Consider the following 57671-nt stretch of genomic DNA (forward strand, 5'->3'; position numbering starts at 1 on the left):
TTTATGAATCTCGCCCTAATGTGACCATTGATGCGGCGGTATTGTGTTTGAAATCTGGCAATGCGTGTTTGTTGCGTGGTGGTTCTGAATCGTTTTACAGCAATCAAGCCATTGCGAAGGTGATTTACCAAGCCTTGGCGCAAAGCGGCTTGCCTGAAGCGTGCGTGCGCTTGTTTGAAACCAAAGACCGAGCTGCTGTGGGTGTGATGTTGGGTTTGAGTGATTTGATTGACGTCATCATTCCACGTGGCGGCAAAGGTTTGGTCAAGCGTGTGACCGAAGAGGCGCGCATGCCTGTGATCAAACATTTGGATGGCGTGTGCCATGTGTTCATCAATCACGATGCCGATTTGGACATGGCGCAGTCTATTGCGTTGAATGCCAAAACTTCACGTTACGGCACATGCAACACCATGGAAACCTTATTGGTACATCAAAACATTGCTCAAGATGTGTTGCCACGTTTACAGGACGCTTATCAAGCCAAAGGTGTTCAATTGCGTGGTTGTGAGCGCACACAAAGCGTCCTGAAAGACATTGTTGCTGCCACCGAAGAAGATTGGTTCACCGAATATTTGGCACCAGTTTTGTCGATTCGTGTCGTGGATGATTTGGATGCTGCCATGGCTCACATTAACCATTATGGCAGCCATCATACCGACAGCATTGTCACCAATTCGTATGCTGATATGCAGCGTTTTTTGCGTGAAGTCGATTCTGCTAGCGTGATGGTCAATGCATCGACTCGTTTTGCCGATGGTTTTGAATATGGCTTGGGTGCGGAAATTGGCATTTCAACCGATAAAATTCATGTGCGCGGTCCTGTGGGCTTGCATGGTTTGACCAATCAAAAATGGATTGTTTTGGGCTCAGGTCAGATCCGTATTTGAGGCCTATCAGATAATTGTGACAATTTTATGTAGAATTTTTGCATTAAATCATGGACGCTATATGCGTCCATTTGTATGTAAAATTGATTAAATTTGATACAAAAACACCATTTTGCCTTAATATGGTTTTTTGATTTCAAGCACACTTCTTTGAAGAAAATATAAAAAAAGGGATTATATGAAACGAATATTTTTATTCATCCTAACCAACTTGGCAGTGATGGCGGTCATTACCATCATTGCTTCGATTTTGGGTATCAGTGGCAATCCTAACAATTTGATGGGCTTGCTGGCATTTTCAGCTTTGGTGGGTTTTACAGGTTCCATCATTTCTTTGTTGATGTCTAAATGGGTGGCTAAAAAATCAACTGGCGCACAAGTGATTGAGCAGCCTGCGAATGAAATGGAAGCATGGTTGGTCAATACGGTCGAAAATCAAGCCCGTCAATTGGGTTTGAAAACACCTGAAGTGGCGATTTATGATGCGCCTGAGCCTAATGCATTTGCCACAGGTCCAAGCAAAAACAATTCTTTGGTAGCTGTGAGCACTGGTTTGATGCACAGCATGACGCGTGATGAAGTTGAGGCTGTTTTGGCGCATGAAGTGGCACACGTTGCCAATGGTGACATGGTGACCATGACGTTGATTCAAGGCATTGTGAACACGTTTGTGTATTTCTTGGCGAGCGTGGTGGCGAACATTGTGTCGAGCGCTTTGAGCAGTGATGATGAAGAAGGTCAAGGTTATGGCTCTATGGCTTATTTTATCATTCAAATGGTATTGCAATTGGTGTTTGGTTTCTTGGCAAGTTTCATCGTGATGTGGTTCAGCCGCCAGCGCGAATACCGTGCGGACGAAGGTGCAGCGCAATTGGTGGGTGCGCCTAAAATGATTGCGGCTTTAGAGCGTTTGAAAGGTGGCGGTAGTTCTTTGCCGCCTGAAATGAATGCCATGGGTATTTCTGGTGGCGAAAAAGACTCTTTGTTGAGTACCCATCCAACATTGGATAATCGTATTGCAGCATTGCAAAATCAATAAATAATCATCATGAAACAGCGTCCTGTAAATTTACAGGACGCTTTTTTTGTCGTTTTTGAATATCATTCAATTAAAATATTGGCTTATAACATGTTGTCTTTCAAGATAGATGAACAGAATATGAAAACTGAGTTGAAAAAATGGAATCGCAAAAGAAATTATGCTTTGAAAACGTTAAAGCTCAAACTAAAGTATTTTTTGCCGATATTGGTATTGAATCAAATCAAAGCCAAACAAACCATTCAAGATGTTTCAAATATTAAAAAAATTTTAGTGGTACGCAATGATTTGATTGGCGATATGGTCTTAAGCACGCCTTTATTGCGCAATTTGTTTGAGCATGGTTATGAAGTGTATGTGGTTTCTAAAGCCCAAGCTTTGAGCATGATTGAAAATAAGGATTATGTTGCAGGCAGTTTTGTTTATAACGATGCTTCGTGGAAACACGTCTTTGAATCGATTAAAAATGTCAGACAACACCGATTTGATTTGGTGATTGATATGAAATTGTCTTCTAAAACAGAGCATATTTGGTTTTGTGCTTGGATGAAAACGCCTGTGTTAATGGGTTTTAATAAAAGCAATGTCAAAGCTTATAATATTAGCCATTCATATCGAAATCCAGAAGCGCATATTAGCCGTTCTTTTGAAAGTATTTATACCAAACTGGGTATTCATGCCAAACCACATGCTTATGATGTTTCTGTTCCTGCCGCTGTTCGAAGTCATACTCAGGCATTTTTACAATCCGCATGGCCTCATCAGGTTGATACCAATTCTAAATTGATTGTATTGAACCCGTTTGGGAGTAAGTCCGATCGCTGGTTGTCTGAGGCACAAATTGCGGTGATATTGGCTTTTTTCTCAGCGCATAAAGTGGTTTTAATTGGTGAATATGCCAAAATTTCAGCCATCACCACGCCCAATCATGTCAAAGCGTTTCAATCTAAAGGTGTTTTGGATATCACGGCATTGATTGAAATGGCGGATTGTATGGTGACGGTTGATACGGCGATTGTACATATTGCCAGTGCCTTGCAAAGCAAGATGATTGCTTTTTATAAAGAAACGCCACTCATGCGTCCTGATGCCATTTTAAATGAAGACCAACAGCTCAAACAATCGAAGTATGAGTTTGAGCGTTTGGCACAAGATTATCCTAATATTAGACACAATCATCAGCCCTTAGCCAAACACGTACAATTTAAAATGTATGCACCCAATCATCCACAAGCAGTACAAAAAGTATTCACTTGCCATCGCATTGATGCGGTGTCTTGTGAACATTTGCAACAAGAGTTAGGTGATGCATGGCAGCAATTGATGCAAGAAAATCACGCTGTCTAGCGTGTGAACGCTGGCAAGATTTCATCAGAGCTTATTGGAGCTGCCGGAATATTTGGGAGGCTGTTTATCTTGTGTGATGCTGGTTAGGTTGGTTTTTCAATGGACAATCAAGATGTCATTTAAAATTTGGTTGGTGAAAAACCATCGAGTCTCCTAAACGCCACAGATGAGGCCAATTGGTTGAGTTTGATGTGGCGTAACGCGATACAGAGATGACCGTTGGTGCGGTCATCGGTAATGAGCAAAATGGTGCGTAGGCTTTTGTTGCCATTCACAACCGATTACATATTGCTACATTGTCCCATCTTGCGACCTGTAACTTGATTTTGATTGCCGGTTGGATTTTGTGAGTTGCGTTTGCATTCTAAATCACCGCTGACATGATTGCCTGACAACAACAAGCGTCCTGTATTGCGTTCCAATTCCAAATCGCCACTGATGGTATTGGCATTCAAACGCGAAGTTTGTCCTTTGTCTATTTTCAAATCACCACTGATGCGATTGCGGTCGAATTCGGCTTCACCGCTGGTATATTCTAAATCCACATTACCGTGTACCGTATTTTCCACCAAACGCACCCGAGTGCCTCGTTCCAAATCAACATCGCCATTGATGGTATTTTTAATCATCACCACTTCTTTGAAACGATTGCGCGACTCCACATCACCATCCACAACACTGTTGGTTAAGGTCAAAGTCGCACCGGGTAAAATAATCACATCGCCACGCACATTCACCTCTGACAAACTACAACTGCCTGAGATGCGCACATCGCCTTGAATGGTACGATTTTTGATACTGCTGCTACATGTTTCATTCGCCATGGCAACATTTGCCGCCAATAAAAACACTGTCAATGCAATCAGCTTTTTCATGATTGAGCCTTTCTTATGTTTAGATGTATTGGGACAGTACGATGACCATCATCGGTATTTTGACACAATACTTTTTTTAGTCTTGGCCTGCGTTAGAAAATTCAAATAAATTGTATCAGTGCATGAGTAGCTTATTTTGAAACCAATCTATTTCAAATCTACCCGATTATAAAAAAGCGTCCTGTAAACTTTACAGGACGCTTTTGACAACTCAAATCAACGCTGACAGCTTATGCTAACAAGCGTTCTTCGCCTTTGCCTTCAATGTTGTCAGCACAACGCGCGCACAAACATGGATGCGCAGCAACGCTGCCCACGTCTGGCAAGTAATGCCAGCAACGCTCACATTTTTCGCCTTCGGCTTTTTCAACAGTAATGCTTAAAACTTCGCCTTCGTTAACAGTCACTTTAGACACCATCAACACAAAACGCAACTCCTCGCCCAACGCACGCAAATAGCCGTAAGTTGGTTCAGGCGCAGTCACGCTGACTGCCGCTTGCCAAGAAGAACCCACTACATCAGCAGCACGTTTGGTTTCGATTTCTTTGTTGATGGCTTCGCGTACTGCACGCACTGCTTGCCATTTTTTCACCAACTCTTCTTCTACGTTTTCAGGCATAGACGGGAATTCGTGCAAAGTATGGTACATCACCGAGTCTTCATTGCTGCCAGCCAAAACTTCCCAAGCTTCTTCTGCGGTAAAGCACAAAATCGGGCTGATGGCCAAAATCAAGCTGCGTGTAATGTGGTATAGCGCGGTTTGCGCACTGCGACGAGCACGGCTGTTCGCTTGTGTGGTGTACAAACGGTCTTTCAAAATGTCCAAATAGAACGCGCCCATTTCGTCGGCACAGAAATGTACGATGTCTTGAACCGCATAATGGAAAGCGTAACGTGGGTAATGGTCGCCCACCAAACGCTCTTGCAATTGACGTGCTAACACTACCGCATAACGGTCTAACGACAACATGTCGTTGTAACCGACTGCATTTTCAATTGGGTCAAAGTCTGACAAATTCGCCAATAAGAAACGCATCGTGTTGCGCAAACGGCGGTAGCTGTCGGTGGTGCGTTTTAAGATTTCGTCAGAAATCGCCAATTCGCCTGAGTAATCGGTCGAGGCTACCCACAAACGCAAGATGTCGGCACCCAAAGTATCGTTCACTTTTTGTGGTGCAATCACATTGCCGATGGATTTGGACATTTTTTGACCTTTGCCATCCACCACAAAACCATGCGTCAACAATTGGTTGTAAGGTGCACGATTTTGAGTGGCACAAGCGGTCAACATAGACGATTGGAACCAACCACGATGCTGGTCAGAGCCTTCTAAATACAAGTCCGCAGGCCAAGTCAATTCTGCACGTTGTTTCAAAACTGCATAATGCGTTGAACCTGAATCAAACCAAACGTCCAAAGTGTCTGGCAATTTGTCGTAAACTGCTGCATCTTCTGCGTTCAATAATTCGGTTTTGTCCAATTTGAACCAAGCTTCGATGCCTTCTTTTTCGATGCGCTGTGCAATGATTTCTACAAATTCAGCGCTTTGTGGATGCAATTCACCTGTTTCTTTGTGAGCAAAGAAAGCCATAGGCACACCCCAATTGCGTTGGCGTGATACACACCAATCAGGGCGTCCTGAAATCATTGATTCCAAACGCGCACGACCCCAAGCTGGGAAGAATTCGGTTGAATCCACCGCATTCATTGCCACATCACGCAACACTTTGCCTTCATGGCCTGATTTGTCCATCGCGATGAACCATTGAGCCGTCGCACGGAAAATAATTGGGGTTTTGTGACGCCAGCAATGTGGGTAGCTGTGTTCCATTTTTTTGAATGCGAGCAAGCGGTTGTTTTCTTGCAACCATTCAATCACCACTTCATTGGCTTCCCAAACGGTTTTGCCTGCCACACGCGAGACATCCGAGCGGAAGCGACCGTCATTCATCACAGGACAATCAATCGGCAATTGGTATTTCAAACCCACATTGTAGTCGTCCAAACCATGCGCAGGGGCGGTGTGTACCATGCCTGTACCTGCATCCGCAGTCACGTGGTCACCCACAATAATCGGTACGATGCGCTCTTCTAAGAATGGATGCTGGACTTCCAAGTTTTCCAAATTGATGCCGACGGTTTCACCCAAGATTTCAAAACTCTCGAAACCATAACGAGCAGCAGCGGACTCAACCAAATCTTTGGCCAATACCAACACGCGGCCTGTATTACTGCGCACCAATTGATACGCCAATTCAGGATGCACGCTGATGGCTTGGTTGGCAGGCAAAGTCCAAGGTGTGGTCGTCCAAATGACCGCTTCCACGCTTTCTAATTGCTCACCTGAAAACTCGAACACTTGCGCGACTGCTTCCGCATCCAAAAATTCAAATGCCACATCCAAAGCAGGCGACACTTTGTCTTTGTATTCTACTTCTGCTTCTGCCAAAGCCGAACCGCACTCTAAACAAAAATGAACCGGTTTTTCACCTTTGACCAAATAGCCTGCTTCTTGGATTTTGCCCAAGTTGCGCACGATATTCGCTTCGGTATCGAAATTCATGGTTTTGTAAGGATTGTCCCAATCGCCAATAATGCCTAAGCGAATGAAATCTTTTTTCTGGCGCGCGATTTGTTCTTCTGCGTATTCACGGCACAATTGGCGGAATTTGGCAGCAGGAATCTCTTTGCCATACAGTTTCTCAACCATCAATTCAATGGGCAAACCGTGGCAATCCCAACCGGGAACATAAGGCGCATCAAAGCCCGCCCAAGTTTTTGAGCGCACAATCATGTCTTTTAAAACTTTGTTCACCGCATGACCAATGTGAATATCACCGTTGGCGTAGGGAGGGCCATCGTGCAAAACGAATTTCGGACGGCCAGCTGCCACTTCACGCAATTTCTCGTAACGCTTTTGTTGGCGCCATTGTTCTACCCATGCACCCTCGCGTTTGGCAAGGTTACCGCGCATCGGAAACGGCGTATCCAATAAATTGACGGTGGTTCGATAATCGGTCATAACTTTCTCTATATATTGGTGGTTCTATTTAATATGTCATCTATACAGGCGTCCTGTAAAACTTTTAAGCCTGCGTCCAAGCTTTTGCTTGTGACATGTCCATGTGTATTTTTTGTTGTAATGCTTCCAAACTGTCAAATTTGGCTTCATCTCGCAATTTGTGTAAAAACGCCACGCGCAAACGCTGTCCGTATAAACTTTCATGCCAATCAAACAAATGTACTTCACATTTTTGATTGCGGCTGTCGGTCACGGTCGGATTTAAGCCAAAACTGGCAACGCCTCTGCGCTTGCCAAAATTGCCTGTCACTTCTACCACATATACGCCACTTAATGGAAACGACAGCACAGGCAAATGAATATTGGCAGTCGGACAACCCAATGTGCGACCTAATTTCGCGCCGTGTTTGACTTTGCCTGTCAATTGATAAGGATGTCCTAACAAACGTTCAGCCAAATCCAAACGTCCTTTGAGCAAGGCTTCACGCACCGCGGTACTCGAAGCACGGGTGTTTTCGACCATGACGCTGGATGTGTTTTCAGTCACAAATGCATTTTGTGCTTGGAGCAAATCAAACGTGCCTTGGCGCTTAGCACCAAAGCAGAAATCATCACCGACCAGTAAATATTTCACATTCAATTGGCCAATCAACACGTCATCAATGAAGCGTTGAGCATCGATTGCCGCAAACTCGCTGTTAAAACGGCGCACATTCACGCCTCGCAATCGCGGTTGGTGCTCACGCATCAGGCGCAATTTGTCGCGCATTGGGCTTAAACGTGGTGGCAAAGCCAATTGACGTTGACGAGCGAAATACTCTTTCGGTTGTGGTTCAAATACCATCGCCACTGCCGGTAAGCCGCGCGCATCCGCTTCATTTTGTAAGCGTGACAAGATGTGTTGATGTCCTAAATGAACACCGTCAAAATTGCCTATGGTCAAAGCGCAACCATTTTGAAACAGTTTGGCATCGGTGTGCCCCAACCAAATTCGCATATCGATACGGCATCTTTATGGTGATAAAACGTTTTATTTTAAACGCTATATGCAATTGCAGCTAGTCTTTTGCAGCATGATGCTTGACGCCATGCACAACAATCAATACTTAAAATCGGTAGCATCAGACAACAGATTGCCTTAAACTTCGCATAATATTAACGTTTCATGTGGCTAAATTGACAAAATACACACAGTTGTAGCCGTCGGGACACATCCTTTCAGTTGGAGTGATTTATGGATTTTCGCTTTGATATCATTTACGAATATCGCGAAATGTTTTGGATCGGGGCGAAATATACCTTAGGTCTGACCGCATTTTCTGTGGCCGTGGGCACGGTTTTTGGTTTAATTGGTGCTTTGTGTCGCTTAGCAAACTTTGAAAAAGGCAACATTTTGTTGCGTACATTGGGCTGGTTTTTGCGTACAGTCTCTTTATTGTATGTGACTTTGTTCCGTGGTACGCCATTGTTTGTGCAGATTTTTATTTGGCATTTTATTTGGTCAGTCGCCCTCATCAATCCTGTTGATGGTTGGCTGATCAGTGGTGAATTGGCGCGCGAGTTGCGCAAAGAATACGGTGCATTGATTGCGGGGGTGCTTTGGCTTTGTCGGTCAATGCGGGTGCTTATATCACGGAAATTTTCCGTGCAGGCATTCAGTCTATCGACCGTGGCCAAGTGGAAGCGGCGCGTTCTTTGGGTCTGAATTATGCCCAAACCATGCGTCATGTGATTTTGCCACAAGCGACCCGTCGCATGTTGCCGCCGTTTGGCAATGAGTTCATCACTTTATTGAAAGACAGCTCTTTGGTGTCTGCCATTGGTGTGGCGGAATTGGCATATGTGGCGCGTACGGTTTCAGGCCGCTTCTCGATTTACGAAGAGCCTTATTATGCCATCGCCTTGATTTACTTGGTGATGACCATAGGTTTGGCAGCGTTGTTCTCTTGGTTGGAAAAACGTTATCGCATCGGTCAGCGTTAAGCTTGAACTTATGACTAGCCACAACAAGCCCGACTCGTTCGGGCTTGTTTGTTTTTGTGCCATAATAAGCGCCATTATAAGCGTCCTGAAAAATTGCTCATGAAATATGCTGATTTGCGCGACTTCATCTCGCAGCTAGAACAACAAAACAAACTCAAACGCATTGCCCATCCGGTGTCACCACATTTGGAAATGACCGATATTGCAGACCGTGTCTTGCGTGCCGAAGGTCCAGCCTTGCTGTTTGAAAACCCTACTACCGATGGCAAGCGTTATGATTTTCCTGTGTTGGCCAATTTGTTTGGTACGACCGAACGTGTGGCGATGGGCATGGGGGCGAAAGACTTGTCTGAGTTGCGCCAAATTGGTCAAACTTTGGCATATTTAAAAGAGCCTGAGCCGCCAAAAGGCATTAAGGACGCTTTTTCGAAATTGCCTTTGCTCAAAGACATTTGGTCGATGGCGCCGAATGTGGTTAAAAAAGCACCTGTACACGACATCATTATTGAGGGCGATGATGTGGATTTGTCGGTGTTGCCGATTCAGCATTGTTGGCCGGGCGATGTGGCACCATTGATTACATGGGGCTTGACTGTTACCCGTGGTCCACACAAAAAACGCCAAAACTTGGGTATTTACCGCCAACAAGTCATAGCCAAAAACAAAGTCATCATGCGTTGGCTCGCTCATCGTGGCGGTGCTTTGGACTTTTTGGCACACAACCAAGCCAATCCAGGCCAACCTTATCCTGTGTCTGTGGTTTTAGGTTGTGATCCTGCAACGATTTTGGGTGCGGTGACGCCTGTGCCTGATACTTTGAGTGAATACCAATTTGCGGGGCTGTTGCGGGGCTCACGCACCGAATTGGTCAAATGCATAGGCAACGATTTGCACGTGCCAGCTCGCGCTGAGATCGTCTTGGAAGGCGTGATTCATCCCGATGAAACCGCGTTAGAAGGCCCATATGGCGACCACACGGGTTATTACAATGAGCAAGACCATTTCCCTGTGTTTACCGTTGAGCGCATCACCATGCGTCAAAACGCCATTTACCACAGCACTTACACTGGTAAACCAATCGATGAACCTGCGGTTTTGGGTGTGGCGTTGAACGAGGTATTTGTACCATTGTTGCAAAAACAATTTCCTGAAATTGTTGATTTTTACTTGCCGCCTGAAGGTTGTTCTTACCGCATGGCGGTGGTGAGCATGAAAAAACAATACGCAGGTCACGCCAAGCGTGTGATGATGGGTTGTTGGAGTTTCTTGCGCCAATTTATGTATACCAAATTCATTGTTGTGGTCGATGAAGATGTGAATGTGCGTGATTGGAAAGAAGTGATTTGGGCAATTACAACACGTATGGACCCTGTTCGCGATACGGTTTTGATTGAAAATACGCCGATTGATTATTTGGATTTTGCCAGTCCTGTGTCTGGCTTGGGTGGTAAAATGGGCATGGATGCGACCAATAAATGGCCAGGTGAAACCAACCGCGAGTGGGGCGTTGTGATTGAAAAAGATCAAGAAATCTCACGCCGAGTGGATGCGATGTGGCAAGATTTGGGTTTATAAGAAATTTGAGTTTAAATAACTGACACTTACATTGTGTTTTGCATCTATCAAGCGTCCTGTAACTTACAGGCCGCTTGATTTGTTTTTAAAGCCCATTGATTTACAATTTTTTTGTTGCAAATGAAGCGTATCGCGGTTAAAAATAAACATAGGTTGGGTGGCTTGAATCGACCCTGCTGTTGCCTAATAGTCAATTCTTATTGGTCTTTGCTTGGCAGCATAGAATTTTCCGCTATAATCCGCGCAGGTCATGCCTGAGCTTTGAGGCATGACATTTTTTTAATTCGTCAGGGAAAGATAACCTATATGAAAAAATTGCTCTTTGCTCAAGTTGTAACTTTGGCATTGTTAACTGCATGTGGTGGCGGTAGCCAATCACAAGAACCCGCTCAAGCCGCACCTGCAGCCAGCAATACCGATTCAGCTAGCGCAGCCAGCAATCCAGCCGCCGGCCACGATTATCCACAAACATCTGAATTGAACATCTACAACTGGTCTAACTATGTGGATGAAGCAACGGTTGAAGAATTCCGCAAAGAATTTTCTTTGAAATTGAATTACGATTTGTATGAAAACAACGAAGCCTTAGAAGCCAAAGTGTTGACAGGCAAATCAGGCTACGACTTGGTAGTGCCTGGCATTTCTTTCTTGCCTCGTCAAATCCAAGCCGGTGCTTACCAAAAAATCGACAAAAGCTTGTTGAGTAACTATGGCAATATCGATCCTAAATTATTGACCTTGTTGAACCAAGTGGATCCAGGCAATGAATATGCCGTACCTTATTTCTCAGGCTTGAATACTTTGGCGATTAACAAAGACAAAGTCAAAGCTGCTTTGGGTACAGACCAGTTGCCAGAAAACGAATGGGACTTGGTCTTTAAACCTGAGTACTCTAATAAGTTGAAAGCTTGTGGTATCAGCTTGTGGGACTCTCCAAGCGAAATCTTCCCATTGGTGATTAAATATATTGGCAAAGACCCTGCTAAAGCCAGCAATGAAGATATCAATGCAGCTGCGGCCGTATTGAAAGCCGTTCGTCCTGACATCAAACGCTTCAGCCCATCGTTCATCGATGAATTGGCCCGTGGCGATATTTGTGTGGCAGTGGGCAATGGCGGCGACATGAACATGTCTAAAAAACGTGCTGAAGAAGTGGGCAATGGCGTCAACATCGAAGTATTGACACCTAAAGGCATGGGCTTCTGGGTGGAATCTTGGTTGATTCCAGCTGACGCTAAAAACTATGTCAACGCTCACAAATACATGGACTGGACGTTGAAGCCAGACATCGCAGCTCGCAATGCTGCAGAAGTGACTTTCGCTCCAGCGAGCTTGCCTGCACGCGAGTTGATGGACAAATCTTTGGTTGAAACCCGTTCTATCTTCCCGAATGACGAAGATGCAGCAGCTGGTTTCTTGATGCCTGAATTGAGTCCAGATGCGAAAAAATTGACTGTGCGTTTGTGGCAAGAATTGCGTAGCGGTTCTTAATCGCTTTGAATTGACATAATATCCAACATCATCCCCTAACATCTTCTATGTTAGGGGATTTTTATTGGCATATTGGCTAACAATCTGTTTTAATGAAATTAAATACCAAGCGAATATTTTAATTGTTACAAGAAAGCCAATGGCATTTACAATGTACATCTTTACAAGGGTGAAAACATGACTAATAAAACACTTTTAGCCACAATAGGCCTATTAAGTATTACATCTGCTTTTGCACAACCGCCAGCTTTTGGCAACAATCCCAATATGGTCACCAGACAAACGATACACAGTGATGTCAGTGGCAGTACGACCATCACCACTGTGATTGAGCCAGTTCGCCAAACCCAAGATGCCACCGCCACATTCACGCCCATGGCCATGCCTGTGGTTAATACCAATCCAGAAGCTATTATGCCGAAGACAGAACCTAGTGCTGCGGCATCTTTTTTGGCACCGAGTTCAACACATCAGCCTGCTACTTTAGATCATGAGGTTGTGACCCACTACCATTTAGGTAGCCAAAAAGCAGAAAAATCAATGCCTGCTTATCAAAATCCCGTTAACTCAAACAAACAAGCACCAACGGTACGCTATGAAAATATGCGCGAAGATCCAGAAGATGTGATGATGCGTATTTTGAATCAACGACAATAAACATCTATACACGAGTCATTTTTTACAAATGCCTAAAAAAGCACATTTTTATGTGCTTTTTTAGCATAAATAAGTGTTTATTTTAGGTACAATAGCGCTTTTATCAAACTGACCGAGTGACAGCAAATGAGTCAATACGTTTACTCAATGTTGCGTGTGAGCAAAGTAGTGCCACCGCAAAAACAAATCATCAAAGACATTTCTTTGTCTTTTTTCCCTGGCGCTAAAATTGGCTTGTTAGGTTTGAATGGTTCGGGTAAATCAACCGTCCTGAAAATCATGGCAGGCGTGGACAAAGAGTTCGAAGGCGAAGCGGTGCCAATGAGCGGCATCAAAATTGGTTATTTGCCGCAAGAGCCTGAGTTGGATGCGACCAAAACCGTGCGTGAAGAAGTTGAAAGCGGTTTGGGCGAAGTGGCCGATGCACAAAAACGTTTGGACGAAGTGTACGCAGCTTATGCCGACCCCGATGCAGATTTTGATGCTTTGGCTGAAGAACAAGGCCGTTTGGAAGCGATTTTATCCGCAGGCGCAGGCGACAATTTAGAGCACCAATTGGAAATTGCGGCCGATGCTTTGCGCTTGCCTGAGTGGGACGCCATCATTGGCAATTTGTCAGGTGGTGAAAAACGCCGCGTGGCTTTGTGCAAATTGTTGCTGTCTAAGCCTGACATGTTGTTGCTTGACGAACCGACCAACCATTTGGATGCAGAATCGGTTGAATGGTTGGAGCAATTTTTGGTGCGTTTCCCAGGCACCGTGGTTGCAGTCACGCATGACCGTTACTTCTTAGACAATGCTGCCGAATGGATTTTGGAATTGGACCGCGGCCATGGCATTCCTTGGAAAGGCAACTACTCTTCTTGGTTGGAACAAAAAGAAAACCGTTTGGCCACCGAATCCAAACAAGAAGCGGCGCGCATTAAATCGATGAAGCAAGAATTGGAATGGGTACGCCAAAACGCCAAAGGCCGCCAAGCCAAATCCAAAGCGCGTATTGCCCGTTTTGAAGAAATGTCGAGCTACGAATACCAAAAACGCAACGAAACTCAAGAAATCTTCATTCCAACTGCCGAGCGTTTGGGCAACGAAGTGATTGAGTTTACCAACGTGACCAAATCGTTTGGTGACCGTGTGTTGATTGATGATTTGAGCATGCGCATTCCAGCAGGCGCGATTGTCGGTATTATCGGTCCTAACGGCGCGGGTAAATCGACTTTGTTCAAAATGATTACTGGTCAAGAAACGCCTGATTCTGGTGAAGTGAAAATTGGTCAAACCGTTCAATTGTCTTACGTCGATCAAAGCCGTGGTAATTTGGGCAATACCAAAACCGTGTTTGATGAAATTGCCGAAGGTCGCGACATTTTGCAAGTGGGCAAATTTGAAACGCCTGCACGCGCCTACTTGGGTCGTTTTAACTTCAAAGGCGCAGACCAAAGTAAAATCGTCGGCAATTTGTCAGGCGGTGAACGTGGTCGTTTGCACTTGGCCAAAACCTTGATTTCAGGCGGCAATGTGTTGTTGCTTGACGAACCATCAAACGATTTGGACGTGGAAACTTTGCGCGCGTTGGAAGATGCGTTATTAGAGTTTGCAGGCTCAGTCATGGTGATTTCGCATGATCGTTGGTTCTTAGACCGTATTGCGACCCATATTTTGGCAGCCGAAGGCGATTCAAAATGGGTGTTCTTTGATGGTAACTACCAAGAATACGAAGCGGACAAAAAACGTCGCTTGGGTGAAGAGGGCGCGAAACCAAAACGCATTCGCTACAAACCTGTGAGCCGTTAATTCGTTTGACTTAACAAGCTTTAAAAAAAGCGTCCTGTAAATTACAGGACGCTTTTGTATTCAAATCATTTATTTGGCATTTAACCATTGAATCTTGGCTTCATCCGCGACAGAGCCTAATTTAGCTGTCATGTTGGTATCCACTTTACAAGCTTCAACGACCAAGCCAATGGCCATGTCTTGTGGGTTGCTGCCAACCAAACGGGTCAAACCACGGGCATCGGCAGATTTCACTTGTGCAGGTGCTGCTAGGTTTTGTGTCCACGTAATATGGCGACCACTGCTAGAGAATTCATTGTATTTAGGGTTGTTGGTGCGCAATAACAAAGGTGATTGGGCACCATCATAAACCACTTGTACACCTGCTACTGTGTTGTTTTTGATGCCATATAAGGCCAAAACACGACCACCTTGGCATTGATAAGCCACTTCTTGGTAGCTGTCAAACTGCACATTGGTTTGCACAGGTTTGCTCTTCGCTTGTGTAGATGGATTCGGTGCATCAGTAGAAGCACACGCACTTAAAGCCCAAGCAGACATTGTTGCGATTAACCATTTATTAAATTGCATAAAACCATTCTCACATAAGGTTTAGATAAGTGGTTCAAGATTACCATGCTTGAATATAAGTTCCAAGTTAAGCAAGGCAAAGAATCAAGGCAGACGGCAGAAATGAAAAAAACCAGCTCGAAAGCTGGTTTTTAAAATTGGTACGCCCACGGGGAATCGAACCCCGGTTGCCGCCGTGAAAGGGCAGTGTCCTAACCGCTAGACGATGGGCGCGGCTTTTCAGAATGGTGCACCCGGAGCGATTCGAACGCCCGACCCTTTGGTTCGTAGCCAAATACTCTATCCAACTGAGCTACGGGTGCATCTGAAGAGAAATGCATTATAGGATGGACTTATTTGTACGTCAAGAACTTTTTATAAAAATATGCATAAATTTATTTGGCCAGCTGTTTTAGCGGTAGAATAAGGCGTTTTTTGTTTCCGGCCACTTCTCCATGTTACGTCACGATGACTTACATACCTTGCAGCAACAACTGCAATTTTTAGCAACCCCCATCGTCATCATCGATACCGAAGCCACGGGTGGCAATTTATACCAAGACCGTTTGACCGAAGTGGCATTGATTCGCTTTGACGAACACGGCATACATACTTATGAGCAATTGATTAATCCTCAAATGACCATTAGCCCTTTCATTGAAGAGCTTACAGGCATCAGTAATGATATGGTGGCAGCTGCACCTTTGTTTGAGGATATTGCAGATGAATTGGCACATTTTTTAAAAGATGCTGTTTTGTTCGCTCACAACAGTCGTTTTGATTATCATTTTTTACGGTTGGCATTTAAACGTTGCGGCAAACAATTGAGCATGCCGCAATTGTGCACGGTGAAATTGTCACGCCAATTGTATCCTGAACATTTCAAACACAACTTAGACAGTTTGATTGAACGTTTTCACATTGTTTTACCGCAACGTCACCGCGCGATGGCAGATGTGGCAGCTTTAACGCAATTTTTGGCACAAGCAAGTCAAGAACGTGGCCATTTATGGCAATCTGCTTTGTACAAACACATTACACCAAGCTTGTTGCCTGATTGGTTGCCTGAGCATTTGAAGCAACAATTACAAGCCTTACCAGATGAATATGGCATGGTTTTGATTTGGCACAAAGATGCCAAACAGCCCAAAGTGCGGGTGTGTGAACACATGTATCATGATATGTGTCACAAATTACATGCCAAACAAGCCCAAGATTGGTTTGCCAGTATTGTCAAAATAGAAGGTTTTGCGGCCATTGGACCATTGGATGCTGCAGTGATGTCTAGCCAATATGCCGATCCCAAGCAGCATGCTTTTTATACCATACGTTTAATTAAGAATGACCAACAGCGTTTACAAGCCAAAATCCAACCTTTGGGTACGCAAATCACTCACGAACCTCCTTTTGGCGTCTTTGCTCATCCCAAAGCTGCCAAAAAAGCCATCTTAGAGTGGGCGCGTGAACATGGCTTTTGCCCAAAATATTTGGATATTTTGCCGCAAACGTTGTCTGAACAGACTCCTTGTCCTATACACAGTAGCAAAAAATGTCATGGTTGGTGTCCTCAATTGAATGAACAAGAAGACATTGATGCTGCCTTGCGTCAAGAAATGACCAAGTTGCCTATTGCAGGTTGGCAACAACGTTGGCCACACAATGCCCAAGAGGTGGATTTGGTCACAGGGCAAACCAAGCAATGGCATGTTGCAGGTTCTGCCATTCAAACGGAAGATGGTTTGTGGCTGTGGGATGCGCGGGTTTTTCAAGCTTTAAAAGAACATTTTCGCAAGCCACAAGCTTAAAAGCGTCATCACTTCAATAGACAAGCAGATGGTTTCTGGTGCACCAAAGACATTGCTAAGCGGTCAATAGGCGTGTTTTAAATCAATTGACAAAGCCTATTCAAAATAGACGTTTGCTCATAAATGGGCTGGCGATACATTTCAAGGAGCATGTATACGGTCTTTGTAACGCAGATTATGGGTACAAAATCATTGAAATTTTTGACAATAAGCGTCCTGTAAAACCTTTACAGGACGCTTATTTTTAATGTGATTTATTTGACATCTATTTCAATGCGGCCGCCATTTTGATTGGCATTGTGTAAGTTGATAAATAAGGTAGAGGCACGTTCAACATTTTTGCCTGTTTGGACATTGTAATCGTCTTGGCGTATGGCAATCTTCAAATAACCCACTTTAGCGCTGGGCAGCACTTGATAGCTTTTGACATTGGGTAAATGGTAAACATTCCAACTGAGTTTTTCTTCATTGACCACCGCCAAGCGTAGAAACCATGGATTCATGCTAGGAGCATCAATGGGCATGCTGTGAAACAATTTGACCGTCATGCTTGAGTCTGGCATTGCCGTGACTTTTTCGACATGCGCTGCACCTGTATTGTGGCTGTCGTTTTGTGGTGATAACCATTGTGCTTGAGCTTGTGCACAGAGACTGAATAAGCTGAACATCCAAAACAGTGGTTTCATGCAGACATCCTTTTAAGGTTTTTGTACGATTTCTTCGATTTGTATTGAGCCATGAGCTTGTGCGGCGGCAGTCATGTTCACAAATAAAATCGAAGTTTGGGAGGTAACATGGCTTGTTGAATCGAGGTGTTCAGTACGCAATTGTAATTTCAAATAACCATTTTTTGCGCTGGGTAAAATACGGTAGTCGGCGATATCTTTTAAAAAATACACATTCCATTGTTGGTCTGATTTCACTGCTAAACTTAATAATAAGCCATTTAAAGCTGGGTCGCCTGCGGTAGCAGACAGCAGTTTGGCTTCAATGGTAGGGTCTTGAATGGCTGCAATATGGAATATTTCTTCATCAATTTCAATGCGGTTTTGTGTTTGTGCATGGATGGTTTGTGCTGATAATGGCAAACTGAAAAATAAAAGTGCACAAAATGCCAAGTGTTTGAACATGGGTGCTCCTAATGCTTTGTCATAAAGTTCAATAGTAAGATTAACATAAGTATTTGTAATATGAATATAAAATAAAAGCGTCCTGTAAATTTACAGGACGCTTGTTCATACTAACAATGGTATTTAAATGGGATTACAAAAATGGATTGTCTATTTCAGTATTGTTTTGACCTAAAATCAATTGTTCAGGCAATGCTTCAGTGTTTTGCAGTTGCAATATGGCGCCATCAATGATGGTTTTGATTTCTTTTAAGTATTTCAAACCTTGTTGGTCACGCAAAATTTGAATGTCACCATAAATAGACAAACCGTCACCGTGGTTTTCAAAAGTCAGGTTTTCAATGCTGTATGAATGGTTTTCATCGCTCAATGCAGAAAAAGTCATGTCAAATACCCTTAATCGTTAGGAAAAGCTTTGAGCCAATTTGCTGGCTTCTGTGGTGCTGATTTTATTACTGCATTCGCTGGTTTTGTCAGTTTTCAAAAGTTTGATTTGTCCATTTTTAGACACATCTTTACCTATGGTAGGCAAATCATATACTTTGCGGCGTTCCTCTTTGTTCAAAAGTGGGAAGGCATTGATGCCTGTTTTGGCTTCTAATTCACACAAGCTGATAATCTGCGGCTTGGCTGAAGCGGTATTGGCAATCCAATATGCACCAATCACACCAGTATCGGGTTGGTAAACTGCTTTGTACAAATGGCTAGGCACCAAAACCTTATTTTTACCAATGCTCGGTATTGTCTTGTTTAAAAAGCTGACGCCCGTTACCAAATACACAGGTTGATGACTGCTGCTGACCACATCTCGCACTGCTTCTTCAATGTTACGCCAAGCATTTTGGTTGTTTTTAGGGTTTTGCGGCACCATGTTGGCCAATGAAAAGCTGTCTTGCTGAGCAGATTTGGTGCTCATATTGGCACTTGGCGCCAAATGCCCACGATCGTAGCCACTGCCTTTGTAATCAGACAATTCAGCTCGCATGTTTTTAGGCACTTGGTCTTCAGCATGAAACTCGCCTTGGCGTTTGATTTTGGTATTTACTTTTTTAGGCGTCAAATGTTCCGCTACCCACAAAGGGCCTTTGGTGATGCTCGAATGTAGGGATGCGAATTGCTCAAAGCACAAATTTTGGGTCTGTTTTAACAAGGCGGTTTGATTGATTTGTGGCGGGATGGCATCCAGCAACATGGCACTGGCGCAATGCGAGGCAGTCGTGGTTTGATTTTTTGTTATTTTAGAGTCAATGACAGCTGGCTCGGTTTTGGGTGCTGTTTTATCCAAACAGGCACTTAAACTGAGGCTTAAGCCAAGTATTGCAACTGTATATAGTGGGAATTTAAAGTTCATACGGAGATTTCTTTGGTAAAAAGCCATATTAATGACAATAACGTTTCATTTAAATCTTGATGTTTGAAATGAACACTGCATGAATTCTAATCATTCTTTGCCAATAAGCATATCAATTTTGAATATTGATAGAGTTTATGGTGAATGTTATCTATGTATATAGAGTGTTTGAAGTATGTATCTGAGATAGTAAAGATACAGTTTAAATGAATTATAAGAGTAGCTTTAAATGATTTAAGGTTGGTTAATAGGATGAAAAACAATTTAAAGAAGGAGTTTTTTAATTTATTTGTGAATGAAATATTGAAATTGAACAAGTAGGCTGCTTTTTTAATTTTAAAATAATGATTTTTTTCAATGCTTTAAATTTTAATTTCAATATTTTTAGAAAAAATTCACATTAATGGTTGACGGGTTTTCGGTGTTTCTGTAATATTCGGTTTCTTCGCTGCTGAGACAGAAACGAAACAGACCAAACGGTCAGCTTCACAAGTTTCACAGCACAGCTCTTTAAAAAACAGATTACCGATAAGTGTGAGTGCGAAGAGCCTCACACTGCTAAAGAAGTAAAGACAAGATATGATTTTTAATCATTTCTCGCTCTTTTTCTTTGAGAAGCAGACCAGAAATTAAATAGTAAGCTTAGAGATTAAACATAAGAGTTTGATCCTGGCTCAGATTGAACGCTGGCGGCATGCTTTACACATGCAAGTCGAACGGTAGCAGGAGAAAGCTTGCTTTCTTGCTGACGAGTGGCGAACGGGTGAGTAATGCGTCGGAACGTACCAAGTAATGGGGGATAACTACTCGAAAGAGTGGCTAATACCGCATACGCCCTACGGGGGAAAGCAGGGGATCTTCGGACCTTGCGTTATTTGAGCGGCCGACGTCTGATTAGCTAGTTGGTGGGGTAAAAGCCTACCAAGGCGACGATCAGTAGCGGGTCTGAGAGGATGATCCGCCACACTGGGACTGAGACACGGCCCAGACTCCTACGGGAGGCAGCAGTGGGGAATTTTGGACAATGGGCGCAAGCCTGATCCAGCAATGCCGCGTGTATGAAGAAGGCCTTCGGGTTGTAAAGTACTTTTGTTAGGGAAGAAAAGCTTTTGGCTAATATCCAAGAGTGATGACGGTACCTAAAGAATAAGCACCGGCTAACTACGTGCCAGCAGCCGCGGTAATACGTAGGGTGCAAGCGTTAATCGGAATTACTGGGCGTAAAGCGAGCGCAGGCGGTTATTTAAGTCAGGTGTGAAAGCCCCGAGCTCAACTTGGGACGTGCATTTGAAACTGGATAACTAGAGTGTGTCAGAGGGGGGTAGAATTCCACGTGTAGCAGTGAAATGCGTAGAGATGTGGAGGAATACCGATGGCGAAGGCAGCCCCCTGGGATAACACTGACGCTCATGCTCGAAAGCGTGGGTAGCAAACAGGATTAGATACCCTGGTAGTCCACGCCCTAAACGATGACAATTAGCTGTTGGGAGATTAAAAGCTCTTGGTAGCGTAGCTAACGCGTGAAATTGTCCGCCTGGGGAGTACGGTCGCAAGATTAAAACTCAAAGGAATTGACGGGGACCCGCACAAGCGGTGGATGATGTGGATTAATTCGATGCAACGCGAAGAACCTTACCTGGTCTTGACATGTACGGAATCCTCCAGAGACGGAGGAGTGCCTTCGGGAGCCGTAACACAGGTGCTGCATGGCTGTCGTCAGCTCGTGTCGTGAGATGTTGGGTTAAGTCCCGCAACGAGCGCAACCCTTGTCATTAGTTGCTACCATTCAGTTGAGCACTCTAATGAGACTGCCGGTGACAAACCGGAGGAAGGTGGGGATGACGTCAAGTCCTCATGGCCCTTATGACCAGGGCTTCACACGTCATACAATGGTCGGTACAGAGGGTAGCCAAGCCGCGAGGTGGAGCCAATCTCATAAAGCCGATCGTAGTCCGGATCGCACTCTGCAACTCGAGTGCGTGAAGTCGGAATCGCTAGTAATCGCAGGTCAGCATACTGCGGTGAATACGTTCCCGGGTCTTGTACACACCGCCCGTCACACCATGGGAGTGGGGGATACCAGAAGTAGGTAGGATAACCGTAAGGAGTCCGCTTACCACGGTATGCTTCATGACTGGGGTGAAGTCGTAACAAGGTAGCCGTAGGGGAACCTGCGGCTGGATCACCTCCTTTCTAGAGATAGAAGAGGCTTAACGCATTCACACTTATCGGTAAACTGTAAATAAAGATGCAAGTAGCAACGACCTGGGTTTGTAGCTCAGCTGGTTAGAGCACACGCTTGATAAGCGTGGGGTCGGAGGTTCAAGTCCTCCCAGACCCACCATCAAACTTGGTAACAAGTAAGGTTGTGGAACATTGGGGGCATAGCTCAGTTGGTAGAGCACCTGCTTTGCAAGCAGGGGGTCATCGGTTCGATCCCGTTTGCCTCCACCAATGAACTAAAATACTTTGCAAATCAAAGACGATTGACAGCTGACGCTGTTTTTTATTTCACTCTTAATAAAGAGATGATATACTCTCAGTCTTCTTTGATTTGCGAAGCGTGTTAGCGGACAAGCAGTACAAAGCGAAACACACAAAAGCGACGCATCGATCTTTAAAAAATTAGAAAGCCGAAATCAACAAACAAAAGACAATGTTGTTGTTTAGACAGCCTTTACAGGCCGCTTAAATAACACAGTAAATTTGGGTGATGATTGTATCTGCAATCAACGAATTCAAAAGGCGTTGATTGTAACAACCAAGTAGTAAGCTTTAACATGAAGAGAATCAAGCAGAAGGAAGACACGTCAACTGTCTAATTCTGCAAAGTCAGAGGTTCTTGAAATGATAGAGTCAAGTGAATAAGTGCATCAGGTGGATGCCTTGGCGATGATAGGCGACGAAGGACGTGTAAGCCTGCGAAAAGCGTGGGGGAGCTGGCAATAAAGCTTTGATCCCGCGATGTCCGAATGGGGAAACCCACCTAATTTATTAGGTACCTTTGACTGAATACATAGGTCACTGGAGCAAACCCGGAGAACTGAACCATCTAAGTACCCGGAGGAAAAGAAATCAACCGAGATTCCGCAAGTAGTGGCGAGCGAACGCGGAAAAGCCTGTTAGTGATAGTAGTCGAGATAGAAGAACATTCTGGAAAGTATGACCATAGTGCGTGATAGTCGCGTATTCGAAATCTCAACTGCGGTACTAAGCTAACGACAAGTAGGGCGGGACACGAGAAATCCTGTCTGAATATGGGGGGACCATCCTCCAAGGCTAAATACTCATCATCGACCGATAGTGAACCAGTACCGTGAGGGAAAGGCGAAAAGAACCCCGGAAGGGGAGTGAAATAGAACCTGAAACCTGATGCATACAAACAGTGGGAGCGGACTTGTTCCGTGACTGCGTACCTTTTGTATAATGGGTCAACGACTTACGTTCAGTAGCAAGGTTAACCGAATAGGGGAGCCGTAGAGAAATCGAGTCTTAATAGGGCGATTAGTTGCTGGGCGTAGACCCGAAACCAAGTGATCTATCCATGGCCAGGATGAAGTTGCCGTAACAGGTAATGGAGGTCCGAACCCACTAATGTTGCAAAATTAGGGGATGAGCTGTGGATAGGGGTGAAAGGCTAAACAAACTTGGAGATAGCTGGTTCTCCCCGAAAACTATTTAGGTAGTGCCTCGAGGTACACTCATGGGGGTAAAGCACTGTTATGGCTAGGGGGTTATTGCAACTTACCAACCCATGGCAAACTAAGAATACCATGAAGTGATTCCTCGGGAGACAGACATCGGGTGCTAACGTCCGGTGTCAAGAGGGAAACAACCCAGACCGCCAGCTAAGGTCCCAAATGATAGATTAAGTGGTAAACGAAGTGAGAAGGCCCAGACAGCTAGGATGTTGGCTTAGAAGCAGCCACCATTTAAAGAAAGCGTAATAGCTCACTAGTCGAGTCGTCTTGCGCGGAAGATGTAACGGGGCTCAAATCTATAACCGAAGCTGCGGATGTGCACTTAGTGCATGTGGTAGGGGAGCGTTCTGTAGGCCTGCGAAGGTGGATTGTGAAGTCTGCTGGAGGTATCAGAAGTGCGAATGTTGACATGAGTAGCGATAAAGGGGGTGAAAAGCCCCCTCGCCGAAAACCCAAGGTTTCCTACGCAACGTTCATCGGCGTAGGGTGAGTCGGCCCCTAAGGCGAGGCAGAGATGCGTAGTCGATGGGAAACAGGTTAATATTCCTGTACTTGATTTAAGTGCGATGTGGGGACGGAGAAGGTTAGGTCAGCAAACTGTTGGAATAGTTTGTTCAAGCCAGTAGGTGGAATTCTTAGGCAAATCCGGGAATTCATTCAACACCGAGAAGTGATAACGAGGTTCTACGGAACCGAAGTGACCGATACCACGCTTCCAGGAAAAGCCACTAAGCTTCAGCTTAAATCGAACCGTACCGCAAACCGACACAGGTGGGTGGGATGAAAATTCTAAGGCGCTTGAGAGAACTCGGGAGAAGGAACTCGGCAAATTGATACCGTAACTTCGGGAGAAGGTATGCCTGGTATTGTGAAGGATTTACTCCGTAAGCAACGCCAGGCCGCAGAGAATCGGTGGCTGCGACTGTTTATTAAAAACACAGCACTCTGCTAACACGAAAGTGGACGTATAGGGTGTGACGCCTGCCCGGTGCTGGAAGGTTAATTGAAGATGTGCAAGCATCGGATCGAAGCCCCAGTAAACGGCGGCCGTAACTATAACGGTCCTAAGGTAGCGAAATTCCTTGTCGGGTAAGTTCCGACCCGCACGAATGGCGTAACGATGGCCACACTGTCTCCTCCCGAGACTCAGCGAAGTTGAAATGGTTGTGAAGATGCAATCTACCCGCTGCTAGACGGAAAGACCCCGTGAACCTTTACTGTAGCTTTGCATTGGACTTTGAAGTCACTTGTGTAGGATAGGTGGGAGGCTTTGAAGCACAGACGCTAGTCTGTGTGGAGCCGTCCTTGAAATACCACCCTGGTGACTTTGAGGTTCTAACCCAGGTCCGTTATCCGGATCGGGGACCGTGCATGGTAGGCAGTTTGACTGGGGCGGTCTCCTCCCAAAGAGTAACGGAGGAGTTCGAAGGTTACCTAGGTCCGGTCGGAAATCGGACTGATAGTGCAATGGCAAAAGGTAGCTTAACTGCGAGACCAACAAGTCGAGCAGGTGCGAAAGCAGGACATAGTGATCCGGTGGTTCTGTATGGAAGGGCCATCGCTCAACGGATAAAAGGTACTCCGGGGATAACAGGCTGATTCCGCCCAAGAGTTCATATCGACGGCGGAGTTTGGCACCTCGATGTCGGCTCATCACATCCTGGGGCTGTAGTCGGTCCCAAGGGTATGGCTGTTCGCCATTTAAAGTGGTACGTGAGCTGGGTTTAAAACGTCGTGAGACAGTTTGGTCCCTATCTGCAGTGGGCGTTGGAAATTTGACGGGGGCTGCTCCTAGTACGAGAGGACCGGAGTGGACGAACCTCTGGTGTACCGGTTGTCACGCCAGTGGCATAGCCGGGTAGCTAAGTTCGGAAGAGATAAACGCTGAAAGCATCTAAGCGTGAAACTCGCCTGAAGATGAGATTTCCCTTGTGGTTTAACCACACTAAAGAGTCGTTCGAGACCAGGACGTTGATAGGTGGGGTGTGGAAGAGCGGTAACGCTTGAAGCTAACCCATACTAATTGCTCGTGAGGCTTGACTCTATCATTTGAAGAACTTCAATGATAATGCTTACTACATAAAGCATACAATTATTACCCAGTTGATTAAGATTGAAATAGACAGTATAATACAGCCCTATTTCAAAGCTCTGTAATACAGACGGCTTTCTGATTTTAAAGTTTATGTTTGACGACCATAGCGAGTTGGTCCCACGCCTTCCCATCCCGAACAGGACCGTGAAACGACTTAGCGCCGATGATAGTGTGGATTACCCATGTGAAAGTAGGTCATCGTCAAACGCCCCATTCTAAAGCCCTGATGCAAACGCATCAGGGCTTTATTCATTCTTAAAGATAGCTTTAAATATAATACACATTCACATAAACAAGCGTCCTGTAAACTTTACAGGACGCTTGTTTATGGATGCTTCCAAATAATTGAAAATAGTATTGAATATTACTTTGACCAATTGGCTCTTTTTAATATTTCATTCGCGATGCGAGGCTGTTTAATTCCTATGAGTATAGGCCTTCTTATTATTTTGTAGGGGGGAAGGGTCAGCTTAATATCAAGGATATTTAACAGGATAAGGCAAATTTAAACTGTTGTTTATAATGTAAAAGTTAGATAAGAATATGGATATTGCTTCTGTATTGAAAAAAATTTAATTATTATGGATTTAATTGATGTATATCAAGTAAATTAAAGTTGGTATTGCAATTGCTTTTATCTTATGTAGGTGAAACATTATAAAAAAATAGATGGAAGAATAGATTAGAGGAGTGTCATCGTGGTTACTTTAGAACAGCAAATTGGCGCAAAGTTGGTATTTTTAATGCCAAAAGGAAGTTACACATTTGAAGTTCAAGCCCATCTTCACGATGATTACGGACTTTGCTTTGCTTTGGTTCATGATGGTAATTCATATCAAGATGCTCAATTAGTTAATACTCAATTCACTGATACTGTTTTAGAAGAGATTTTAAGTCTATTGTATCTATTACAAGCTCAAAAAAAATATGGTGATTGGCGGCAGTGTCAGATCACCATTAATGCTGATAAGCATGTTCAATTTAATTTTTCACAAATGCTTTGTAATGCTGACCCTAATGGTGATGATGCGTTACTAGATGATATTCGGGCATTTGTCATGGGTGATTTGGGTAGTGAGATATCTACTAATGTAATATCTGTGGAATTTGATTATCATATCAATATGTTGTTTGCTTTAGCTTTGAATTATGCTACAGGTTCTAATGGTATTGAAAAGAACCCCCAGCTTGCAGCTTATTATTTCAAATCTTTGATTCGATGTGAGACTGTGACTTTAGCGGCATACTATAATTGGGTTGCTTTAGAAAGTGGCTCTGAGCATTATATTGATGTGTGTGAATTTAGTTTGTTGGAGTTGTTACAAAGAGAGCTCAAATCTGATCTGGCTGCCTTGTATGTTTTAGGATTAATGCACCAGTCAGGCTATGAAACTTTGCAACCTAATATTCAACAGGCAATGCATTATTATCAACATGCAGCGTCTTTAGGTTGTACTTTGGCAAAGTTGCGTGTAGAAGACTTATACTTAGATTACATGATTGAAGTTAATAAATCGGTTGCAACCATCAATCATAAAATCCGATTTAATGGATTCAAGTAATCAGTCATGTGTGGCCTCGCCAACAGGAATCGAACCTGTATCTTACGCTTAGGAGGCATATGTTCTATCCGTTGAACTATGGCGAGATGCGTCCTGTAAGTTACAGGACGCTTTGTTTTGATTATATGTTTTAACTTAAGTTAAGCGAGCAATCGATTGTTCAGCCAATTCACGCATTGCAGTACGCACTTCGTTATCAGGTAAGGCCTGTAAACAAACAATCGCTTGATTGACTGCTTTGTGAGCTTCTTGACGGCAATATGCCAAAGCATCTGAATTTTGTACGTGCGCATAAATCGCATCGAAATATTCACGATCGGCATGTTCTAAAGCATAGCGCACATCTTTGGCTGCTTGCTCTGAGCCTTGCTGCATCAAATAAATCAATGGCAATGTTGGTTTGCCTTCTGCCAAATCATCACCCACATTTTTGCCGATTTGTTCAGGGTCGCCAGAATAATCCAAAATGTCATCGATGATTTGAAAAGCAGTACCCACATACATACCATAGTCTTTTAACGCTTGCTCTTGCTCGGCTGTGGCTTTGGCAAGCAATGCGCCTACTTGTGCAGCCGCCTCGAACAGTTTGGCAGTTTTGTATTGAATGACTTGGAGATATTCAGCTTCGGTGATATTGATGTTACCGATGTTCATCAATTGCATCACTTCGCCTTCGGCGATGATGTTGGTGGCATCAGCCATGACTTCCAAAATGCGCATGTCTTTGGTATGTACCATTAATTGGAAGGCGCGCGTGTATAAAAAGTCACCGACCAAAACAGCGGCAGCATTGCCAAACATATTGTTGGCTGTTTTACGACCTCGGCGTAAATCACTTTCATCGACCACATCGTCATGTAATAAAGTTGAGGTATGAATGAACTCTACCATGGCAGCCAATGAGTACAACATATCTTCATCGTAGCCTAAAACCTTACCTGACAAGACGGTCATGATAGGGCGCAAACGTTTACCGCCTGCGCTGATGATGTATTGACCAATTTGTGAAATCAATGCCACTTCAGACATGACTGCTTGGTTGATGACCACATCAACGCGCGACAAATCATTTTCTAAATGACGTTGGAAGTAAGGCACAGTTTCTAGCATAGGTTGACTTTTGACAGATGGATTCAAAATAACAATCGCAATTATAACATTGTTGCTGTTTGTGTACACTTGGCTTTTGTGGAAAAGCCAATATAGAGAAGCTTTGATATGGCCTGCACTATGAAAATTCACATAATCGATTGATTTGGGTTTTATTTTTGACGTTTTTTTTAAAACAACGTATAATCTTCGATTCTCTTTTGCCATATTGGCAATTTTTTAATTGGAGTTGAGTATGTACGCGGTCGTAAAAACCGGCGGTAAACAATACAAAGTTACCGTTGGCCAAAAATTAAAAGTAGAACAGATACCAGCCGAACTCGACAGCCAAATCGTACTTGAAGAAGTATTGATGGTTGCGGACGGTGAAAACATTCAAATCGGTGCCCCTGTTGTTGCAGGCGCTAAAGTAACTGCTACTGTGGTTTCTCACGGTCGTCACGACAAAGTACGCATTTTCAAAATGCGTCGTCGTAAGCATTACCAAAAACGTCAAGGTCATCGTCAGAATTTCACTGAAATTCGTATCGACGCAATCGCTTAATTTTAGGAGTAAAATCACATGGCAACCAAAAAAGCAGGCGGTAGCTCTAAAAACGGTCGCGATTCAGAAGCTAAACGCTTGGGCGTTAAAGCCTTCGGTAGCGAATTGATTCCAGCTGGTTCTATCATTGTTCGTCAACGTGGTACTCGTTTCCACGCTGGTACCAATGTAGGCATGGGTAAAGACCACACTTTGTTCGCTAAAGTTGACGGTTATGTTGAGTTCACCACCAAAGGTGCGTTGAACCGCAAAACTGTAAACGTTAAGCCTTACACTGGCGAATAAGCATTAATTTAGAAAAAGCCCTGTCTGTTGATAGGGCTTTTTTTATTTTTTACTTGGTCACAAGACTGATTAGGCGGCCTGAAAAAGGTCTAATGTGTTTTCAGGCCGCCTAATCGGTTTTGTACACACAATCAGAATGATAAAATTAATAATTCAGAATCAAGAGGTTAAGCATGAAGTTTATTGATGAAGCGAAAATTGAAGTGGTAGCAGGCAAGGGTGGCAATGGTGCGTCTAGCTTCCGTCGTGAAAAATTCGTTCCACGCGGTGGTCCTGATGGTGGTGATGGTGGTAAAGGTGGCAGCGTGATTGCTGTGGCGGATGAAAACATCAATACTTTGGTTGAATACCGTTTTGTGAAAAAATATTTGGCTAAAAATGGTGAAAAAGGTCATGGTGCCGACCGTTATGGCAAAGGCGCAGATGACATAGAATTGCACATGCCTGTCGGTACTTTGATTAAAGACGTGGATACCGATGAAATCGTTGCAGACTTGACTGAACACGGTCAGCGCCTTGTTTTGGCTCGTGGCGGTAAAGGTGGTTTAGGCAATATCCATTTTAAATCTTCAACCAATCGCGCACCGCGCCAATGTACGCCTGGCGAGGATGGTGAGAGCCGTTTGTTGAACTTAGAATTGAAAGTTTTGGCAGATGTGGGTTTGCTCGGTATGCCCAATGCAGGTAAATCGACTTTAATCAGTGCCGTTTCTGCAGCACGTCCGAAAGTTGCGGATTATCCATTTACAACCTTGCATCCTAATTTGGGTGTGGTGCGCATGGATGAGAATCACAGCTTTGTGATGGCAGACATTCCAGGTTTGATTGAAGGTGCGGCTGAAGGTGCGGGTTTGGGTCATCGCTTTTTGCGTCATTTGTCACGCACTGGATTGTTATTGCATGTGGTTGATTTAGCACCATTTGCCGAAGATGTTGATCCTGTTAAAGAAGCTTTGGCATTGGCAGAAGAGTTGCGCAAATACGATGAAGCATTGTATGAAAAACCACGTTGGTTTGTGTTGAACAAATTGGACGTTTTGCCTGAAGAAGAGCGTGCTGAACGTGTGCAAGCTTTCTTGGATGCAGTGGGTTGGAATCATCCAAAACCCAACGACCAGTTTGAATTTGATGTGAACACACCGCGTGTGTTTGAAATCTCAGCCATCAACCGTCAAGGTACACAAGATTTGGTGTATGCTATTCATGGTTATATTGAGCGTCAAAAAGAGTTGGCTTTAGAAGAAAAAGCACGTCAAGGTGCGGTATCAACAGAAGTGGTTGAAAAAGCGCAAACTGATCGCTCAGTATTTAAACCAGAATCTTAATTAACAGGAGTCAGCCGCATGAATGCACAATCATCTTTGGTGAATCAATTATTGACACAATTACAAGGTGCCCCTATTTCACAAATTGCTTCTCAATTGGGTGTCAATTCAGATCAGGCACAAAGTGCTGTGAACAGTGCTGTGCCGATGTTATTGGGTATGTTGGGTAACAATGCCACGCAAGGTTCTGGTGCCAGTGATTTATTGGGCGCTTTGATGCGTGACCATGCTCAGCCTGCGGCACAAGCTCAAGGTTTGGGTGGTGGCGATTTATTGAGCAATGTATTGGGTTCTGTTTTGGGTGGCGGTTCTGGCGCTCAAGGTGGTGCGGCGATTTTGGGTCATATTTTTGGTGGCCAACAAGCACAAGCACAAAGCAATTTGGGTCAAGCTTCGGGCTTAGGTGGCGCCAATGCAGGACAGTTGTTGCAAATTTTAGCGCCCATTGTCATGTCTTTCTTGGCCAATAAAGTGCAAACGAGCAATCTGGATGCAGGTGGTTTGGGTCAGGTTTTGGGACAAGAGCGCGCACAAGTACAGCAACAAGGTGGCTTGGCAGGCTCTTTATTGACCAGTGTGTTAGACCAAAATGGTGATGGCAAATTGGATTTGGGCGATGTGTTGAAATTCGGTGCCAGTTTTTTAAACCGTCGTTAAGATTTAATTGTTTGATTCAAAAGCTTTCCATGTATAGTGGAAAGCTTTTTTTATGTATTTAAAAATTTTACAGGACGCTTATATTGATAAAAAAGGTGCAAGATGCGTCCTGTAAGGGGCAAATATCGTATAATTGCCTTTCCTTAAGAATTTTGAAACCATAAGTGAATTATGTTAACCGTATACAATACCTTAACCCGTCAAAAAGAAGCATTTAACCCCATCGATCCTAATAATGTGCGCATGTATGTTTGTGGCATGACGGTGTATGACTATTGTCATTTGGGTCATGCTCGTGTGATGGTGGTGTTTGATATGGTGGCACGTTGGTTGCGCCAATCAGGTTATCCGTTAACTTATGTGCGCAACATCACGGACATCGATGACAAAATCATTGCTCGTGCTGCGCAAAATGGTGAAAGTATTGGCGAATTGACCGCGCGTTTCATTCAAGCGATGGATGAAGATGCGGCAGCTTTGGGTGTGCAAAAACCCAACGAAGAACCTAAAGCCACTGAATATGTGGCGCAAATGATTGCGATGATTGAGCGTTTGATTGCCAATGGCAAAGCGTATGCTGCGGACAATGGTGACGTGTATTATGCGGTACGTGAGTTTGCGGCATATGGTCAATTGTCTGGCAAATCCTTGGATGATTTGCGCGCGGGTGAGCGTGTGGAGGTCGATGGTTTTAAGCGTGATCCATTGGATTTCGTGTTGTGGAAAGCGGCCAAAGCGGGCGAGCCTGCTTGGGAAAGTCCGTGGGGCAATGGTCGTCCAGGTTGGCATATTGAGTGTTCGGCTATGGGCGAAGAAATGTTCGGTCAAGCGTTTGACATTCATGGTGGTGGTGCTGACTTACAATTTCCGCATCATGAAAACGAAATTGCCCAAAGCTGCGGTGCCAGTGGTGTGTGCAATCACAGCCATGACGATTTGGCAGGCAAACACACGCAAAGCCATGTCAAATATTGGATGCACAATGGCTTTATTCGTGTAGACAATGAAAAAATGTCCAAATCTTTGGGTAATTTTTTCACCATTCGCGAAGTGTTGAAAAAATACGATGCGGAAATTGTGCGCTTCTTTATTTTGCGCGCACATTATCGCAGCCCATTGAATTATTCAGATGCGCATTTAGATGATGCCAAAGGTGCGTTGACGCGTTTGTACACGACTTTGAAAAACACCCCGCCTGCTGATGTGGCGATAACTGCTGACAGCAACGAATACACGCAACGTTTCTTTGCGGCGATGAACGATGATTTTGGTACGGTTGAGGCGATGGCGGTGTTGTTTGAATTGGCGGCGGAGGTCAATAAAACCAATGATGCGCAATTGGCAGGCGTCCTGAAAGCTTTGGCGAATGTTTTAGGCTTGTTAGAGCGTGATGCGGTGGCATTTTTACAAGGTGATTTGCATGATACCGATGGTTTGAGCAGTGAGGCGATTGATGCATTGATTGCCCAGCGACAAGCAGCGCGTGCAGCGAAAAACTGGGCGGAATCAGACCGCATTCGTGACGAATTGACAGCAGCTGGTATTATTTTAGAAGATGCAGCAGGTGTAACCACTTGGCGTCGTCAATGATGTGAATCAGCAAGCGTCCTGTAAGATTCTTGCATATAGTCGATTGAAACGATTGAAAAGACCCATTGATGATGGGTCTTTTTGATGTAAATGCAGCGTTATTGTCGCAAAGCTTGTCTGTGAAGCGTGCTTTAAATGGAAAATCCTTGATTGAATAGGAAAGATTGACATATAATCTTGTGTTCATTTTATGCAGCATAGGCACAATCCCTATGCCCGCGAAACTTAAAGGAAAGCACATGAAAGCTGATATCCAACCTAACTACCACGACATCCAAGTAATCTGCTCTTGCGGCAGCACTTTCGTGACCAAATCTACTATGGAAAAAGAAACATTCAATATCGAGGTTTGCTCTGAATGTCATCCTTTCTACACTGGTAAACAAAAAATCGTTGACACGGCTGGTCGTGTTGATCGCTTTAACCAAAAATTCGGCAATATGTTCAACCGTTAATTCGTTTGAAATGCCAAAAAGAAGACAGCTGCGGCTGTCTTTTTTATTGCCATCATTTGATGTCCAGTGTGCAAATGATGGGTATCATGGGGTCACTGGATGAGATATTGAGGTGGATTTGCGATGTTGACATACATCCCTCCTGAGAAGCGCCCTGAAAGCAAACCCACAGAAAAACCTTGGGTTTTGCTGTTGTTGGCATTTGTGTGGCTGTGGCCAGGCATCATCGATCACGATTTATGGAAGCCGCATGAATTTGAATTGCATGCGGCAGTGCAGTCGGTATTGTATCAAGGACAGTTTTGGGCACCGGTGGTGGCAGGACAGCCTTATGTGGAGCAGCCACCTTTGTATGTTTGGGTAGGCAGCTTGTTTCAGAGTGTTTTTTCCCCGTGGCTATTGAGTGAATTCACAGCCATTCGTTTAACCACCGTTTTATTCATGGCGATTGGCTTGGCTTGTGCTGGTGGTGCGGGTCGCCACTTGCTTGGTCGCCGCCATGGGCGCAGTGTGGTGTTGATTTTGATTGGCTGTGTCGGCTTGTTGCTAGCAGGTCATCGTATGGATACATGGGCAATCACATTTGCGGGTTTTGCTTTGAGTCTATACGCCATGACGCGTGCCAATGACCACACTGCTTTGGCAGGATTTGGTTTGGCATTGGGCTGGGTGTTGGTATTTTTATCGTCCAGCTTGAGTGAATTGCTATTGGTGATGTTGATTGCCATCAGCATGTTGGTTTTTGCGCGTTGGCGCAGCCGCCGCTATATGGTCATTTTGGCCATGGCCGCGATGATGGCCATTCCGATGATTACCATTTGGCCTTATGCTTTGTATCAAAGCCACCCTGAAGTATTTCAATTGTGGTGGGAGCGCTATGCTTTTGGTGGTTTTGGCGGATGGAAATACAACTTTTTGGCGCATGAGTTTGGCTATTATGCAACGGTAGCATTGTGGTATGTGTTTCCTGCATGGCCTTTGGCGGTTTGGACGTTTATGAACCGCAGCAAGGTGTCACATCGAGTGTGGCAAGTTTGTGGTATCTGGTTATTGGTCGGTGTATTGTGGTTGGCGTTGATGCGCGAAACGTATACTGAAAATGCATTGATTTTATTGTTGCCTTTGGCGATATTGGGTGCGGCACAATTAGACTCTTTGCGTCGCGGTGCAGTGGCGTTTTTGAATTGGTTTGGCGTAATGTTGTTTGGCATGCTCGCCATATTTTTATGGTTGGGCTTTTTTGCCATGAATTTCGGTTGGCCGACTAAACTGGCTGAACGAGCAGCATATTTTAGCCCATATTATCAGCCTGACTTTGACTATTTCCCAATGATTATCGCGTTTTTATTCACAGTATTGTGGATTTGGGCTGTGACACGCAAACACATGCGAGGTCGTCAAGCAGTGACCAATTGGGCAGCAGGCATGACCTTAAGTTGGAGTTTGCTGATGACTTTGTTCTTACCATGGATTGATGCGGCTAAAAGTTATCGGCCTGTTGTGGAACAATTTCAGGCTGCTTTGCATCTGAATACCGCAGCGCGTTTGGTGTCTGGGCAAGATTGTTTGTACATTGATGCCCAAGAAAATCGCATAGCATGGTTGGCTTGGGAAGCATACAGTGATGTTAAAATCACGATGGATGAGCAGCAAAATTGCCAATACCGTTTGGTGGTTTTGAGCCAAACTCAACAAAATAACTTGAAGCAGTGGGAAGTCGTTTGGCGAGGTCACCGCCCACGCGAAGACTATGAACATTTTGTATTGCTGCAAAAGCAGCAATTTGAAGCATTATTTTAAAAAGGAAGCAGTATGAGCCGTACGACTTTGATTCATGCAGGTTGGATCATTCCTATGAGCGATGAGCCTGTGGTGTTGCGCAATCAGGTTTTGGTATTAAAAGACCATCAAATTGATGCCATTGTCACGCCTGAACAAGCGCAAGACATGATTGCCGATGAAGTATTGCAATTGCCTAATCATGTGTTGATGCCCGGTTTAGTGAATTTACATGGTCACAGCGCGATGACTTTGCTGCGTGGTTTTGCCGATGATTTGGATTTGATGGATTGGTTGAATAACCACATTTGGCCAGCGGAAGGCAAACACGTCAGTGATGAGTTTGTGTATGATGGTTCGGTGTTGGCGATGGCGGAAATGTTGCTCGGTGGCACAACGACCATTAACGACATGTATTTTTACCATGATGCAGTCGCTCGTGCGGGCTTGAAAACAGGCATGCGTACGATGGTCGGTTGTTCTATTTTGGAGTTTCCAACCAATTATGCGCAAAATGCCGATGAATACATCAGCAAATCTTTACAGGACGCCCAAGCTTATCAAAATGAAGAGTTGATTAACTTTGTTTGGGCACCGCATGCGCCTTACACGGTGTCAGATGAAACATTCAAACGTGTGGTGGCGTTGGCAGAAGAACACGATTGGTTGATTCATTGCCACATTCATGAAACTGCTTTTGAAGTGGAAGACTCAGTCAAACAACATGGCAAGCGTCCATTGCAACGTTTGGATGAATTGGGCGTGTTAAGCCCACGTTTGATTGCGGCACACATGGTGCATACCAATGAAGAAGAAATGGCATTGGTGGCTAAGCGTGGCATCAGCATTGCGCACAATCCAGCTTCTAATATGAAATTGGCATCTGGTTTTGCGCCGATTCAAGCGATGTTGGATGCGGGTGTCAATGTGGGCTTGGGCACTGATGGCGCAGCGTCTAACAATAAATTGGATATGTTTGCCGACATGCGTTTGGGTGCATTGATTGCCAAAGGCAGCACGCGCAAACCAACCGATGTCAAAGCATATGACATGTTGAAAATGGCGACCATTAATGGTGCCAAAGCCTTACATTTGGATGACAAAGTTGGCACTTTGCAAGCCGGCAAACAAGCCGATATGATTGCAGTGGATTTGTCTGCGTTGGCGACTCAGCCTGTGTTCGATCCGATTTCACATTTGGTGTATGCGGCAGACCGTTCGCAAGTGTCACATGTTTGGATTAATGGCGAGCATTTGGTGGCAGAGGGTGAATTGACTCGTTTGAATCAAGCTGACTTATTGGCCAATGCACAACACTGGCAACAAAAAATTGCCGCAGGCTAATGGTATTACAGGACGCTTGAAATACAAAAACCGCTCTTTAAAAGAGCGGTTTTTTGATACAACGTGTTTTATAAACTATTGAACAAATTTTGTGCACGTTTGGAATAGGTTTCACTGCCGCTTTCAATTAAATCAATCAAAATCTCTCGTGCAGCGTCAGATTCGCCCAAATCCGAGTACATTTGCGCCAATTCCCATTTGGCTGAATACGTATGTTCCATATTGTTCAAATAGGCATCTTTGTCCACGATAGGTGGTGCTGTTTCAATCATGGCCAAAGGTGCTGGGATGGATGGCGATGTGGTTGGTGTCACACTTGGTTCTATCAATGCCAAATCAGGGGCTTCTTGGAACAATTCGCTGTTAAAAGCAGAATCCAAGTCCAAATCTAAGCCCAAACTATCCAGGCTGGATGAGGTTGCAGTGTTGGTACCATTCAATGTCTCTGTGATATGGCTAGCATCCTGTAAACTGGTATCGCTTGGCATATCCAAATCAAATGACAAGTCAAAATCGTCTAATGAAATGTCTTCAGAAGCCTGTTGATTGGCGTTATTTTGAGTGTTGATAAGCTCAGACAAATCAAATGATTCTAATTCTTCTAATGCCAAGGCAATGTCAGTATCACTGGTGGTTGCGGCAGTGGTTTCTGTTTCCAATGATAAAGCAAAATCATCCAAAGAGAATGTGTTGCTAGATGCTGCCGTGGTATCCATCATATCAACAGCATCAACATCTAAAGTCAATTCAAAATCATCTAAATTGAATTCATCTTGAGATGTGGTGTTAGCGTTGGCATTGTCATCCAAGTTTAAATTATCTAAAGTAAGACCCATGCTCGATACCGCTTGTGCATTAGCAGGCACACTGAATGACAAATCAAAATCTTCGATAGACAAGGATTCTGAAATCTCAGGCTCTGGTGTGGCAACAGTCTCTTTGGGCGTGTTTATCTCATCGTTGGATGGGAAGTCGAACTGATGAGAGACAATGTCTGGGGTCGCAGTCGGTGCAGGCTGAGAGCTCGGCTCTATGGCTGGATTCAACTCATCCAGATTCAAACTATCTAAACTTAAATCAAAGTCTAAATCGCTGGCTTCATGCTCGGTCAATGATGTCGATTCTGATGTATCGACATCTAAAGACAAAATACTGTCATGAACAGGTAGCTCAATGGTGTTGTCAGGTGCAGCCAAATCGTTTGCGTCTGTTTGTAATAATGCATCCAAATCCAATGCCGCTGCATCGGAAATAGGGTCTGCCGCTTGTATGGTTGGTATATCGGCAATAGCATTTTCATCATCAAGGCTGAGGCTGCCAAAATCAAAAGCATCTTCTGCTTCTGGCAATGCATTAATTGGTTGTTCAGCATGTTCTTCTGTTGGCAAACCAAAGTCACCTGTACCTGCCCATGCTTGGGTAGGGCGATCAGATTTAGCCGGTGGCGTATCAATACTGAAATCTTTGAAATCATGTACAGAGAATTCAGGCGAAGCAGCTTGTTCTACTTTGGTCGCTAATTCAGGAAAATCAGATGTTGTGGGAGCCGCTTCAGTTTCTTCGGCAGCCAGTAACGTATCGAAAGTATCATCGGTTTTTAACAAATCATCGAAGTTTAAACCGCTAAACGAATCATCAAAAGCCAATTGATTGTGTTCTGACTCCAATGAAATGCTGCTGAATTTGCTGACAAAATCATCATCTTCTGTATTGGCAATACTGGCATCATTTGATGTGTGGTCTTCGACCTGATTATCAGACTCACTGAACAATTCATCTAAATTGAGTGCAAAGTGATCATCTATTGCAGAATCTGACCCCGCTTCTACTTTTGGCATGTTTGTAGCAGTGATTTCTTCAGGTAGGTCTAATTCATCAAATGATAAATTTGCTACGGGCTCAGCCTCTGCTACGACGGCAGTTGTTACCGCCAATGCAGCTGCCGCCACAGGTATTTTAGCTGATGGTGTTTCGGTAGCGATGGTATCTAAATTGAAATCAAAGTTAATGTCATTGATGTCTTCTTGGCTTAAAGTCAAACCTGCATTGGCAGCTGTGGTACTGTCAAAATTAATATCAGATGTTTTACTTAAGCTTGGTTTGGCAGAAGCCGCGGCTTGGAAATCATCTTCAAAGTCTAAATCATTTAAGGACGGTATTTTGGCAATAGGCGCAGCCGTTTGAGCGATTTCACTCAAACTGTCTAAGCTGCTAACATCAAAATTACTTAAGTCAAAATCATCTAATGCTGGCGCTGAAGTTGGTTGGTTGGTCGGTGCAGATTGGGCTGCTGCAATTTGTGGTGTGTTGTTTAAGTTTTCAAAACTACTTAAATCAAAATCGCCCAAATCAAATTCATCTGCAGCAGGCGCAGCAGTCGGTCGGGTGGTTGGTGCTGATTGTTCTGTTGTATGTTGTGGGGCATCGTTTGATTTTTCAAAACTACTTAAATCAAAATCGCCTAAGTCAAATTCATCCGCCACAGGTGCCGCAGTTGGTCGGGTGGTTGGTGCCGATTGTTCTGTTGTAATTTGAGGGACATCGTTTGATTTTTCGAAACTGCTTAAATCAAAATTGTCCAAATCAAATTCATCCGCGACAGGTGCGGCAGTCGGTTTGCTTGTTGGCGCAGCGTGGGCCACTGCAATTTGAGGTGTATCGTTTAAGCTTTCAAAGCTGCTCAAGTCAAAATCACCCAAATCGAACTCATCAGCTGCAGGCGCAGTCGTTGGTTTAATCGTAGGCGCTGGTTGCGCCATCGCCGTTTTAGGTAAGTCGCCTAAATCATTTAAAGTATCTAGATTGAAATCATCATTGAAGTCGTCAAATGAAGCATTGCTGTGATGGCTGGTTTGGTTGGTACTCTTGTCAAAATTGAGAGCGGCACTTGGTTGGGCAAAGCTGTTTGTATTTTTTAAAACATCGTCTAAATCAAAATTTAAGTTGGTATCAGCGTGTTGTTGATTGGTGAAATTTTGAATAGGTGCAGGCGTTTGATCACCAAAGCCATTTTGTTGTAATAAACTGTCTAATTCATTGAGGTCAAAACCACCTAAATCATCGTTTTGATGAGTTTGAGTTGGGGCCGCTGTAGGCGCAAAGCTAGATGGATGAGGTTTAAATACTTGGTCTAAATCGTCTAAATTAAAGTCATCCAATTCAGGTGCAACAGTGGCGTCTGGATGAGCAAATTGCGCCAAATCTTCTGCGCTTGGCATGAAGTCGTTGTCAAATGAGTTGGTCGCGTAGGTGGCACCCACTGCGGCTGCGCCAATAACGGTTGAACCAGCAATGACTTTAGGGGCGATTGTTGGTTGCGCTGTGGCTTGATGCAAGGTTTCATCGCTGTCTGCATCAAAGCTGTCAAAAGCATTTAAAGCATCTAATTCAGCTGAGGACAGATTATTACTATCATTGCCTTGGGTGTCTTTCTTATCTGTGGACGCCTCATCCAAGTCAAATTGGATATCACCATCATCATGATGGTCATCTCCGCCATCTGGGTCATTGTTGGATTTTTGTTGGCGTTTTTTTAATAAGAAGAAAACCAATAATAAAGTAATCAAACCACCTGCCAAATATGGCAAGTATTGCATAATCAAATCTAAAAGCTCAGGTTCTGGCTCAGGCTCTGGTAATGGTTTTTTAGGTTTTGGCTTGATGACAGGCTCAGTCGCAACAGCAGAAGCAACAACCGCAGAGGCAGTAGCTTCAGAAGCGGCCACTTGCGGAGCAGAGGCTGGCATCGGTATTGGCGCAGATGCAGCTTGTGCAATATCTGCTGCGGCTTTTTTCTCGGCATCGGCAGCAGCTTGCTTATCAATATTGGCAGTATCAGCCGCTTTTTTGTCAGCTGCCGCTTGCGCTTCTGCCGCCGCTTTTTTCTCTGCTTCAATAGCGGCTTTTTTGGCCGCCTCTGCTTCTGCCAACTCTTGTGCTAGTTTTTGTTCTAATTGTTTTTTCTGCGTTTCTAATTCAGCCAATTGTTTTTTGATGGCTTGAACATCATCTCCTGAAGCATTGGCTGCTTGAGCAGCAACGCTTGCGCTTGCTACGGTAGCAACGGCTGCGGTGGCTGCAATTTTATTGGTACTCGAAGCTATGGCTGCTTTAGGCATGCGACCTGTTGCCAATAAGTGCATGTCTTGTGCTGATGGAATATTTAAAGTGGCATCACCATACAATAAGTTTGGATTTTTATTGCGGAAAGCTTGCGGATTGGCACGCAATAAGGCATTGACTGTTTGTGCAGTACTTAAGCCTTGTGGTTGGAAACGACTGGCAATAGCGTGAATATTATCGTTAGGCTGTACTTTGTATTGCTCTGCTGCCGCTACACGCGCTGAACGTATGGTGGGTGTTTTAACTGGCTGAGCGTGCTGACGATTGTTTTGAATGGTGCGTTTGTTGACGCGAGGCATTTCAGCAGCAGGTTTTTTAGCTTTTGCTGTGACTGCGGCTTCATCGACTTTGGTACTGGTCGCTTGCGGCGTATTTTGGCTGCTTGAATTGCTTTCAGTTGTGTTTGGTTTGGGTGGCATGGTCACTTGCGCATTGTTGGCCGCTGTCGTTGGTACAGCTGGAATGGCTTTATTGGCGTTGACTTGTGCCGATTGATGCGCGCTGTCTTTAGGATCGATAATGGCTGAGTAATGGCGGCTTTGCGTGCCTGCCTGAATACTCAAACGCATTACAGGGTCATTAATGGGTGTCTTAGAGCGCAAGTGAATGACTGCCGAATCACCTTGCTTGCTCACACGAGCGGAAACCGGTGCGCCAGATATTTTGACAGACGAAGGTGATTTTAAAATCTCTTGAGCCGTAGGACCAGTCACGACAATGCTGCCATTAAAGCGCTCACCTAAATGAGACTGTACGTTCAAGTTGTTCATAGAGGCCATGGCTGCTGTAGAACTGCTTGCTACCAATAAGCCTGCTACTAGTTTTAGATTCATATTCGATTTAGACATAATCCCTCAGTCATCGTATCTATACATCGGTTTGAGTACGTTCAATAATGGCAACAAGCCATTGTGAACGCCTTACAAATATCAGTGATAGTTTAACGTATATTTATTATTGGTATGTTAGCTTAACATCAATCTACAATGAAACGCTGATTGCTTCATGCTTTACGCTAAAAATGCAGCTTGATTGCCACTGTATAACAGAATTTTTGTTCCTAAAATACCACAGTGTTATGCCTACATTATATGCTTTTGGAGTGAGGCATGGGTAACAAGTTTCTTAAGAGGATGGATTTGAATGGCTTGTGGGAGAAAGCTTATAGATGATTGATGTCATCAATATGGGTTATTAAAAGGATAAATGGATAGTGATTAAATATTCTTTCAGGCCGCTTATTGCTTTGTAGAGACAGTCATTGCAAAGTGTTTTGTGGTGTATTTTGGACAGATTAGATGCATCTGATACTTTTAACTCACAACAAAACTGCGATACTATCGAGGTTTTGTAAGCTCGTGTGCTGAAAATGGTCAGACATGATTTACAGCAGTTTATACAAAGGATAGAACCATGTTGTACATGATTTTGGCAACAGATGTAGATGACAGTACGGCGTTGCGTCAAGAACACCGCCCAGCACATTTGGCTCGTTTGGAACAAATGAAGGCGGATGGTCGCTTGTTGTTGGCAGGCCCAACGCCTTATCCTGAGCAAGAAGGTGTTTCAGGCAGCTTGATTGTGGCTGAGTTTGAGACTTTGGATGCTGCCGAAGAATGGGCGAGCCAAGATCCATTTGCTTTGAATGGCATTTATACAGAAGTGTTGATTAAACCATTTCGTGTGACGTTAGAAAAATGAGCTTAGTGACTGAGATTGAACAACGTTTGCAGGTGTTAAAACCATTGGTATGCGTGTGTGATGATGAAAGTCATCACCATGTTGGACATGCAGGTAACAATGGTGGTGGACATTATGCTTTGTTGATTGTCAGTGAAGCATTTGAAGGTGTGAGCCGTATTGAGCGTCAACGCATGGTGAATGCACCGTTACAGGATTTATTCCCTGTTCAAATACATGCTTTGAGTATTCGTGCTTTGAGCGTGGCGCAATGGCAAGAACTACAACAGAAAGATTCTAAATGAAAAAAGTATTCATGGTTGCTGCTGTGATGGCGGTATTGAGTGGTGGTGTTCATGCAGCAACATTGGTGACAGTCAATGGTGAGAAAATTGACAGCGCTGTCATTGATGCACAAGTGCAATTGATTACTCAAAAGAGCAATGGTCAAATTCAAGACAGCCAACAATTGCGCAATGGTTTGCTAGAGCGCATGGCAGGTCAAACTGTGGTGGTACAAGAAGCCAAACGCTTGAAATTAGACCAAACAAGTGCATATAAAGATGCGCTGAAACAAGCGCGCGCGGCAGCCAAAGAGCAAGGCGCAGACAAACAGCCAACGTTCAAGCAAGAATTTGCTCAATATGAGCGTGATTTGTTGAATCAAGCTTATGCTATTTATGTGATTGAGCAAAATCCAGTGGCAGCTGCGGAAGTACAGGCTTTTTACACCGATTTTCAGAAGAAATACCAAGGCAGTGAAGAGGTTAAATTGTCTGAGATTTTCTTAAGCACAGAAGCCGATGCTAAGGCAGTAGTGGCTGACTTGAAAAAAGGTCAGAAGTTTGCAGATGTGGCCAAAGCCAAAAGCTTGGACCCGCGTGCCAAACAAAGCGGTGGTGAAAATCCTAATTATGTGAATTTGAAAGACATGCAGCAAAATGCCCCAGCGGTTTATGCGGTGATTTCAAATTTGAAAAAAGGTCAATATAGCCAACCGGTCAACGCTCAAAATGTTTGGGGCGTGTTTAAATTAGAAGACAAACGTGCGGCTAATATTCCAGCTTTTGAGACGGTACAAGCCAATATTGTCAATCAATTGCGCAATGAGCGTGTGAATGCAGCAACGGGTCAATTGTTCCAAAAAGCAAAAATTGAACAGTAATTTTGAATCACAAGGTTAAGTAAACATGAAAAAAACCAGTATTGCCGCCATTTTGATGGCGTGCATGGTAGGTATGGCTGTTGCAGCAGCGCCTGCAATTGAAGAAGTGCGTATTGATGCGTTGGTAAAACAGTTTGAGCAAATGAATCCCGGTCAACAAATGCCTGCTGCCGATCGCGATCATTTGAAAGGTCAAATCAAAAGCCATTTGCAACAGCAAGAAATTTTAAAGCAAGAAGCTTTAAAATTGGGTTTGAATAACCAGCCTGAAGTCAAAGCGATGTTGCAAAATATGGAAGCGGAAGTGTATGCGGCCAAATATGTGGAGCATTTGAAAGCCAATGTGGTCATCAGTGATGCTGATTTGCATGCCAAATACCGTGAATTGACGCGCGAATTGAAATTGCAATTTGCAGAATTCGATAACCGTGAAGCTGCGATTCAAGCGCAAGAATTGTTGAAAAAAGGCGCGATGTTTACAGATTTGGTGAAATTGTTGCCAGCTCAAGAACAAGGTTTGGCCGGCAATTGGTGGCCAGCGGCTGAAATGGGTCAATTCCCAGCTGGCGTTCAAGGTTTGGTCAAAGGTCAAATCACTGCTGAGCCTGTGGAAATTGAAGGCAAATTCTATTTGTTCCGCGTGGCTGATGAGCGTGCGAGTGCTGAAGCACCTGCGTTTGATGCCATTAAAGACCAATTGGCCAATGAAACCCGCGAAGCCAAAGTCAAAGAACAATTAATCACTTTGTTCAAAGCCAATGGCGTAGAAGTACCACAAATGCAATAAGGCGAAAGTCAGATGGAACAAGCGTCCTGTAAAAGTTTACAGGACGCTTTTTTCATGTCTAACCAGTTTTAGTGAGACAGTTCGTCCGTAATCATTTGTAAAAAATCCACACGACTGGCTGGTAACACGCCTTGTTCGACGGCATTTTTCACCGCGCAATTGGGTTCATTGCGATGGGTGCAATTGTGAAAGCGACAGGCTCCTATCAAATGACGCATATCAGGGAAATAATGCAACAAATCGGCACGTTCTAAATGGTGCAAACCGAAGGCTTGTAAGCCGGGAGAGTCGATTAATTGCGTGTCTTCGTCCAATTGATAAAGCTGTGCGTGGGTGGTGGTGTGTTTGCCTGAATCCAATGCCGTCGAAATGTCGCCCGTGCGGGCGATGTTTTCGCCCAAAATGGCATTGGTTAAAGTGGACTTGCCCATACCAGATTGACCCAAGAAAATATTGCTGTGACCTTTTAAAATCGGGCGCAAATCGTCTACGCTTTGTAAGGCACTCAAGGTGCTAAAACCATAGCCTAAATCCGCATAATATTGGAACACCGCTTGCCATTTGGCAGTGCCTTCTAAATCAGACTTATTCAGGACGATGTGGGCTTGAATGTTGCCCGCTTCGGCAGCAAGCAACGCCCGTTGCACTAACATTTCATTCGGGGAAGGTTCTGCGGCAATCACAATCAATAATTGTGACACATTGGCGGCAATCAATTTGCTTTTGAACGCATCTTGGCGATAAAGCAAGCTTTGGCGCGGTAAAAAATCTTCTATGACCACTTGTTCTGCATTGATAGATTGGATTTTAACTTGGTCGCCGCAAGCATAATCGACCCGCTTTTTGCGTGTGGTGGCTTGAAAGGTTTGGCCTTGTTCGTCACGAACAATGTATTGGCGACCATAACTGGTGATGATTTGTGCAGTTTGCATCAATGTTTTCCTGCTTGTTTGAGGGCGGCAATGCGCTCGTTGGCATTCGGATGGCTGGCGTAAAAACGGCTGTGCCATGCATCAGGCGTGAGCGTGCTGGCATTGCTGCGATAAAGTTTGGTGAGTGCTGAAATCAAATCGGCAGCTTCGCTGTGTTGGGCAGCAAAACGATCGGCTTGGTATTCGTTGCGGCGCGACATCAGGCTTGCCAATGGTGAAAATGGAAAAGTGAACACAGGTAAAATCAACATGAAAAGCAATAAAGCCATCGCATGGCTAGGATAATGCACGCCCAATTGGTTGAAAAAACCAAACTCAGGTAAGTTTAACAATTGGCTTAAAATCCACAATACTGCTAATCCCAACACAAATTGGATGCTGATTTGTTGTGTGATATGGCCGTGTTTGAAGTGCCCCAACTCATGCGCCAAAACGGCTTCGACTTCTTTGTCGTTTAATTCGGTTAATAAAGTATCGTAAAACACGATGCGTTTTTGTTTTCCAAACCCTGTAAAGTAAGCATTGCTGTGACCTGAGCGTTTAGAGCCATCCACGACAAACAAGCCATTGCTGGCAAAGCCTGTACGAGTGAGCAAGGCTTCTATGCGTTGTTTCAGGTCGCCTTCGGGTATGGGTGTAAATTGATTGAACAAAGGTGCAATCCATTTTGGATAAGCCCACAATAAGCCCAAGGACAAGCCGACCCAAACCATCCACACCCATAACCACCAATTTGTTCCCATGCTGCCCATTAAGTAAATTAGCACATACAAGACAGGGACACTGATGAGTGCGACGACTGCTGTGGTTTTGAGGGTATCGTTGAGAAATTGTCCCAAAGTGTTGCGGTTGAAACCGAAACTTTGTTCTAATTTAAAAGTGCGGTACAGTGCAAAAGGCAAAGACAAAAGACTATTGGTGAGCGCAAACAAGCCCAACATCACCACGCCTTGTGTCATTGGTGCGTATGCAAACCATTTGGCACTGAGGCTGGCAATCAAGTTTAAGCCTCCGCCTAGCGTCCAAATCAACAATAAAGCGGCCTGAAACAAAATTTCATAACGCAGTAAACGTTGTTTGGCGAGCGTATAATCTGCCGCTTTTTGATGCTCATCCAAGCTGATTTGGTGGTTAAAATCATCAGGCACAAAAGCCCGATGCCGCCTAACCGACAAGCTTTGGCGAATAGACAGGTATAATTGCAATAATGTGCTGAATACAAAAAACAGCAAAAACAGTCCAGTCAGCATAAAATCAGTGAAAAAATAATCGTGTCGTATTATCGCATGATTGACCTTGAACGGGCGGATGGCTTGAAGAATGTTTGAATACAATGACGCAATATATTGTGTTAGAAAGAATGAATAAAATGGCAAATGCAAGCAACTTGGTTTGGTTAGACATGGAAATGACGGGCTTAGACCCAAACAAAGAGCGCATCATTGAAGTGGCGATGATTGTGACTGACAATGAATTGAATACCATCGCACAATCTCCGATTTTGACTGTGCATCAAAGCGATGAGTTACTCAATGCGATGGATGAATGGAATACCGCCACGCACACCCGTACAGGCTTGGTCGAGCGTGTCAAAGTATCCACGATGAATGAAGCGGAAGTGGAAGCGCAATTGTTGGCGTTCATGCAGCAATATGTGCCTGAAAAAACCTCACCTATGTGCGGCAATTCAGTACACCAAGACCGTCGTTTTATGCAAATTTACATGCCGGCTTTAGAAGCCTATTTCCATTATCGCAATTTGGATGTGTCTACTTTAAAAGAATTGGCGCGCCGCTGGCGACCTGAAATTGCCAAAGGTGTGGTGAAAAAAGGAGCACATCAGGCTTTGGCCGACATTGAAGAGAGCATTGCAGAGATGCGTTATTATCGCGAACATTTTTTAAAATTGAGCCAAACCGAGGCAAGTGAGTAAGACGTTGGTTGATGATGGTGAGCCTGTATGATTAGAGAATCAAAAACAATGGCCAAAGTTTTAGAAGATTTGTCCGAGCATCAACAATACATTGCTTTGCAACACATGCGCGATTGGTTTGAGCAAGATGCCCATCGCTTTGAGCGCATGCATCAAAAAGTGGGACCTTTGCTGCTCGATTACAGTAAAAACCGTGTGACAGAAGAAACATGGCAATTATTGAGTGATTTGGCCGATACCTCCGATTTGAAAAGTTGGCGTGAAGCGATGTTTGGCGGCGAAAAAATCAATCGCAGTGAAGCAAGAGCGGTATTGCACACAGCTTTGCGCCAAGAACGCAATGCGGTGGTGGAAGTCGATGGCGTCAATGTGGTGGCGCAAGCGTATCAAGCTTTGGATAAGGCTTTGGATTTTGCTGAAAAAATCCGCCAAGGTATGCATTTGGGCTATACTAAGCAGCGCATTGTGGATGTGGTTAATTTGGGTGTGGGTGGCTCGGATTTGGGTCCGAAAATGGTCACTGAGGCACTGAAATCTTTTGCCACGGGCGATGTGAATGTGCATTTTGTTTCCAATGTGGATGGCGCACATTTGCACCATGTTTTGGAGCATTTGCGTCCTGAAACCACTTTGTTTGTGGTCGCCAGCAAGTCTTTTACCACGCCTGAAACCTTGCTCAATGCACAAGCGGCCAAAGCTTGGCTATTGGCACAAACTGCATGGCCTGACGATGCGGTTGCTGCACATTTTGCCGCCATTTCGACCAATTTACAGGCCACTGCGGCTTTTGGCATACACCCTATGCAAGTGTTTGAAATGTTCGATTGGGTCGGTGGTCGTTATTCGGTGTGGTCAACCATCGGTTTGCCCGTGATGTGTGCGATTGGGCGAGAGGCGTTTTTGCAGTTTTTAGCAGGTGGTCGGGCGATGGATGCACATTTTCAAAATGCACCATGGCGAGAAAACATGCCTGTTATCATGGCTTTATTAGGCATTTGGTATAATAATTTCTTCGATGCCCACAGCCATGCAGTGATTCCATACGATTATGGCATGCGTTCGTGGACAGAATATTTGCAGCAATTGGACATGGAAAGCAATGGCAAAAATGTTACCCAAAACAATCAGCCAGTGAATTATGCTACCGGTCCCATTATTTGGGGTTCGCAAGGGGTGAATTGCCAACATGCTTATTTCCAATTGTTACATCAAGGTTCACGGTTGGTGCCCAGCGATTTTATTGTGCCTGTGAACAGCCATTTGCCTGTGGGCAAGCAACATACGGTTTTGGTTGCCAATGCTTTGGCACAAACGGAGGCGTTGATGCGTGGCAAGACTTTGGCAGAGGCACAAGCAGAATTGGCGCTGAACGGCCAAGACATTCATTTGGCAGCGCAAAAAGTCTTTTCTGGCAACCAGCCGACCAATACTTTGATGCTGACAGACATCAATCCTTATACTTTAGGCATGTTGATTGCCCTGTATGAGCACAAGGTTTTTGTGCAAGGCGTGATTTGGCGCATTAACTCTTTTGACCAATGGGGTGTAGAATACGGCAAAGTTTTGGCCAAAACCATTGAGCAAGAGTTGGTCAGTGGCGTGCGTGTGCCTCACGATGCTTCCACGTTTGGTTTAATTGATTATTATCAGGAGTGTTATGTTTCAACAACAACTGCAAGCCTTGACGACTAAATTGTCGAAACAAGGCGTGAAAGTCACTTGTGCAGAATCGTGTACCGGCGGTTTGTTAGCGGCAAATTTAACCCGTTTACCCGGAAGTTCGGATTGGTTTGATGTCGGTTTCATCACTTACAGCAACGATGCCAAAAAGCAATTGTTGGATGTGAAACAAGAAACTTTGCGTCATTACGGAGCGGTGAGCGAAGAAGTGGCGCGTGAAATGGCATTGGGTGCATTGATTCGTTGCAAATCACATTATTCATTGTCGATCACGGGCATTGCAGGGCCTGATGGTGGTACTGAGGACAAACCTGTGGGTTTGGTGTGGTTTGGTTTGGCGAGCAAACAACGCATTTGGGCAGAATCACGCCAATTCAATGGCGATCGCGATCAAGTGCGTGCGCAAGCGGTACAATTTGCGATTCAGTTTTTGGCATCTAAATTAGATGATTAAGCTTCAAAACTGTGATTAAAAAGCGTCCTGTAAACGGTTACAGGACGCTTTTTTAATGGGTGGATGCATTGTCAATACACGGTAGTTTTAAATGCCAAGTGACAGATTAAAGATGCCAAGTGCGACGCCTAAAAAGTGCGGTTTTGAAGCAGGCGTGTTGCTTCTGGCAAAAGGTTTGTCTTGTTTGAAACCTCACAAACCCTATAAAGAGGTCTTGTATTCGCCCAATGCACCCGTTAACAGAGTCAATCCAAGCCAATGACGTCAATGTGCCAATTGGAGGCTTGAATTTCCAAATTGTTGGTGCGAATGCGCATGCCGACTGCATCGGCTTGTTGCTGCAAATCTCCGACCGAAACGGTTTTGACCCAACGAATTTCGTGGTTGCTGTAACGGTTTTGTTTTTCGCTGGCCGCATCAATCGTTTGTTGTAAAATGCGATGTTGTTGCAGCAGCGCATCGCGCTCATTCAAAGCATCCATCAACGGACGGTTGTGTGTGCTCATCGCCTGAGCGTTGGTCAGATGAATCGCTTTGATCAAGCGATGCAATTGTGTGTTCAAGCGCAAAGCGTCCTGTAACAAAGTTTGCGGATTTTCGCTCGGTTCATCGCCTTCTTGTACCAACACATTCGCTTGCAGGCGTTGACCAATTGATGCCAATTGGGTTTGCAAGTTTTTGCGCTCTAATAAAGCTTCTGCCAATTTCATATTGATTTCCCCGTATTTCATTCAAGCGTCCTGTAACATTTACAGGACGCTTGAAGGTGTTTTAAGCTTGAATCTTGCGACAAGCTGCCATGTAATTGACATCAATGCTGTCGCACAAGCTGTACACATCGGTCAATGGATTGAAAGTGAAGCCTGTAAAATTGACAATTTCCAAACCTGCGTTGCGGCACATGCGCGCCATTTCGGCAGGGGTGACGAATTTTTTGTAGTCGTGTGTGCCGCGTGGCAACAAGCCCATGATGTATTCGGCTGCCAAAATGCTTTGGAAATATGATTTTGGGTTGCGGTTGATGGTGGAGAAGAAAATCCAACCATCGTCTGTCGCCAATTGAGCGCAAGAGCGAATCACGCTGGCTGGGTCGGGTACGTGTTCCATCATTTCCATACACACCACCACATCAAACTGCTTGGGTTGTTCTGCCGCCAAATCTTCCACGCTGACTAAACGGTAAGACACATTTTGCAATTCGGTTTCGATGGCGTGTAGTTGGGCGATTTTCAATGATTTTTCTGCTAAATCCACACCCAAAGTGGTCGCGCCTGCTTGGGTGATGGCTTCGGTCAAAATGCCGCCACCACAGCCAACATCGACAACGTTTTTGCCTTTTAAGGACGCATAATCATCGATGTATTGCAAACGCAAAGGGTTGATGCGGTGCAACGGTTTAAATTCACTTTCTTGGTCCCACCATTTGTGAGCCAATTGGCTGAATTTCTCGATTTCGCTAGGGTCGACATTGATGTGGGTCGCTGGCTCAGTCATGGAGGGCATCCTGTAAATTGATGGCGCTTATTATAAGCGAAGGGACGCGCTTTGTGGCACTCTTACCCAACACAAGCGGATTCAGGTAAAATGTCCGCCATGTCTACTACCCGTATCGCCCTGATTTTGCACTATGACGGCAGTGCATTCTATGGCTGGCAAGTTCAGCCCCAAGGCATTCCTACCGTTCAGGCCGCTTTAGAGCACGCTTTGGCAAAAATTGCCCAACATCCTGTTGCCACCATTGTGGCAGGGCGTACCGACACGGGCGTGCATGCCACAGGTCAAGTGGTACATTTTGATACCACTGCCAAACGCCCTTTATCGGCATGGGTGCGTGGGGTCAATGCGCATTTGCCTAAAGGCATCGCCATTCAAAGTGCGCACGAAGTAGCGCCTGAATTCAGCGCACGTTTTGATGCGTATCGCCGTGCTTATCGTTATGTGTTGTGCAATGAAGCGGTGCGTCCTGTATTGCTTGCAGGCAAAGTGGGTTGGGCATTTCGTGAACTAGATGTTGCTGCAATGCAGCAAGCAGCGGTATGCTTGGCGGGGACGCACGATTTTTCCAGTTTTCGTGCTGCTGAGTGCCAAGCCAAATCGCCGATTAAAACCATGTATGACGTGAAAATCAGTCAGCAAGGCAGCATGATTTGTTTTGATTTTGAAGCGAATGCTTTTTTGCATCACATGATACGCAATTTGGTTGGTGCATTGGTGTATGTTGGTTATGGCAAACTGACGCCTGACGAATTTCATCATTTATTATTACAAAAAAATCGCACCCAAGCGCCGCCGACTTTTATGCCTGATGGTTTGTATTTGACACAAGTACATTATCCTGAGCATTTTGCAATGCCTGTGGCGCAGGTGCCATCTTGGTTGTGGGGAATAGAAGCAAAATGACGCGTGTGAAAATTTGTGGCATCACCCGAGTAGAAGATGCTCAGGCAGCGATTGCTTTGGGTGTGGATGCACTAGGATTGGTGTTTTTTGAAAAAAGCCCTCGCTTTGTGAGTATTGAACAAGCACAACAAATTGCAGCAGTGGTGCCAGCTTTCACGCAAACAGTGGGTTTGTTTGTCAATGCAAGTGAAAGCCAAGTGCATGAAGTGTTGCGCCAAGTACCTTTGGATGTGTTGCAATTTCATGGCGATGAAACTCCAGAGTTTTGTCGCCTTTTTATGCGTCCATATATTAAAGCGGTGCGTGTGGCTTCGGTACAAGACATCGAAGCGGCAGCAGCAACATTTTTTGACGCACGGGCATTGTTGTTTGATGCACATGTTGAAGGTGTGTACGGTGGCACAGGACAGGTGTTTGATTGGCGATTGTTGCCTAAAAATTTAACTCAAGCATGGGTTTTGTCAGGAGGTTTGTATCCTGAAAATGTGACCGAAGCGGTTGCCAAAACTGGTGCGATGGCAGTGGATGTTTCAAGCGGAGTAGAAGCGGCCAAAGGCATTAAAGACGCTCAGAAAATGCGTCAATTCATACAAGGAGCAAAATGTGCAGGAACAGAATTTACCGAATGAACGAGGCTGGTTTGGCGAATATGGCGGTGTATTTGTCGCGGAAACCTTGATTCCAGCTTTGAAGCAGTTACAGGACGCTTATGCTGAGGCGCAACTTGATCCTGAGTTTCAACAAGAATTTGACTATTATTTGCGTCATTTTGTGGGTCGTCCTAGTCCTTGCTACCATGCTGAAGGTTTGAGTGCACATTTGGGTGGTGCGCAAATTTATTTGAAGCGCGAAGATTTGAATCACACGGGCGCGCACAAAATCAACAATGCTTTGGGTCAAGCTTTGCTGGCCAAACGTATGGGCAAAAAACGTGTGATTGCCGAAACTGGCGCAGGTCAACACGGTGTGGCAACGGCAACCGTAGCTGCACGTTTTGGCATGGAATGCATTGTGTATATGGGCAGCGAAGACATTCAGCGCCAAATGCCCAACGTGTTTCGCATGAAATTGTTGGGTGCGAAAGTCGTGGCGGTGGACAGTGGTTCGAAAACCTTGAAAGACGCGCTCAACGAAGCGATGCGCGATTGGGTGGCGAATATTGACGACACCTTCTACATTTTAGGTACGGCAGCAGGTCCGCACCCTTATCCACAAATTGTGCGTGATTTTCAGTGCATCATTGGCAACGAAGCCAAAGTGCAAATGCCAGAATTGATTGGTCGCCAGCCTGATGTGGCGGTGGCGTGTGTGGGCGGTGGTTCTAACGCTATTGGCTTGTTCCATCCGTATTTGACCGAGCCACAAGTAAAATTGGTCGGCATTGAGCCAGCAGGCCGCGGCTTGGATACAGCAGACCACGCGGCACCTTTGGCAAAAGGTCAGCCAGGTGTGTTGCATGGTTTTAGAAGCTATTTGATTCAAGACGAAAACGGCCAAGTTTTGGGTACACATTCGATTTCGGCAGGTTTGGATTATCCTGGTGTGGGTCCTGAACACAGTTATTTGAAAGATTCAGGCCAAGTGGTTTACGATTCGGTTGATGACGACGAAGCGATGCAGGCGTTTGATTTGCTGTGCAGCAAAGAAGGCATCATTCCAGCGTTGGAAAGCAGCCACGCGTTGGCTTGGGCGGTGCGTGAAGCACCAAAAATGGCCAAAGACCAAGTGATTTTGGTGAATTTGTCTGGTCGTGGTGACAAAGACATCAACACGGTTGCCAAGCTTCGTGGCATTGAAATCTAATCCAAGCGTCCTGAAAGAATTGTTATGAGCAGAATCAGTCAAGTATTTGCCAATTTACAAGCTAAAAAAGCTTTGATTCCTTACATTACCGCAGGCGACCCCAATTTGGGCACGACTTTGCAATTGATGCACACTTTGGTCGACAGCGGCGCCGATCTGATTGAGTTGGGCGTGCCATTTTCAGACCCGATGGCAGACGGTGAGGTCATTCAACGTGCGGCAACGCGTGCGGTCGCGCAAGGCGTCTCTTTGCGCGATGTGTTGGGTTTGGTGGCACAATTTCGTGAGACCAACCAAACCACACCTGTGATGTTGATGGGTTATTTGAATCCGATTCACCGCTTGGGTTACGAAGCGTTTGCGCAAGCAGCGGCTGAGGCCGGTGTTGATGGCGTGTTGACCGTGGATTGTCCGATTGAAGAAATTGGCGCTTTGAATCAATATTTGAAACCTGCTGGCATCGATTGTATTTTCTTAATTTCGCCAACAACACCGGTTGAGCGCATTGAAGCGATTGCTCGAGAAGCCAGTGGTTTTGTATACTATGTGTCTTTGAATGGCGTGACAGGCTCAGCGAATTTGGATGTGGCTGCTGTGGCCAAGCAAGTTGCGCTCATCAAACAATATGTGCCATTGCCTGTGGGCGTGGGTTTTGGTATTCGTGACGCCGCCAGTGCAAAAGCCATTGCTGAGGTTGCGGATGCAGCGATTGTAGGTAGCCGTTTGGTGCAAGCCATTGAAAACAATGTAGGCAATGAGCCAGCGGTTGTTGCCGCCATCGTACAAGAGTTAAACCAAGCTGTGAAAGCAGCAGTATAAGGGGACTGACGTGAGTTGGTTAGACAAAATTTTACCTCCAAAAATCAAAAGCCGTGATACGAGCAGCCGCTCGAATGTGCCTGAAGGTTTGTGGAGCAAGTGTCCATCTTGTTCAGAGGTGTTGTATGCCACTGATTTACAGAAAAACATGCAAGTGTGCCCAAAGTGTGGTCACCACCATGCTTTGAGTGCGCGTGAGCGTTTGGGTGTGTTGTTGGATGAAGAAGATCGCCAAGAGATTGGTATCGATGTTAAACCAGTAGACATTTTGAAATTCAAAGACACCAAAAAATACCCAGACCGTTTGGTTGCCGCACGCAAAGCGACAGGTGAAGACGATGCTTTGGTGGTGATGAGTGGCAAAATGGCTGGGTTACCTGTGGTGGTGGCAGCATTTGAATTCAAATTCATTGGCGGCTCTATGGGCTCGGTGGTAGGCGAGCGTTTCGTGCGCGGTGTGCGTGAAGCGGTGCGTTTGAATTGTCCATTCATTTGTGTGGCTGCTTCAGGCGGCGCACGCATGCAAGAAGGCTTGAATTCTTTGATGCAAATGACCAAAACTTCAGCGGCTTTGCATTTGTTGTCTGAAAAACGCTTGCCGTTTGTTTCTGTATTGACCGATCCGACTATGGGTGGTGTGTCTGCCAGCTTCGCTTTCTTGGGCGATGTGGTGGTGGCTGAGCCAAATGCCTTGATTGGTTTTGCAGGTCCACGCGTGATTGAGCAAACAGTGCGTGAAACTTTGCCTGAAGGCTTTCAGCGTGCTGAATTTTTGTTGGAAAAAGGCGCTATTGACCAAATCGTTGATCGTCGTGAGATGAAACAAACTTTGGCTGATTTGTTGACTTTATTACAACGTCATGAAGCGGTGAAAGTCGCTTAATCGCAGCTTCAATCTGATTTGTAGAAGCGTCCTGTAAATACAGGACGCTTTTTTTGTGGCTTTTTACGGTGGTTTCGGTTAAAAACAACTTAATTTATTTTATTTGCATGGTTATATGTCATATTTATATGGCGAAAACTTGAATAGAAGGGAAGAGCTGTGTCGCGTTATTTCCGTAAGGTTGGATTTGTCTGTTTGATGGGATTGGCGCCTTTGGCGATGGCTGAACAATGGGTCATATTAGGCAGTCCATCTGGTATAAGATATAACAGCCATACTCCACGTTTGTCGTTTGTTCCTGAATCGATTGATACACAAGCCAGAACTGTGGTTGTGAAACGTGAGCAAGATCAGCCTGCGTTTAATGCAGAGGTGAGACAATCTAAGGCCACGGATTTATCTGTGGACTCTGTGATTGCACAGCGTCATTATCGTTGTGACAAGCGCCAATTTCACACGCCTGCGGCACAATATTTGACGGATAAGGGACAAGTGGTGCATGAATATGACTACCGTTTGCGTCAAGGTTTGTTGTTTCAGTTAAGCAATGTGGATGAAGGCGGTGAGGCTGAGCAAACTTTATTCAGACGAGTATGTGGGTTTTAATCTAGCACAATCAGGAACAGCAATGAAAACAATGACAGCATGGTTATGCCATTGTAGCTTAGGTTTGAGTTTGGCGTTCAGTATGAGCGCTTGCCAAGCTGAAACGGTCGCGACTTCGAAGTCTGTCATTGTTGCTAATGAAGAAGTGTTGCAATGGCAAGATGTGGTGTCCTTGAATGAGCCTTGGGCGATGGTGTTTGTGAGCAATGATGCTGTTTTGATTACAGAAAAATCTGGTCAGCTGCAATGGGTTGATGTTAATACCAAAGCCATTCACAATATTTCAGGCGTGCCAGCTGTGGTGTATGGTGGGCAAGGAGGATTGGGAGATGTGGCGTTGCATCCTGATTTTGCCAACAATCGTTTGGTGTATTTGAGTTATGCTGAGGCAGGAGACAAGCACACGCAAGGTGCGGCAGTGGTCAGAGCCAAGCTTGAAGGTGTTGCCCCAAATTTATCTTTGCAAAATGTGGAAGTCATTTGGCGACAAATGCCGAAAGTCACAGGTAAGGGGCATTACGGTCACAGATTGTTGTTCGGTCACGATGGCAAATTGTGGATTTCTTCGAGCGAGCGTCAAAAATTTCAACCTGCGCAAGACATGAACAGTCATTTGGGCAAAATCATTCGTTTGAACGATGACGGTAGCACGCCTAGTGACAATCCTTTTGTTGGGCAAGGTGCCATGACTGAGCAAATTTGGTCTTTGGGTCATCGCAATATATTGGGCATGGCGTTGGATGTTACAGGCCGCTTGTGGGTCAATGAGATGGGACCTCAAGGCGGAGATGAATTCAATTTGATACAAAAAAGAGGTAATTATGGTTACCCTGAAGTGTCAGATGGCGATCATTACAGTGGCCGTGTGATTCCCAATCATGATACCCGTCCTGAATTCATTGCGCCAAAAATCGTATGGACACCTGTGATTTCTCCATCTAGTTTAATACGTTATCAAGGTTCAGGCCGCCCGAATTGGCAACACGATTTTTTAATGGGTGGTTTGTCTTCCAAAGCTTTGATTCGAGAGCGTATCCAAGCCGATAGTGCGCAAGAAATGGCACGATATGACATGAAAGAGCGCATCCGTTCGGTTGCACAAAGCCCAGATGGTCGAGTATGGATTTTAGAAGATGGTCGTAAGGGGCGTTTGCGTCAATTATTGCCTCCTTAATATCGGTATGGTTGGATATTGAAAATACTTTGTATGGGTGTTGATGTTGTATGAATGAGTAATATGCATTGATTTGGGAAACTTTTTGTTTTTTTTGTTTTCTGTTGAGCAAGTTGTTTGAATTTGAGCAGATTTTAAAAAGGGCTGAGCATGAGTATTTTTGATGCATTGTTGCAGTCGCACGATAAGCAAAGAGGTTTGTGTGCCAAAATTATGCAGACCAAAGGCGATACAACCAAAAGACGCCAATTGCATCAACAATTGATGCTGGAGTTGCGTGCCCATGCTCAAGCAGAGGAGCGTTATTTTTATGCGCCATTGATGTTTCATGATGAGGGGTTAGAAATTACCCGTCATGTTATGTTTGAGCACCATCAATTAGAAGATTTGCTGCGAGAAATCGATGCTTTGGATTATAGCCATTCCAAATGGTTGGTGAAAATGAGGCAAGTGACTGACATGGTTTTATTGCATTTGCATGAGGAAGAGGAGCAATTTTTTCCCAAAGCCAAAGAAATTTTAAGTGAATTACAAAAACAAAGTTTGGCGCATCAATATTGGGATGAATACCATAAAATATACGATGCGGCATAAGACAGCTGGTATTTCTGCTTATTCATCTCGATTCATTGGCCTTTTTGTATTGAAGAGTTGGCATCTTGCTCAAACAATCTAGGCCAAGCGGCACCCAATTGATTGCATACATCAATTGCTGAAGTCACGGCAGATTCTAATATCGGCAAACCACCACCGAACCATGCACCACAAAACCACACCCGTTTTTGATTGGGAGAGGCTTGTTTTTGCAATTGTTGTAGTGTGAGTATGGAGTGGAGTGACTCAGGTGTGTACATGGAACGCGTCAAGTGAGTTTGGCTGATGATGTGTTCGGATGGAATTGGCATCAAAGATTGCCAAGTTTGTAATAATGGTTGATGGGTATGTTTTAAGGCCGCTTCTATGGGATTGAGCCACACAGTCAAACTTTGTTGTTGGGCATCGGGCGACATCAGATAATTTAGAATACTCCAATCTTGGCGATCATTGGGCATTAAACGTGTGTCCGTATGGTTGACCAAAATTCCCTCTGTATAGGGCAACTGGTTTAACAGTTGTCGTTCTTGCACAAATTGATGCGAATCTAAAAACGATGTTTGCGCATGGGTGGTCGCAATGATGACATGGTCAAAATGGTGAATCTGATCGAGGTCATTTTTCACATACACTTGTTGATGTTCTTGCCATACAGCTTGAATGTTTTGGGCAGGAATATGAGT

The 57671-nt window shown here is 44.7% G+C and carries 47 protein-coding genes, 5 tRNA genes, 3 rRNA genes and 1 pseudogene (2 of these 56 running past the window's edge); 38 read left to right on the forward strand and 18 right to left on the reverse strand.

The annotated features are described in order from the left end of the window. The 3 genes from ADP71_RS01710 to ADP71_RS01720 form a co-directional block, all read left to right on the forward strand. Positions 1-890, forward strand: the 3' portion of a protein-coding gene (locus tag ADP71_RS01710; protein ID WP_104931345.1) for a glutamate-5-semialdehyde dehydrogenase. 370 nt of this gene lie to the left of the window's left edge; the window shows 890 of its 1260 coding nt (coding positions 371-1260); its start codon lies beyond the left edge, outside the window; it ends in the stop codon at positions 888-890. 178 nt (positions 891-1068) lie between these two features. Next, positions 1069-1929, forward strand: a complete 861-nt coding sequence (gene htpX, locus ADP71_RS01715; protein WP_019959286.1) for a protease HtpX — start codon at positions 1069-1071, stop codon at positions 1927-1929. Positions 1930-2049: 120 nt separating this feature from the next. Then, positions 2050-3276: a glycosyltransferase family 9 protein gene (locus ADP71_RS01720; protein ID WP_158667051.1), complete on the forward strand. Its 1227-nt coding sequence runs from the start codon at positions 2050-2052 to the stop codon at positions 3274-3276. A 281-nt stretch (positions 3277-3557) separates the two neighbouring features. Here ADP71_RS01720 and ADP71_RS01725 read toward each other — a convergent pair whose 3' ends face one another. The 3 genes from ADP71_RS01725 to ribF all read right to left on the reverse strand — a co-directional run bounded on the left by ADP71_RS01725 (position 3558) and on the right by ribF (position 8171). Then, a complete protein-coding gene (locus tag ADP71_RS01725) occupies positions 3558-4151 on the reverse strand; it encodes a DUF4097 family beta strand repeat-containing protein (protein WP_104931347.1) in 594 nt (197 codons plus the stop codon). A gap of 230 nt (positions 4152-4381) precedes the next feature. Then, positions 4382-7174, reverse strand: a complete 2793-nt coding sequence (gene ileS / locus ADP71_RS01730) for an isoleucine--tRNA ligase (protein ID WP_171460841.1) — start codon at positions 7172-7174, stop codon at positions 4382-4384. Positions 7175-7238: 64 nt separating this feature from the next. Continuing rightward, positions 7239-8171, reverse strand: a complete 933-nt coding sequence (ribF, locus tag ADP71_RS01735; protein ID WP_171460842.1) for a bifunctional riboflavin kinase/FAD synthetase — start codon at positions 8169-8171, stop codon at positions 7239-7241. Positions 8172-8408: 237 nt separating this feature from the next. On the opposite strand from ribF, the pseudogene ADP71_RS01740 reads away from it, so the two are divergent. The 5 genes and pseudogenes from ADP71_RS01740 (at position 8409) to ettA (ending at position 14674) form a co-directional block, all read left to right on the forward strand. After that, positions 8409-9157, forward strand: a pseudogene (locus ADP71_RS01740) (amino acid ABC transporter permease). Positions 9158-9256: 99 nt separating this feature from the next. Then, positions 9257-10732, forward strand: a complete 1476-nt coding sequence (gene ubiD / locus ADP71_RS01745; RefSeq protein ID WP_104932353.1) for a 4-hydroxy-3-polyprenylbenzoate decarboxylase — start codon at positions 9257-9259, stop codon at positions 10730-10732. 306 nt (positions 10733-11038) lie between these two features. Beyond that, a complete protein-coding gene (locus ADP71_RS01750) occupies positions 11039-12223 on the forward strand; it encodes an extracellular solute-binding protein (protein WP_019959279.1) in 1185 nt (394 codons plus the stop codon). Between the two features lie 177 nt (positions 12224-12400). Then, entirely contained in the window at positions 12401-12880 is a 480-nt protein-coding gene (locus ADP71_RS01755; protein WP_019959278.1) for a hypothetical protein, read from the forward strand. 126 nt (positions 12881-13006) lie between these two features. Beyond that, on the forward strand, positions 13007-14674 hold the full coding sequence (gene ettA / locus ADP71_RS01760) for an energy-dependent translational throttle protein EttA (RefSeq protein WP_026353681.1): 1668 nt from the start codon (positions 13007-13009) through the stop codon (positions 14672-14674). Between the two features lie 69 nt (positions 14675-14743). On the opposite strand, the gene ADP71_RS01765 is transcribed toward ettA, so the two are convergent. From ADP71_RS01765 to ADP71_RS01775, 3 genes are all read right to left on the reverse strand, one after another. Continuing rightward, the gene (locus tag ADP71_RS01765; protein WP_155970607.1) at positions 14744-15244 is read right to left on the reverse strand and encodes a hypothetical protein; all 501 of its coding nucleotides are present in this window, start codon (positions 15242-15244) and stop codon (positions 14744-14746) included. Positions 15245-15382: 138 nt separating this feature from the next. Next, positions 15383-15457, reverse strand: a tRNA-Glu gene (locus ADP71_RS01770). A gap of 12 nt (positions 15458-15469) precedes the next feature. Continuing rightward, positions 15470-15546 (reverse strand) — tRNA-Arg (locus ADP71_RS01775). A 132-nt stretch (positions 15547-15678) separates the two neighbouring features. Here ADP71_RS01775 and ADP71_RS01780 point away from each other — a divergent pair. After that, positions 15679-17028, forward strand: coding sequence for a 3'-5' exonuclease family protein (locus ADP71_RS01780; RefSeq protein WP_104931351.1), 1350 nt, complete (start codon positions 15679-15681; stop codon positions 17026-17028). Positions 17029-17282: 254 nt separating this feature from the next. On the opposite strand, the gene ADP71_RS01785 is transcribed toward ADP71_RS01780, so the two are convergent. The 4 genes from ADP71_RS01785 to ADP71_RS01800 form a co-directional block, all read right to left on the reverse strand. Next, entirely contained in the window at positions 17283-17714 is a 432-nt protein-coding gene (locus ADP71_RS01785) for a hypothetical protein (protein WP_019959274.1), read from the reverse strand. A gap of 12 nt (positions 17715-17726) precedes the next feature. Beyond that, positions 17727-18158: a hypothetical protein gene (locus ADP71_RS01790; RefSeq protein ID WP_019959273.1), complete on the reverse strand. Its 432-nt coding sequence runs from the start codon at positions 18156-18158 to the stop codon at positions 17727-17729. Positions 18159-18291: 133 nt separating this feature from the next. Next, entirely contained in the window at positions 18292-18543 is a 252-nt protein-coding gene (locus ADP71_RS01795; protein ID WP_104931353.1) for a hypothetical protein, read from the reverse strand. A gap of 18 nt (positions 18544-18561) precedes the next feature. Continuing rightward, entirely contained in the window at positions 18562-19509 is a 948-nt protein-coding gene (locus ADP71_RS01800; RefSeq protein WP_171460843.1) for a DNA/RNA non-specific endonuclease, read from the reverse strand. Between the two features lie 651 nt (positions 19510-20160). Here ADP71_RS01800 and ADP71_RS01805 point away from each other — a divergent pair. The 6 genes from ADP71_RS01805 (at position 20161) to ADP71_RS01830 (ending at position 26867) form a co-directional block, all read left to right on the forward strand. Beyond that, positions 20161-21702: ribosomal RNA gene (locus ADP71_RS01805) — 16S ribosomal RNA — on the forward strand. Positions 21703-21776: 74 nt separating this feature from the next. Further along, positions 21777-21853 (forward strand) — tRNA-Ile (locus tag ADP71_RS01810). Positions 21854-21887: 34 nt separating this feature from the next. After that, positions 21888-21963, forward strand: a tRNA-Ala gene (locus tag ADP71_RS01815). Between the two features lie 400 nt (positions 21964-22363). Beyond that, positions 22364-25254, forward strand: a 23S ribosomal RNA gene (locus tag ADP71_RS01820). A 144-nt stretch (positions 25255-25398) separates the two neighbouring features. Continuing rightward, a 5S ribosomal RNA gene (rrf, locus tag ADP71_RS01825) occupies positions 25399-25512 on the forward strand. Together the 16S, 23S and 5S rRNA genes with 2 tRNA genes alongside form the textbook arrangement of a ribosomal RNA operon. Before the next feature lie 491 nt (positions 25513-26003). Continuing rightward, positions 26004-26867, forward strand: coding sequence for an SEL1-like repeat protein (locus tag ADP71_RS01830; protein ID WP_019957249.1), 864 nt, complete (start codon positions 26004-26006; stop codon positions 26865-26867). Between the two features lie 11 nt (positions 26868-26878). Here the strand turns inward: ADP71_RS01830 and ADP71_RS01835 are convergent. Then, positions 26879-26953: transfer RNA gene (locus ADP71_RS01835), tRNA-Arg, on the reverse strand. A gap of 49 nt (positions 26954-27002) precedes the next feature. Beyond that, complete coding sequence (locus ADP71_RS01840; RefSeq protein ID WP_104932354.1) at positions 27003-27977, reverse strand: polyprenyl synthetase family protein; 975 nt, start codon at positions 27975-27977, stop codon at positions 27003-27005. A 235-nt stretch (positions 27978-28212) separates the two neighbouring features. Between ADP71_RS01840 and rplU the strand changes: the two genes are divergently transcribed. The 8 genes from rplU to ADP71_RS01880 all read left to right on the forward strand — a co-directional run bounded on the left by rplU (position 28213) and on the right by ADP71_RS01880 (position 35956). Beyond that, positions 28213-28521: a 50S ribosomal protein L21 gene (rplU, locus tag ADP71_RS01845; RefSeq protein ID WP_019957251.1), complete on the forward strand. Its 309-nt coding sequence runs from the start codon at positions 28213-28215 to the stop codon at positions 28519-28521. A gap of 18 nt (positions 28522-28539) precedes the next feature. Further along, the gene (gene rpmA, locus ADP71_RS01850) at positions 28540-28806 is read left to right on the forward strand and encodes a 50S ribosomal protein L27 (protein WP_019957252.1); all 267 of its coding nucleotides are present in this window, start codon (positions 28540-28542) and stop codon (positions 28804-28806) included. Positions 28807-28979: 173 nt separating this feature from the next. Next, on the forward strand, positions 28980-30131 hold the full coding sequence (gene obgE, locus ADP71_RS01855; RefSeq protein ID WP_019957253.1) for a GTPase ObgE: 1152 nt from the start codon (positions 28980-28982) through the stop codon (positions 30129-30131). A gap of 18 nt (positions 30132-30149) precedes the next feature. Then, positions 30150-30788 carry a DUF937 domain-containing protein gene (locus ADP71_RS01860; RefSeq protein WP_019957254.1) on the forward strand — a complete coding sequence of 213 codons (639 nt, stop codon included), beginning with the start codon at positions 30150-30152 and terminating at the stop codon, positions 30786-30788. 171 nt (positions 30789-30959) lie between these two features. Next, complete coding sequence (cysS, locus tag ADP71_RS01865) at positions 30960-32378, forward strand: cysteine--tRNA ligase (protein ID WP_019957255.1); 1419 nt, start codon at positions 30960-30962, stop codon at positions 32376-32378. Positions 32379-32617: 239 nt separating this feature from the next. Beyond that, complete coding sequence (gene rpmE / locus ADP71_RS01870) at positions 32618-32833, forward strand: 50S ribosomal protein L31 (RefSeq protein WP_019957257.1); 216 nt, start codon at positions 32618-32620, stop codon at positions 32831-32833. A 123-nt stretch (positions 32834-32956) separates the two neighbouring features. Further along, entirely contained in the window at positions 32957-34633 is a 1677-nt protein-coding gene (locus ADP71_RS01875; RefSeq protein ID WP_171460844.1) for an ArnT family glycosyltransferase, read from the forward strand. A 12-nt stretch (positions 34634-34645) separates the two neighbouring features. Next, positions 34646-35956 carry a TRZ/ATZ family hydrolase gene (locus ADP71_RS01880; protein ID WP_019957259.1) on the forward strand — a complete coding sequence of 437 codons (1311 nt, stop codon included), beginning with the start codon at positions 34646-34648 and terminating at the stop codon, positions 35954-35956. 68 nt (positions 35957-36024) lie between these two features. On the opposite strand, the gene ADP71_RS01885 is transcribed toward ADP71_RS01880, so the two are convergent. Next, positions 36025-40926: a FimV/HubP family polar landmark protein gene (locus ADP71_RS01885; protein WP_171460845.1), complete on the reverse strand. Its 4902-nt coding sequence runs from the start codon at positions 40924-40926 to the stop codon at positions 36025-36027. A gap of 565 nt (positions 40927-41491) precedes the next feature. Between ADP71_RS01885 and ADP71_RS01890 the strand changes: the two genes are divergently transcribed. The 4 genes from ADP71_RS01890 to ADP71_RS01905 are packed head-to-tail and all read left to right on the forward strand — an operon-like array spanning position 41492 to position 43710. After that, positions 41492-41779, forward strand: a complete 288-nt coding sequence (locus ADP71_RS01890; protein WP_019957261.1) for a YciI family protein — start codon at positions 41492-41494, stop codon at positions 41777-41779. Further along, complete coding sequence (locus ADP71_RS01895) at positions 41776-42063, forward strand: BolA family protein (RefSeq protein WP_019957262.1); 288 nt, start codon at positions 41776-41778, stop codon at positions 42061-42063. Before ADP71_RS01890 ends, ADP71_RS01895 begins: the two co-directional genes overlap by 4 nt. Further along, positions 42060-42923: a peptidylprolyl isomerase gene (locus ADP71_RS01900; RefSeq protein ID WP_019957263.1), complete on the forward strand. Its 864-nt coding sequence runs from the start codon at positions 42060-42062 to the stop codon at positions 42921-42923. Before ADP71_RS01895 ends, ADP71_RS01900 begins: the two co-directional genes overlap by 4 nt. Before the next feature lie 25 nt (positions 42924-42948). Continuing rightward, positions 42949-43710 carry a peptidyl-prolyl cis-trans isomerase gene (locus ADP71_RS01905; RefSeq protein ID WP_104931363.1) on the forward strand — a complete coding sequence of 254 codons (762 nt, stop codon included), beginning with the start codon at positions 42949-42951 and terminating at the stop codon, positions 43708-43710. Positions 43711-43778: 68 nt separating this feature from the next. Here ADP71_RS01905 and rsgA read toward each other — a convergent pair whose 3' ends face one another. Further along, positions 43779-44642, reverse strand: a complete 864-nt coding sequence (gene rsgA, locus ADP71_RS01910; protein WP_019957265.1) for a ribosome small subunit-dependent GTPase A — start codon at positions 44640-44642, stop codon at positions 43779-43781. Continuing rightward, positions 44642-45892 carry a M48 family metallopeptidase gene (locus tag ADP71_RS01915; protein WP_104931365.1) on the reverse strand — a complete coding sequence of 417 codons (1251 nt, stop codon included), beginning with the start codon at positions 45890-45892 and terminating at the stop codon, positions 44642-44644. The genes rsgA and ADP71_RS01915 overlap by 1 nt, the downstream gene beginning before the upstream one ends. A gap of 110 nt (positions 45893-46002) precedes the next feature. Here ADP71_RS01915 and orn point away from each other — a divergent pair, with 110 nt between their 5' ends. Genes orn through ADP71_RS01930 form a run of 3 tightly spaced genes read left to right on the forward strand, consistent with a single transcriptional unit; the run spans position 46003 to position 48709 of the window. After that, positions 46003-46575, forward strand: coding sequence for an oligoribonuclease (gene orn / locus ADP71_RS01920; RefSeq protein ID WP_019957267.1), 573 nt, complete (start codon positions 46003-46005; stop codon positions 46573-46575). Positions 46576-46602: 27 nt separating this feature from the next. Then, positions 46603-48267, forward strand: coding sequence for a glucose-6-phosphate isomerase (gene pgi, locus ADP71_RS01925; protein WP_237343034.1), 1665 nt, complete (start codon positions 46603-46605; stop codon positions 48265-48267). Beyond that, the gene (locus ADP71_RS01930) at positions 48233-48709 is read left to right on the forward strand and encodes a CinA family protein (RefSeq protein WP_019957269.1); all 477 of its coding nucleotides are present in this window, start codon (positions 48233-48235) and stop codon (positions 48707-48709) included. The genes pgi and ADP71_RS01930 overlap by 35 nt, the downstream gene beginning before the upstream one ends. A 245-nt stretch (positions 48710-48954) precedes the next feature. On the opposite strand, the gene ADP71_RS01935 is transcribed toward ADP71_RS01930, so the two are convergent. Together ADP71_RS01935 and ubiG are read right to left on the reverse strand one after the other, a co-directional pair. Further along, the gene (locus ADP71_RS01935) at positions 48955-49440 is read right to left on the reverse strand and encodes a DIP1984 family protein (RefSeq protein ID WP_019957270.1); all 486 of its coding nucleotides are present in this window, start codon (positions 49438-49440) and stop codon (positions 48955-48957) included. Positions 49441-49480: 40 nt separating this feature from the next. Next, complete coding sequence (gene ubiG, locus ADP71_RS01940) at positions 49481-50203, reverse strand: bifunctional 2-polyprenyl-6-hydroxyphenol methylase/3-demethylubiquinol 3-O-methyltransferase UbiG (RefSeq protein WP_171460847.1); 723 nt, start codon at positions 50201-50203, stop codon at positions 49481-49483. Positions 50204-50293: 90 nt separating this feature from the next. Here ubiG and truA point away from each other — a divergent pair, with 90 nt between their 5' ends. From truA to ADP71_RS01980, 8 genes are all read left to right on the forward strand, one after another. Continuing rightward, positions 50294-51109: a tRNA pseudouridine(38-40) synthase TruA gene (gene truA / locus ADP71_RS01945; RefSeq protein ID WP_026353383.1), complete on the forward strand. Its 816-nt coding sequence runs from the start codon at positions 50294-50296 to the stop codon at positions 51107-51109. After that, positions 51106-51738, forward strand: a complete 633-nt coding sequence (locus ADP71_RS01950) for a phosphoribosylanthranilate isomerase (protein ID WP_019957273.1) — start codon at positions 51106-51108, stop codon at positions 51736-51738. The genes truA and ADP71_RS01950 overlap by 4 nt, the downstream gene beginning before the upstream one ends. Beyond that, a complete protein-coding gene (gene trpB / locus ADP71_RS01955; protein WP_019957274.1) occupies positions 51713-52912 on the forward strand; it encodes a tryptophan synthase subunit beta in 1200 nt (399 codons plus the stop codon). The genes ADP71_RS01950 and trpB overlap by 26 nt, the downstream gene beginning before the upstream one ends. Before the next feature lie 24 nt (positions 52913-52936). After that, complete coding sequence (trpA, locus tag ADP71_RS01960) at positions 52937-53731, forward strand: tryptophan synthase subunit alpha (protein WP_104931367.1); 795 nt, start codon at positions 52937-52939, stop codon at positions 53729-53731. 10 nt (positions 53732-53741) lie between these two features. Then, positions 53742-54614 (forward strand): acetyl-CoA carboxylase, carboxyltransferase subunit beta, encoded by an 873-nt coding sequence (gene accD, locus ADP71_RS01965; RefSeq protein WP_019957276.1) that lies wholly within the window; start codon positions 53742-53744, stop codon positions 54612-54614. A gap of 198 nt (positions 54615-54812) precedes the next feature. Continuing rightward, positions 54813-55220, forward strand: a complete 408-nt coding sequence (locus tag ADP71_RS01970; protein WP_019957277.1) for a hypothetical protein — start codon at positions 54813-54815, stop codon at positions 55218-55220. 22 nt (positions 55221-55242) lie between these two features. Beyond that, positions 55243-56394: a PQQ-dependent sugar dehydrogenase gene (locus ADP71_RS01975; protein ID WP_171460848.1), complete on the forward strand. Its 1152-nt coding sequence runs from the start codon at positions 55243-55245 to the stop codon at positions 56392-56394. Between the two features lie 150 nt (positions 56395-56544). Further along, positions 56545-56988 (forward strand): hemerythrin domain-containing protein, encoded by a 444-nt coding sequence (locus tag ADP71_RS01980; RefSeq protein ID WP_019957279.1) that lies wholly within the window; start codon positions 56545-56547, stop codon positions 56986-56988. Positions 56989-57020: 32 nt separating this feature from the next. Here ADP71_RS01980 and ADP71_RS01985 read toward each other — a convergent pair whose 3' ends face one another. Then, positions 57021-57671, reverse strand: the 3' end of a protein-coding gene (locus ADP71_RS01985; RefSeq protein ID WP_155970366.1) for an NAD(P)-binding protein. 693 nt of this gene lie beyond the right edge of the window; the window shows 651 of its 1344 coding nt (coding positions 694-1344); the start codon falls outside the window, past its right edge — the gene reads right to left on this strand; its stop codon occupies positions 57021-57023.

Origin of the sequence: Vitreoscilla sp. C1, assembly GCF_002951955.2 — a bacterium.
GTDB lineage: Bacteria > Pseudomonadota > Gammaproteobacteria > Burkholderiales > Neisseriaceae > Vitreoscilla > Vitreoscilla stercoraria.

Excerpts from the sequence above, each read along its gene's own strand:
- ADP71_RS01970 (WP_019957277.1), top strand. The coding sequence starts at position 54,813 with ATGGGATTGGCGCCTTTGGCGATGGCTGAACAATGGGTCATATTAGGC.
- ubiG (WP_171460847.1), bottom strand. The coding sequence starts at position 50,203 with ATGACTGAGCCAGCGACCCACATCAATGTCGACCCTAGCGAAATCGAG.
- htpX (WP_019959286.1), top strand. The coding sequence starts at position 1,069 with ATGAAACGAATATTTTTATTCATCCTAACCAACTTGGCAGTGATGGCG.
- ribF (WP_171460842.1), bottom strand. The coding sequence starts at position 8,171 with ATGCGAATTTGGTTGGGGCACACCGATGCCAAACTGTTTCAAAATGGT.
- truA (WP_026353383.1), top strand. The coding sequence starts at position 50,294 with ATGTCCGCCATGTCTACTACCCGTATCGCCCTGATTTTGCACTATGAC.
- ubiD (WP_104932353.1), top strand. The coding sequence starts at position 9,257 with ATGAAATATGCTGATTTGCGCGACTTCATCTCGCAGCTAGAACAACAA.
- ADP71_RS01755 (WP_019959278.1), top strand. The coding sequence starts at position 12,401 with ATGACTAATAAAACACTTTTAGCCACAATAGGCCTATTAAGTATTACA.
- ADP71_RS01785 (WP_019959274.1), bottom strand. The coding sequence starts at position 17,714 with ATGAAACCACTGTTTTGGATGTTCAGCTTATTCAGTCTCTGTGCACAA.
- ADP71_RS01875 (WP_171460844.1), top strand. The coding sequence starts at position 32,957 with ATGTTGACATACATCCCTCCTGAGAAGCGCCCTGAAAGCAAACCCACA.
- ADP71_RS01765 (WP_155970607.1), bottom strand. The coding sequence starts at position 15,244 with ATGCAATTTAATAAATGGTTAATCGCAACAATGTCTGCTTGGGCTTTA.
- trpA (WP_104931367.1), top strand. The coding sequence starts at position 52,937 with ATGAGCAGAATCAGTCAAGTATTTGCCAATTTACAAGCTAAAAAAGCT.
- ADP71_RS01930 (WP_019957269.1), top strand. The coding sequence starts at position 48,233 with ATGTTTCAACAACAACTGCAAGCCTTGACGACTAAATTGTCGAAACAA.
- rpmE (WP_019957257.1), top strand. The coding sequence starts at position 32,618 with ATGAAAGCTGATATCCAACCTAACTACCACGACATCCAAGTAATCTGC.
- ADP71_RS01895 (WP_019957262.1), top strand. The coding sequence starts at position 41,776 with ATGAGCTTAGTGACTGAGATTGAACAACGTTTGCAGGTGTTAAAACCA.
- ADP71_RS01950 (WP_019957273.1), top strand. The coding sequence starts at position 51,106 with ATGACGCGTGTGAAAATTTGTGGCATCACCCGAGTAGAAGATGCTCAG.
- ADP71_RS01880 (WP_019957259.1), top strand. The coding sequence starts at position 34,646 with ATGAGCCGTACGACTTTGATTCATGCAGGTTGGATCATTCCTATGAGC.
- rsgA (WP_019957265.1), bottom strand. The coding sequence starts at position 44,642 with ATGCAAACTGCACAAATCATCACCAGTTATGGTCGCCAATACATTGTT.
- ADP71_RS01975 (WP_171460848.1), top strand. The coding sequence starts at position 55,243 with ATGAAAACAATGACAGCATGGTTATGCCATTGTAGCTTAGGTTTGAGT.
- ADP71_RS01725 (WP_104931347.1), bottom strand. The coding sequence starts at position 4,151 with ATGAAAAAGCTGATTGCATTGACAGTGTTTTTATTGGCGGCAAATGTT.
- cysS (WP_019957255.1), top strand. The coding sequence starts at position 30,960 with ATGTTAACCGTATACAATACCTTAACCCGTCAAAAAGAAGCATTTAAC.
- ileS (WP_171460841.1), bottom strand. The coding sequence starts at position 7,174 with ATGACCGATTATCGAACCACCGTCAATTTATTGGATACGCCGTTTCCG.
- ADP71_RS01800 (WP_171460843.1), bottom strand. The coding sequence starts at position 19,509 with ATGAACTTTAAATTCCCACTATATACAGTTGCAATACTTGGCTTAAGC.
- ADP71_RS01935 (WP_019957270.1), bottom strand. The coding sequence starts at position 49,440 with ATGAAATACGGGGAAATCAATATGAAATTGGCAGAAGCTTTATTAGAG.
- ADP71_RS01890 (WP_019957261.1), top strand. The coding sequence starts at position 41,492 with ATGTTGTACATGATTTTGGCAACAGATGTAGATGACAGTACGGCGTTG.
- orn (WP_019957267.1), top strand. The coding sequence starts at position 46,003 with ATGAATAAAATGGCAAATGCAAGCAACTTGGTTTGGTTAGACATGGAA.
- ettA (WP_026353681.1), top strand. The coding sequence starts at position 13,007 with ATGAGTCAATACGTTTACTCAATGTTGCGTGTGAGCAAAGTAGTGCCA.
- ADP71_RS01795 (WP_104931353.1), bottom strand. The coding sequence starts at position 18,543 with ATGACTTTTTCTGCATTGAGCGATGAAAACCATTCATACAGCATTGAA.
- ADP71_RS01840 (WP_104932354.1), bottom strand. The coding sequence starts at position 27,977 with ATGCTAGAAACTGTGCCTTACTTCCAACGTCATTTAGAAAATGATTTG.
- ADP71_RS01750 (WP_019959279.1), top strand. The coding sequence starts at position 11,039 with ATGAAAAAATTGCTCTTTGCTCAAGTTGTAACTTTGGCATTGTTAACT.
- rplU (WP_019957251.1), top strand. The coding sequence starts at position 28,213 with ATGTACGCGGTCGTAAAAACCGGCGGTAAACAATACAAAGTTACCGTT.
- ADP71_RS01860 (WP_019957254.1), top strand. The coding sequence starts at position 30,150 with ATGAATGCACAATCATCTTTGGTGAATCAATTATTGACACAATTACAA.
- ADP71_RS01905 (WP_104931363.1), top strand. The coding sequence starts at position 42,949 with ATGAAAAAAACCAGTATTGCCGCCATTTTGATGGCGTGCATGGTAGGT.
- rpmA (WP_019957252.1), top strand. The coding sequence starts at position 28,540 with ATGGCAACCAAAAAAGCAGGCGGTAGCTCTAAAAACGGTCGCGATTCA.
- pgi (WP_237343034.1), top strand. The coding sequence starts at position 46,603 with ATGATTAGAGAATCAAAAACAATGGCCAAAGTTTTAGAAGATTTGTCC.
- ADP71_RS01915 (WP_104931365.1), bottom strand. The coding sequence starts at position 45,892 with ATGCTGACTGGACTGTTTTTGCTGTTTTTTGTATTCAGCACATTATTG.
- ADP71_RS01790 (WP_019959273.1), bottom strand. The coding sequence starts at position 18,158 with ATGTTCAAACACTTGGCATTTTGTGCACTTTTATTTTTCAGTTTGCCA.
- ADP71_RS01980 (WP_019957279.1), top strand. The coding sequence starts at position 56,545 with ATGAGTATTTTTGATGCATTGTTGCAGTCGCACGATAAGCAAAGAGGT.
- ADP71_RS01885 (WP_171460845.1), bottom strand. The coding sequence starts at position 40,926 with ATGTCTAAATCGAATATGAATCTAAAACTAGTAGCAGGCTTATTGGTA.
- ADP71_RS01720 (WP_158667051.1), top strand. The coding sequence starts at position 2,050 with ATGAAAACTGAGTTGAAAAAATGGAATCGCAAAAGAAATTATGCTTTG.
- ADP71_RS01780 (WP_104931351.1), top strand. The coding sequence starts at position 15,679 with ATGTTACGTCACGATGACTTACATACCTTGCAGCAACAACTGCAATTT.
- obgE (WP_019957253.1), top strand. The coding sequence starts at position 28,980 with ATGAAGTTTATTGATGAAGCGAAAATTGAAGTGGTAGCAGGCAAGGGT.
- ADP71_RS01900 (WP_019957263.1), top strand. The coding sequence starts at position 42,060 with ATGAAAAAAGTATTCATGGTTGCTGCTGTGATGGCGGTATTGAGTGGT.